This window comes from Flavobacterium sp. JLP (genome assembly GCF_015350755.1).
Taxonomy (GTDB): Bacteria; Bacteroidota; Bacteroidia; order Flavobacteriales; family Flavobacteriaceae; genus Flavobacterium.
The window spans coordinates 865,070-922,740 of the sequence record NZ_JADKPS010000001.1; the positions used below are offsets into that span (position 1 = coordinate 865,070).

Genomic DNA, 57,671 nt, shown 5'->3' on the forward strand with positions numbered 1-57,671 from the left:
CAGAATTGGGCGCACATATTCGCCTATTTCAGGGCAGGAAGTCAAAAAAAATACAGTGACCGATGTTGTTGCTGATGTAAAATCATTAGAATTAGACAGCAAATGGTTATTGCTCTCTCCTATTCATTTAGAAGAAGGAAGGCAATTAGAAGACAAACTAAAAGTACTTCTACAGCAAGGTTTTGCCCGTATTTTAGTCGATAACGAAATGGTTCGTTTAGATGAATTTACACCGACGGATCTTCATAAATTAGACAATAAAGACATTCTCCTGATCATTGACAGAATTGTAGTTAAAGATGAAGAAGAATTCTACAACCGTCTGGCAGATGCGGTACAAACTGCTTTTTTTGAAGGAAAAGGAATCTGTTATCTGCAGGAATTAGGTTCAAATAAAAGATTCACCTATTCGAATAATTTTGAATTAGACGGCATTACTTTTCTAGAACCAAATGTTCATTTGTTCAGTTTTAATAATCCATACGGTGCTTGTCCGGTTTGCGAAGGATACGGAAATATTATTGGCATTGACGCAGATTTAGTAGTTCCAAATACTTCTTTATCTGTTTTTGAAAGTGCGATTTATCCCTGGCGAGGAGACAGCATGAGCTGGTACAAAGATGAATTGGTTAAACACGCTTATAAATTTGATTTCCCAATTCATAAACCTTATTTTGAACTTTCAGAAGATCAAAAGGATTTAATTTGGAAAGGAAACAAATATTTTCAAGGTTTAAATGGCTTCTTTAAGGAATTAGAAGAAAAAAATTATAAGATTCAAAATCGTGTAATGTTATCACGCTACAGAGGCAAAACAAAATGTTATGCATGTCGCGGGAAACGTTTGCGTGAAGAGGCTTCTTATGTAAAAATAAATGGCAAAACGGTCTCAGATTTAGTTGATTTGCCAATTAAACATTTGGTAACTTTTTTCAAAAATATCGAATTGAATGTTTACGAACAGCAAATTGCAAAACGATTAATGGTCGAAATCAACAATCGTTTATCCTTTTTGACAGAAGTTGGCTTAGATTATCTGACTTTAAACAGAAATTCGGCAACACTTTCTGGTGGAGAATCACAGCGTATTAATCTGGCTACTTCGTTAGGAAGCAGTTTAGTTGGTTCAATGTACATTTTAGATGAGCCAAGTATTGGTTTGCACCCAAAAGATTCTGAAAGATTGATCAAAGTTTTGCTTTCGCTTCGTGACTTAGGAAATACCGTTATTGTAGTTGAACACGACGAAGACATCATGAAAGCGGCGGATATGATTATTGATATTGGTCCAGAAGCAGGAACTTTCGGAGGAAATTTAGTCGCTCAGGGAACATACGATGAAATCTTAAAATCTGAATCGCTTACGGCTAAATATTTAAACGGAGATTTAGAAATTTCAGTTCCGAAGAAAAGACGAAAATTTAAAAATCATATTGATATTATTGGCGCAAGAGAAAATAACTTAAAAAATATAGATGTTACTTTTCCGCTAGATGTTCTTACGGTTATTACAGGTGTTTCAGGAAGTGGAAAAAGTACCCTGATAAAGAAGATTTTATTTCCTGCGATGCAAAAGAAGTTGGAAAATGCTTCTGAAAAAGCAGGACAATTTAGTGAAATAAAAGGTTCTTTTTCGCAGATCAAACATATAGAATATGTAGATCAAAATCCTATCGGGAGAAGTTCTCGATCGAATCCGGTAACCTATATTAAAGCGTATGATGATATTCGTGAATTGTATGCAAAAGAAAAATTATCGAAAATAAGAGGATATCAGGCAAAACATTTTTCATTTAACGTAGATGGAGGCCGATGTGAAACTTGTAAAGGAGAAGGCTCTATAAACGTTGAGATGGTATTTATGGCTGATGTTTCGTTGCCGTGCGAAACTTGTGGAGGAAAACGCTTTAAAAAAGAAATTCTAGAAATTAATTTTGATGATAAAAACATCAACGATATTCTGACAATGACTATTGATGATGCGATTGCCTTTTTCGAAAAAAACAAACAGAGCAAGATAACGCAAAAGTTACAGCCTTTGCAGGATGTTGGTTTAGGATATGTTCAGTTAGGACAATCTTCTTCTACTCTTTCCGGCGGTGAGGCACAGCGTATTAAACTTGCTTCATTTTTAGTAAAAGGTGCCACAAAAGATAAAGCATTATTTGTTTTTGATGAACCAACAACTGGTCTTCATTTTCATGACATCAAAAAACTATTAGCTTCGTTTGATGCCTTAATCGAAAAAGGTCATTCAATAATTGTAATAGAACATAACCTCGATTTGATAAAATGTGCTGACTGGATTATTGATCTTGGCCCTGAAGGAGGTGAAAATGGCGGGCATTTATTAGCAGAGGGAACTCCGGAAGATATTGTAAAAGTAAAAAAATCAGTTACGGGAGTTTACCTAAAAGATAAATTGTAATTTTTTTTAAATAAAGCAGCCATAAATTACTTTATCTTAAAAGTAATTTATGGCTGTTTCTTTTTTTCATTTGGTTTGATTTGATTCTGACTCTAGGCAACTAGACATCTTTCTTCAAAAGGGAAACCATCTTCGTCGATGGCAACTAATACTTTTTTTTGCTTTGACGCCTCTAAAGTAAGATAAAGCCATGCAAATGACCACAATCCTAAGGTCAAGCAAAAAATGATAAAATTTAAGCCATGATTCACTACTTTTCCACCTTTAGAAAGGACAGCAAAAAGGAATTCATCATTTCTTTCTTCTAATGTAAATCCGTTATGAACCTTGCTTGATATCATACTAGAAAATACTTGAACGCTCTGTTCTTGACTCAATTGATTGCTCTTCATAATCCTCCATTAAAAAGTTAATCTAAATACTACTAATACTTTTCAGTATCCAAACTGAAAGTATTTTAATCTAAATAACAATTCGGCAACTGTTTTTATTGTCTTTTATATTATATTTTTTATGATATAAAGCAAAGTGCTGCTGAATTCTTAGCTAAAATTAGTTTTTATAAAATTAATAACAAAGTATTATACTGTTAAAATTTAAAAGTTAACAACTAAATATTAATAAATTAACTTTTATTAGCAACATTAAAAGATGGTGATTCGTAGTCCTTATTTAGATAATCTGCTGGAATTGTTGTTGTATTGCCGTCTCTCAGTGCGTTATAGTGTGGTGACATAATTTCAATTCCGGCTTCGTTAAACGAATCTTGAATGTTTTGGTGAAGGGAAGAATAAATTCGAGGCTGTCTTGTAGGTTCTTTCGTATAAACATTAATTTGGTACGATACATAAAAATCATCTAAACTGGTTTGAAGTACAAAAGGAATTGGTGTCTTTTCAATTAAATCAGTTTTTAGAGCTGCTTTAATCAAAGCTTTATGAATGTCTTTCCAAGGAACATCATATCCAATTGTAACTGTTGTATGAATTAATAAACCGTCAGTTGAATTTTTTGTATTCGAAGAAAAATTAGTAGAAGTACTGGATAAAACTGTCGCATTTGGAATGGTAATATCTTCAAATTTTGGCGTTCTTATTCGGGTAACCAGAGCTGTTTTTTCGATTACTTCTCCGCTGACATCGCCAATTTTAATAAAGTCGCCAATTTTAAAGGGACGCATATAGGTAATTACCAAACCGGCAACCATATTTGCAATAGCATTTGATGAACCTAATGAAAACAAAATACCAACAAAGACGGAAACTCCCTTAAATATATCAGAATCAGAACCGGGCAGATACGGAAAAATAATAACAAGCATAAAAGCATAAGCAAGAAGCCTAATAATATTGAACGTGGGTTTTGCCCAATCGCTATAAAATCCATCAACTTTTATATTTTCTTTATTGATTTCGTCTACAAAAAATTTAATCATTTTGAGTGTATATCTAAAAATCAAAATAATTACAATGATCGTAAATAGATTTGGCAGAAAGTCTACAAATCCCATTACAGCAGCTTTTATAGGAGTCAGCGTCCATTTTAGTATTGTAGTAGTGTAAGCCTGAGTTGCGGGGAAAATATTAAACAATAAAGGAAGAGCCAAATAAGCCAATATAAACAATGAAATTATTTTTATAATGCCAATAGTGCGCAATGCAACAAACTCTTGTCTATCAGGCGTAAGTACATTTATATTGTTATATGTAAATCCTTTAAAATATTTTTCTCTTCTTTTAGAAAAATAAGATTTTATAAAATTAAACACTTTCGAGGCAAGCAATAAAACTATGGTAAGAATTAAGATTAATAAAGCCGTATATCCGAGTCTTTTTGGCAATAAGGAATAGTTTTCATTCTGATAAACAACTGCTTTTTTTATAGCGTTAAAATTTCGTTTTGCTATATCTGAAACTGTTTTATTTTCAGATTTGGCATCAGCATCTAAAATTGACATTAAAATTAAATCCCCTTTATAAACAATATCTTGGCTTATATCAGAAGGAATAATTTTTAAAGAATCAACTTTAAAGAGATCGTCTTCATAGAGAGAATGTATTTTTGCTGTAATTGCCTTTGCCCTATTTTCTGCAGAAAACGAACCTACTTTATTGTAGACATAAAAAAGAGTATCCTTAAAAGGACTGACCGGATATCCTTTTAATTTTGGCTTTACAGCAATTTGTGAAGTTTTTAGATTTTCTTTTTGGGCAAATAAAGACGAAGAAAGCAAAACAACTAAAAACACTAAAAAACAAATGAATTTCTTTTTCATATTCTACTAGAAATAAATTAGTTATCCTTTCTAACAAATATAAAAACAAAATAGATTCGATTTTAAATTACTTTTTAAATCTCAATAAGTCATATTAAATTTTGATTCCCACTTTTCTAAAAAGAGTATCTATAACCTTATTAATATCCGGGGATATATTAAACTTGTAGTTTAGATACACATACAAAATTGTTACTAAAACCGATTTTAATGCAATACTGATCAATTGGTAAAAAGGAAACTCCCAGAAATAAAACACTAAAAATAAAGCGAACGTCAACAGTATTGAATAGATAGTTTCTTTTGTAAAAGGGTATAAATGAAGTTTTTTAACAACAAAAAGAAGCTTTGCCAAACTGTATAAGGTAATAGACAATAATGTCGCAAATGCAGATCCGAAAATACCAAAGATCGGAATAAAAATCATGTTCAGTACAATGGTCAAAAACACTAATAAAAGTCCTAAATACAATACCATTCGGTAGTATTTTGTATTAAAAATAATAGCGTTGTTGTTCCCTAAAATCAAATCGAAATATTTAGATAATCCGATCATAAATACAACCGCAATTCCACCGCTATATTCTTTCGGAACCAATTCATATAATTGATTGATATTTACAAAAATGCACAGCATTACAAACCCTCCCACCATTTGCAAGTTGATTGATGTTTTCTTGTAAAGCTGATTTAGCTCATCATGCTTATTTTCATGCATTAATTTTGCTGTAATTGGATACACAATTTGATGCATTGCACGGCTTGGAACTGAAATTACCAAAGCAATATATGTAGCAACAGAATAATAGGCGATATTTTCAATTTTCATGTATTGGTTCAGCATCAATTTATCGCCGTCTAAAAGCAAGTTTGCTACACTTCCTGACAGGATAATGAAAAAAGTATATTCCATTACAGCTTTTACATTCTCTGGAATTGAAATCTGAAAGTTTGGCCTTTTAATGTAAAAAGCATAAAACATGGTTATTAAAAAGGCTACAAAATAAATTACCGCTGTAACGTATACAAATTCTACTAAACTGATCCACTTAAAGTAAAGACCAATTAAGGCGATGGTTGAAAATAATCTAAGTCCGACTTCTTTAATAAAATTTCCAAAAACAGAATGCATATGCACTCTCGCCCAGGCATAAAAAATTTCAAAATACGCCATACAAATTCCAATAAATGGAATTAGAAGCATAAACTCTCTGACTACAGGATTTTCTTTAGATACAAAATCAGTTATATCATCGTAAAAAAAGATACCGATTATCCCTAAAGGAATACACATCAAAACAGGAAATAAGGCTGTAAACGACAAAAACTGTTCGCGTTCTTGTTCTGTTTTATATTGAGAATAAAATTTAACTAATGTATTTTGCATCCCGATTGCAAATAGAGGCATAATAACATTTGCTGCAGAAAGAATATAATTCGTTAAAGCATAATAAGTTGCACCAAGAAAAACAGGATACAAATAAAGCGTATTGATGGCTCCAATACCGAAACCTATGTAAGTAATAATTGTATTTTTAAAAGACTGGTTTAAAACAATACCCATTTGTAAATTTTAGATTGTAGTCCCGATCCAGAAACTTCGGGACGGGATCAGATTTTAGATTAATTAGTCCTCAATCAACTGTGCTAATTGTTTGGTCAGGTTTTTTCTTGAATATTGCTGTAAACCAACGCCATTAGCTTGTAATTTTCCTTCCAAAAATTGATTATAAAAGTCCAAAATTACACTTTTTAATTTCGCTTTTTCAGAATAATCAAAAAATACTCCAGTATTGGTTTCTTTTATTATATCGGCAAAATCAGAACCATTAGGACCAATTGCAATTATCGGGCGATTTGAGACCATATATTCGAACAATTTTCCTGGAATAATACTTTTGGTATCTTCAGAATTAATTTCGATTAGAAGCAAAACCTGAGACTTTTTTTGATGAGCGATTGCTTCATGATGCGAAACATATCCAAGAAGATTCAAATACGCATTAAGATTAAATTCAGTAATACAATCTAAAACTTCCTGACTGACAGCTCCAATTAATTTAATTTCTAAGTGCGATTTAAAATCTGGGATCTCTTGAAGTAATTCGACTAAACATTCCCATAAAAACTTAGGATTTCTATCCGATAAAAAAGACCCGATATGCGCTAAAGTAAATTTGGCATCTAAAGTTTGTTTTTCGACATTTTCGATATCGTAACCGTTTGTAATAACCGAAATTGGTTTATCAGTAATAGCCTGAAATTCGGTCTTCGTAGTTTTGCTGGTCACAATAATAGTGTCGGCAGTATTTAAAACCTTACGTTCTAAATTTTTATGTTTTTTAGCAGCGTAAGATGACAAGCGCAATGCTTTATGATAACCAATCGTTGTCCACGGATCACGAAAATCCGCAAACCATTTTACATTTAATTTTTCTTTTAATTCTAAACCAATCAAATGCAGACTGTGTGGCGGTCCAGAGGTGACAATCGTATCTATATTGTTTTCTCTAATGTATTTTTCAAGATAAGCTACAGAAGGTTTTACCCAAAAAACACGCGCATCTGGAATAAAAAGATTTCCCCGAACCCAAAGAAATGTTTTATCTAAAAACGTCTGTTTTTTCTTTTGTGGAAAAATTCCAGAACTGATTTTCTTCGTTTTATTTTTTGAAAAAATTGAAGCTAATTGATATGGCTCCCAAATTTTATTTTTAAGAACAATGACTTTATCTGAAATTTCATTAACTAGACCTTCATCAACTATTGGATAAGTAGGATTTTCAGGAACATAAACAATTGGCTGAACATTAAATTCAGGCAGATACTTTACAAATTTCAACCAGCGCTGTACACCTGGACCTCCGGCTGGCGGAAAATAGTAAGTTATAATTAAGAGCTTTTTTTGTTCCATTAGGTTTATTCGGTTTCACAGAGACTCATAAAAAATTCACGATACTTCGCGAAGGTTTTAGATTTTATTTTGAGTGTCTTCGTGATTTTTTACTGAATCTTTGCGAAAGAATCTCTCAAAATAAATTCCACCAATTACAAGCAATAGCATTCCTATTGAGCTCGCTAAAGCAATTGTTCCTCCAGTTTTTATTACTTGAGGCTCAAATTTAAATTCAATAGTATGTTTTCCGCCCGGAACTTCCATTGCTCTTAAAACATAATCAACTGGAAAATGATCCGTCAATTTACCATCAACATAAGCATTCCAGCCATTTTTATAATAGATTTCAGAGAATACGGCTAAACCATCTTTTGCATTGTCTGATTCGTATTTAATATAATTTGGTTTGTATTCGACAACTTTGATAGTTCCAGTTGTATCCCATTGTTTTTTTAGTCGGGCACTTTTAAATTTGCCTTCGTGTTCGCGAACATTAAATACGGCTACTTTTTTAGTATCTAAATGATCTAAAGCTTTCATAACATCGTCTGGTTTATTTACCAGTTTTACTGAGCTTACAAACCAAGCATTTCCGTTGGCTTCAGGATTTGCAACAGGAACTTCTTTCCCCTCTTTATCTGTTTGAATAACATACTTAACATTTAACATATTAAGCACTTCAATATTTCCTTTTTGAATTTGATAATCCATTAACTGCTGCATTCTTCTTGGTCTTACAGCACTGTATCCTCCAATTGTTTTATGAAAGTATGACGATCTGCCTTGCAATTGTCCCTGTACATCAAATACGCGGTAAATCGATTTGTCTTCGAGAATTTTGGCATCAATTGGCGTTTCCTGAAATGGAGCTGCAATTTGCACCGGACTCACAAAATCTTTAGCCGAAACGTATCTTTTGTCTACGAAAAACAAATCAAAAATCATTAAAATACCAACAATAATTAAAGTTGTATTTTGTGAAAATTTGTTTTTAATAAACAGCCATAAAATTCCAAAAGTAACCACAATAAAAAACCCTGAGCGCAACAGATCAGCAGAATACAAACTCATTCTGTCTTCTTTTAAAGCATCAACAAAAGCCGGTCCATACATTTGCATATAACTGCTGTCGCTCATTCCTGTAAAGTGGAACATGCTTTTCGCAAATACTAAAATGGCTAAAACTCCAAGTCCAAAAACACCTGTCTGCACTAAAGCTTTTTGCTGCAGTTTTGGTTCGTCTTTTGCTTTAAAAAACGATTGTAAGCCCATAACTGCCAAAACAGGAATACACAATTCAAGAATGACCTGAATGGATGAAACTGCTCTAAACTTATCGTACATCGGAACATACTCAATAAAGAAATTTGTTAAAGTTGAGAAATTTTTCCCCCAAGAAAGCATCAAAGTAAACAATGCTCCTGCAAGAAATACGTATTTTATTTTTCTTTCGTCGATAAATAAAGCTAAAACAGCCAAAAAGAAAACCACAACTCCTATATAAGCGGGAGCCGAAACTATAGGCTGATCTCCCCAATATGTTGGCATTCCTGAAACAAAGTCTGCTGCTTGATCAGAAGGCACACCTTGTTCGATCATAAAAGAGTACATGCGACTGTCAGTACCAACATTTTCATGACTTGAACCTCCAAAAATTCTTGGCGCAATTAGGTTCAAACTTTCTGCAATTCCATAACTATATTCAGTAATATAATCCGTCGTCATTGACGCAGTGGTTTGATTTTTAGATCCATCAGGATTAAAAGTCAACTCACTTTTATCACGAATACTATATTTAGCGTATTCGCTTGTTGCCATTAAATTGGTCGCATTTGCGCCAATAGCAAAAATTCCGGCTACAGCTAAAGTACCAATCGAAATTAAAAGTGGCTTATATTGTTTTTCTTTAATAAAAGTAAAAGCAAAATAACCTGAAAGTATCAATAAGAATATCAATAAATAATAGGTCATTTGAAAGTGGTTGGCATTAATTTCTAAAGCAACCGCAAACATGGTGAGCAAGCCTCCCCAGACATATTTTTTCTGAAAGACCAGTATAAAACCGGCAATAACCAGTGGCATATAAGCAATTGCGTGTGCTTTTGCATTATGGCCAACTCCAAGAATTATAATTAAATAAGTAGAAAAACCAAATGCAATAGCACCAATAAAAGCTTTTAGCGGATCTGTTTTTAAAACCAGTAATAAACCGTAAAAGCCTAAAAAATATAAAAATAAATAATCAGCCGGGCGAGGTAAAAAACGCAAAGCATCATCTAGTTTTCCAATATAATCATTCGGGTAATTTGCTCCTAATTGATAGGTTGGCATACCGCCAAAAGCAGAATTTGTCCAATAAGGTTCAGCATTTTCTGCCACTCTAAAGTCATTTTGCTCTTTTGCCATTCCGGTATATTGAGCAATATCCGATTGGAAAATTTGTTTTCCTTGTAAAACTGGATAAAAATAAATTAACGAAACGAGGATAAAGCCCAGTACAACAAGGGCATGCGGATAGAACTTATTTACTATTTTCAATTTAGGCTGGTTTGGGTTAAATGATGAATCCTATATATCTAGGACACAAACTTAATCTATTTCTTCGTAATCAACATAATCGCCAACCTTTTTGGTTTCGCGAGGATTTTTGGCATTAGCCGTATTAATGATTATTTCATCATTGTTAGTACGCGTTTTTTGCCATGTATTATCCTGACTATATTGTTGTTGTCTCTGAAAATTCTCCCCTGCTTTTTCAACTGCTTTTTTTACCAATACTGGCAAAAAGATTCTAGCTAAAAATTTAAAAATATAATAAAACGCAATGATCCACATTATCGTTTTAAATAGATTTGTAAAAGATGCTTCTTGCATAATGTATAATTTTTTTCCAAAATTAATAAATCCATTGTTTAAAATTAAAATATCAATCTTAAATAAATAATAAAATATAGTACATTTGAAATGCGTTATAACTTTTTAATCCAAAAATACATTTATGTTAAAAATTAAAAACTTATTTATTACAGCTCTTTTTTTTGCGCCCCAAATTTTTTTCGCACAATACACAGATGTAATTAATTCTAACCGTCCTGGTGAAACTATGTCTGCATATGCAGTTGGAAAATCAGTATTTCAGGCTGAATTTGGCGTATACGGTATCAAAGAAAAACACGATTTGCTTGATTATGATGCAAGCGGTTTCGGAACAGATTTAACCCTTAGATATGGTGCATTTCTTGAAAAACTAGAATTCATACTTGATCTTGAATATCAAATGGAAAATTTTGATACTCCGTATACCAGTTATAAAAAAAACAATTTCAGACAAACGGTTTTAGGAGCTAAATATTTGATTTATGATCCTTATAAAAATTACACAAAAGCCAAAAACATCTACAGCTATAAAGCCAACCATAAATTTGACTGGCATTCGCTAATTCCAGCAGTTTCGATATTTGCAGGAGCTAATTTTGTCGGTGCTGATAATCCGTATTCATTTTCTCCAGAATCGAGTATTTCTCCTAAAATAGCTTTGGTTACTCAGAATCTTTTTGGAGGCGGAAAATGGGTTTTTGTAACTAATATTATCGCTGACTATATAAGTACAGATTATCCTAGTTATGGCTACGTACTGACTTTGACACACGGATTTAATGACAAATGGTCTGGTTTTGTTGAAAACCAAGGTTATAAAAGTGATTTTTATAGCGATGCTATAGTTCGTGGCGGCGCCGCTTATCTGTTAAGTCCTGACATGCAGATTGATGCTTCCTTAAGTACGAATTTTAAAAATACACCTTCTATATTTTACGGAGGAGTTGGTATTTCTTGGCGTTATGACGGGCGCTACAAGGAAAAGCAAATGGAATTTAAAAAGGAAGAAAAAGCCAAAAAGAACAAAGACAACGATATGGAACGTCGTGAAACTGATTATCAGGAACAAGAAAGAAAACGTAAATCTAAATACGAATAAAATTTAATAACTAAACTTCTCTACACCTAGAGATTTCAATACCATTTTAATGATTACAATTAAAGAAGCCAAAACTAAAAAGGAATTAACAGATTATATCAAATTCCCGTTTTCGTTATACAAAGATAATCCATATTGGGTACCGCCTATTATTGCCGATGAATTAGAATCATTTGATAAAACTAAAAACCCAGCATTTGAAAATGCTGAGGCTTACTTTTATTTAGCATACAAAAACAACAAGATTGTTGGCCGAATTACTGCAATTATCAATTGGGCAGAAGTAAATAATCAGCACAAAAGAAAAGTTCGTTTTGGCTGGTTTGATGTTATTGATGACATTGAAGTAACTAAAGCTTTGCTTGAAAAAGTATTTGAATTAGGAAGACAAAACAATCTAGAACACGCTGAAGGACCAATGGGTTTTTCAAATTTAGATAAGGTTGGAGTTTTGACAGAAGGCTACGATCAAATGGGAACTATGATTACTTGGTACAACAATCCGTATTATGTAACTCATTTTGAGCAGTTAGGATTTCAGGTAGAGAAAGAATATATTGAAAGTATTTTTCCATTTTCGAATGTTCATCCAGAATTTTTCCTGAAAGCTCAAGAATTAATCAAAAAGAGATATGGTTTAAGATCGCTGACGTTTACCAAAACAAAAGACATTATGCCTCACGTTGACAAAATGTTTGACTTGTTTAATGAATCGTATGCTAAACTAGCTTCTTTTGTGGCAATTTCAGACGTTCAGAAGGAATATTTTAAGAAGAAATACATCAGTTTTATCAATCCAGAATACATCAAATTTGTGGTAGATAAGGACGATAATTTAATTGCTTTTAGTATAGTAATGCCAAGTTTTTCTGAGGCATTGCAGAAAGCAAAAGGAAAGTTATTCCCATTTGGATTTATTCATCTTTTGAGAGCTAGAAAAAAGAGCAAAGATGTTGTTTTTTATCTTATAGGAGTTCATCCTGATTATCAAAACAAAGGTGTTACAGCTATTATCTTTGATGAATATTTTAAAACCTTCTCTGAAAAAGGAATTCAAAATTGTATCAGAACTCCAGAATTAGCAGAAAACACAGCAATTCATTTACTTTGGAAAAACTTTGACCCGAAGATTCACTGTCAGAGAAAAACGTACCTTAAATACCTTTAAAAAAAGTATTCAGTCTCAGTATTTAGTTAACAGTCAGACAGAATGAAGGCAAATAAATTTTTTATAAAAATTTGTGATGAATGCAAAAGTGAGTTTTACAAAGAATCCTCAGAAATGGAGAATCTATGTCCAGAATGTTCAAGCCATTTATATGGATATAAAAATTGCAATCATCAATTTGTAAATAATCGTTGTGAAAAATGTAACTGGAACGGAAATTCGAGTGATTATCTAGATAAAATAAAAGTACACAGATAATTTATCTTTCAAAAATATTAAAACAAAAAAAACCATTCTCCCCAAAGAATGGTTTTTTAGCTTTATAAACAAAAAATTGTTTACTCAGCTTTACAGTCAACTTTTGTCAAAGTATTTTTTGGATCAAATTTTAATTGTTTTTTATCTTTAAAAGACACCTTGCCATTTGCTTCTACAGCTTCTGCATAGCCTTCAATTAATACTCCTTCTCTTTCTAAAAAAGCAACTTCTCTAACAGATGAAACTCCTTCAGACATAAAAGTATAATCTGCAATTAGTGTATCGCCTTTCATGTTCCCAATTAAACTTCCTTCATTTTTATCTTTTCCAGATATATTATAACTCAGTTTTCCGTTTACTTCCTGATGAGAGTTTACATTAAAACTCAATTCAATAATATTTCCGTTTGTTCTCGATTCATAACATTGATCTCCTGCTGGTTCAACAACTTGAGCTTCTTTTGGAGGGTTTGGTGCAATTTCTACTGGCTCTGCTACTTGATCTTTTTTACAAGAAGTAAAAACACTTAAAATAATTATTGTAATTGCTAATACTTTTTTCATAATTTTTTATTTACTGGTTACGATTATAAAATTACTCCAAATAAAAAAAAATCCACTCGTATAACGAATGGATTTTGTTACATAATTCCCATGTTTGGAATTTATTTGTATAAGAAATTAAGCGTCTAAATCTACTTTTGTTCTGCTTGCAATTTCTTTATATGTGCCGTTTTCTAATTTTTCACGAATTGCTTCAAAGGCAACCAAAGTTTCGTCAATATCAGCAAGTGTATGTGAAGTTGTAGGGATCATTCTTAACAAAATAATTCCTTTTGGAATTACCGGATAAATTACAATCGACAAGAAAATACCGTAGTTTTCTCTTAAATCGTTTACCATTACCATAGCTTCTGGAACACTTCCTTCTAAATAAACTGGTGTTACACAAGTATTTGTATCTCCAATATTAAAGTTTCTAGAACGTAAACCATTTTGCAATGCATTTACATTTTCCCAAAGTTTATCTTTTAATTCTGGGTGATTACGTAATAACTCTAAACGTTTCAACGAACCAATTGTCTGAATCATTGGCAATGCTTTTGCAAACATTTGAGAACGCAAGTTATATTTTAAATAATCGATAATATCTTTATCTGCAGCTACAAAAGCTCCAATATTTGCCATTGATTTTGCAAAAGTAGAGAAGTAAACATCAATTCCGTCTTGAACTCCTTGCTCCTCACCTGCTCCAGCTCCTGTTTTACCAAGTGTACCAAAACCGTGTGCATCATCAACTAATAAACGGAAATTATATTTTTCTTTAAGCGCAACAATTTCTTTTAATTTTCCTTGCTGACCGCGCATTCCAAAAACACCTTCTGTAATAAAAAGGATCCCTCCTCCAGTTTCAGTAGCCATTTTAGTAGCACGCTGCAAGTTTTTCTCCATACTTTCAAGATCATTGTGTTTGTATGTAAAACGTTTACCCATGTGCAAACGAACACCGTCGATAATACAAGCATGAGAATCTACATCGTATACGATTATATCATTTTTAGTAACCAAAGCATCAATAGTAGACACCATTCCTTGGTAACCAAAATTCAATAAATATGCTGCCGGTTTCATTACAAACTCAGCTAATTCATTTTCTAATTGTTCATGATATTTAGTATGTCCAGACATCATACGAGCACCCATTGGGTATGCTGCTCCAAATTGAGTTGCAGCATCAATATCGGCTTGACGAACTTCTGGATGATTGGCAAGACCTAAATAGTCATTCAAACTCCAATTTAAAATATTTTTCCCACCAAACTGCATTCTTGGACCTAACTCTCCTTCTAATTTAGGAAATACAAAATAACCTTCTGCTTGTGATGCCCATTTTCCTAAAGGACCTTTATTGTTTTGGATTCTTTCGAATAAATCTTTTACCATAATATATTTGAAGTAATAATTTTAATGTATTCAGCGTGCAAAAATAAATATTTAAAACTTATAAAAGTATTCAAACTAAATTTATTTTTCACCCTCTATATAAATAGAAATGAAGGGTTACTCTTATCTTAATTGTCTACTGTTTTCGCACATTTCGGAAGAAAAAGCAATTTAAACCAAAGTTTACCTGTCAATCCATTTTCTAAAAACAGAAGTTTTTTGTGCACGTGTAACGGCAAATTCTTTCTGACCTTTGATGTAAATTGCTAATCTGTCACCAATATGAGGTGCTATTTTTTCTATTGCATTTATGGATACAATATCACTTCGGTTTATTTTAAAAAAAATTTCGGGATTCAATTGTTGTTCTGTGGCGATCAGAGTTCCGGTTAAGGGATATTTTTTATTGTTAAAATCAAATGCATAAAGCAACACTCCATCTGCTTGTATAAAAGCAATGTCTGAAACGGGCAGTAAATAAATCCCATTTCTTGTTTTGATCGTAAATCTTTGCTTATATATACTTGAAGCTTCCTGCTGCAATGATTTTTGCAATAATTGTAAAATATCATGACTTATACCTGACTTTGATTTGGTTTGCAAAGTGTTGCATTTTAAGATTGCTTTTTCAACAGACTCTTTTGTCAGGGGTTTTAATAAATAAGCAATGCCATTTCCTTCAAAAGCTTTCATTAAAAATTGATCATATGCGGTGCTGAATATTATAGGGCAATTAATTACTTGTTTATCGTAAAAATTAAAAACATTGCCGTCAAGCAATTCAATATCTGAAAAAATTAAATCCGGCTGCGCATTGCTTTCAAACCATTCAAAACATTGCGAAATGCTGTTCAAAGTTTCTAAAATGGTAAACGCAGGGTTTATTTCTTTTATAAAATTAATAAGCTGTTTTGCTGCCAAAGGTTCATCTTCGATAATTAGAACATTCATGATTTAAAAGATTTTAATTGATTGATCAAAGGCAAAGTCACAGTAAAGTTATTATTTTTAGAAATTGCAATCGACTGATTTGAAAGTAATAAATAACGCTCATTCAAATTTTCCAAGCCTGTTCCTGAAATGTCATTATGAAACATTTTTTCTTGAATCGCATTTTTAATTTCGATCTTATTTTCAGTTATCAAGATTGAAGTAACTAACGGATTTTGTTCATTTCCCTGATTGTGTTTTATAATATTTTCTAATAAAATCTGCAGACAACAGGAAGGAACTAATTTTTTCAGCGCATTTTGATCTGTAATTTCAGTTTTAAAAACGTAAGCATTTCCAAATCTTTGATTGAGCAGATAAATATAATCAGCTGCAAATGTCATTTCTTCATTTAAAGTAACTACTTCTTCATCTTTATGGCGAATTAAATAACGATAAATAGCAGATAAATGCTTTACAAATTCTTTTGCCTGAATGGTATCAATATCAATTAAGGATTGCAGGACATTTAGATTATTAAACAAAAAATGCGGTGCAATCTGATTGCTCAAAACCTTTAGATTACTTTCGGCATTTGCTTTTTCCAGACTTAAAATGTTTTGCTGTGAGGCATAAAACTTTTTCATTGCCAAAACAGAAAGTAAAATTCCCAAACTTTGTGCCTGAGAAATGACACCGCCAATAATATCCAGAAAATTCCAGCTTTGCGGTTTATGAAGAATTAGTCCGTAACCAAATCTGTAAAAAATCATCGAGAAAAAGAGCAAAAAAATTACACTTAAAACTGGCATCCATAATTTTTTGTTTTTTAAACTTAAAGGCAGAATGATGTAAATTAAAATCAAAATAAAAACGGTATCGATTATAATGTTATAAAGCAATGCAGTCAGGGCAACAGTAAAAGTTTCGGTTATAAAATAAGCAGGAATTAAAAAAAACAAACTAAAAATCCAGTATGTTGCTATAATAATCCAATCTGATTGGTTTGGAGGCTGAATGTATTGCTTAAAATTTATCATTATGATCTCAAGATGTGTATAATTCAAATGTAACTTAAAATTGTTTCTAAATATAAAATCAAAAATCTTTTGAAAGAGGATTCAGCCAATCTGAATTTCGCATCAATACAACATACTGAAAAGCATAATCTCTGTTTTTAAAATTCCCTGCCAATTTTCCCTGTGGCGCCAATCCGTTAAATAAACGTCCGGTTTTAGGAAATGGAGAATTGATTCCGTTAAGCTTAAAAAGTGTTGTTGAATTTTCGGTTGAAAGTTCTCTTAAATCGTTAATTCCTTCTATTTGCAACAATGATTTATTGTCATACGAAAATGGTTCTTTTGTCCAGCTTTCCGTTTTAGTATTCCAGACATTAAATTGAGAATCGACCGGCAGGCAAACCACTGAAATTATCTTTTTTGAACTTACGTGATCTGAACTCGCTAATTTAGATGCAAAATCTTCTCCTATATAATAAACCGGTACCAAATGAGCATGAAAATATCCCCACATTCCGTACAGTTTTTGATTTTCTAAATTTAAAATAGCATATAATTGTTTGTAATTTCTAAACAATTGTTCTGGCCTGTTTACACCAGATTTGCTGTTGCTGTAACTTAAATTTTGAATTAAATATTCGAAAACAGAAAACTTGTTTTTAAGTACTTTCTCGAATTCCGTTTTGTTTTGATGAATTTCATCTAAATATTTTTGGGCAAAAAGGGATATTTCTTCAACATTCGAATCATTATATTCTTTATTTAAACCTACTCGAAGTGAATCAAATATTTTATTTTTTCCAATAAATAATTTCAGATAATTTAAATAATTTTCAAAATCCTGAACGCCATCGATTCCGATAAAAACAATTCTCTTTTCTTTTGGCAAGGATAAATTCAATGTTCTGATTTTTAAAATTTTATTATAAAAATCCTGATTTCCCCATTGTGCATGAATTTTTATCCAATACCTAAAAACTTTTTTCAACTTTTCCTCATTTCCTTTTTCTAGAAACTCATTAACTGCTGTTGCTTGGGCAAAATCTAATTCGGCAATATAATTTTTGGTTCCAACGGTTTTATTAAGGTATTTTAATAAATTAAAATCGATCAATTGTGCTTTTTGCGCGCCGTGCGATTCTCCCAAAATAATAAATTGATTCTGTTCTGCATCAGATTTAAGCAATTCCCATTGATTTTCATTTTCTAAATCAAGAGTCGATTTATTATCCGCAAGATAATTTTTGAAATTGTTTTCTTGACCAAAAATAGTTCCCAAAGAAAACAATGCGATAAGGGTTAGTTTTTTCATTTTATACTGTTTTTATGCTGTAAACTTATACTAAAGCTATTACGCCAAAAACAAGAAACAAATCAACCAAGGGAAAATTCAAATGAACGCAGGAAAATGACAAACGATAAAATTATGAAAGACAAAGTTTGTATATTTGATACAATTATCACTTCCAAAAGCGAATAAATACTTCATTCAATTCAAAAATTAATTAACAAAAAACGATGCCAACAAACAATAGAGAATTAAAACTTGCTGTTCTTATTGATGCCGATAATGTTCCGTACAGCAATGTAAAAGGGATGATGGAAGAAATCGCGAAGTTTGGAACTCCCACAACAAAACGTATTTATGCTGATTGGACAAAGCCCAACTCAAATGGTTGGAAAGCGGTTTTGCTGGAACATGCCATTACGCCTATTCAGCAATACAGCTACACGGTTGGCAAAAATTCATCAGACTCTGCTTTGATTATTGATGCGATGGATTTGCTTTATTCTGGAAAATTAGACGGATTTTGTATCGTTTCCAGCGACAGCGATTTTACGCGTTTGGCGATTCGATTGAGAGAATCTGGTATGAAAGTTATTGGTATAGGAGAAAAGAAAACGCCAAACTCCTTTATTGTAGCCTGCGACAGATTTATTTATATTGAAGTTTTAGACGGAGCTATCCAGAAGAAAAAACCAAAAACTGCAGTTGCTGCAGATGCCAAAAAACCTATTGAAAAACCTGCTGAAAAAGCATTACATAAAATTGACAAACAAACTATCGAACTTATCGAGGCCACTATCGAAGATATTGAAGACGATGATGGCTGGGCATTTTTAGGTGATGTTGGAAACTTGATCGTAAAGAAAAAACCAGAATTTGACCCTAGAAATTACGGTTTTTCTAAGCTTACGCCAATGCTGAAATCGCTGACAGATATTCTTGAAATTGATGAAAGAGAATCAGATAAAAAAGGCATTAAGCATGTTTACGTTCGCTTACGATTCAATTAACTACCAAATTATTACCTATTAAATTTTAAAAACATGAGAAAAAAATTCTTTATCTACGGATTCTTATTGTTTCTAATTGTTGCAGCAACATATTATTACACAGAGCGTGGTTTTTTACTCGTTATTATTCTGCCAATCTTATTAGTAGTTGGTGTTTATAATACCATACAGACAAAACATGCCATTTTAAGAAATTTTCCGGTTTTGGGGTATTTCAGATATTTATTTGAAATGATCGCTCCAGAAATTCAGCAATATTTTATTGAAAGATCTACTGACGGAAAACCATTTTCCAGAAATCAGCGCTCTTTAGTTTATCAAAGAGCTAAAAATATTGATTCAAGTACACCTTTCGGAACACAATTAAACTTAAACCATGGCAGTTATGAAGGTATAAAACATTCTATTTTTCCAGCAAAAGTTAACGAAGAACTACCTCGTGTATTAGTTGGAGGAAAAGATTGCAAACAGCCTTATTTAGCTTCTTTATTTAATGTTTCGGCAATGAGTTTTGGCTCGCTGAGCGAAAATGCAGTTCGTGCCATAAATATTGGTGCTAAAAAAGGAAATTTCTATCAAAATACCGGAGAAGGCGGTTTAACCGAATTTCATCTTGCCGGCGGTGGTGATATTACATGGCAAATTGGAACAGGATATTTTGGTTGCCGTGATGCTGCAGGAAATTTTAGTCCTGAAAAATTCTCTGAAAAAGCCAATCTTCCTAATGTTAAAATGATCGAGATTAAACTTTCTCAAGGCGCAAAACCAGGACACGGAGGCGTGCTTCCTGCCGCTAAAAATACGGAACAAATTGCTAAAATCAGAGGAGTTGAACCTAATGTTATGATTCTTTCTCCTCCCGGACATCATGCTTTTTCAGATAGTAAAGGGCTCATTCATTTTATCAAACAATTGCGTGAATTATCTAACGGAAAACCAGTCGGATTTAAATTATGCATTGGTAATACAGACGAATTTGAAGCTATTTGCCACGAAATGATTGCTGAAAACACCTATCCAGACTTTATAACAGTCGATGGTGCAGAAGGCGGTACTGGTGCAGCTCCGCTAGAATTTGCTGATGGAGTTGGAATGCCATTTGAGCCAGCATTAATCTTTGTAAACAAAACTTTAATTGGCTTAAATATTCGAGATAAAATACGCATTATAGGCAGCGGAAAAATCATTTCAGGCTATTCTATCTTACATGCTGTTGCTCTTGGTGCAGACATGTGTAACAGTGCGCGCGGTTTTATGTTTTCATTAGGCTGTATTCAAGCACTTCGATGCCATAATAACGAATGCCCAACGGGAGTTGCCACGCAAAACAAAATGTTAATGAAAGGTTTGGTTGTCACTGATAAATCAGATCGTGTGTACCATTTTCATAAAAACACTTTACATTCTGCCAATGAGCTTTTAGCTGCAGCAGGCAAAAAAAGTTTTTCTGATGTTGATCCTAATATTTTTATGCGCGGCGATGAGTTTTCGCATCTATCAGATACTTATTTTCCTGATATTTTAACAAATGTTCGAAAACAATAAAAATAAAAAAGCCTCTTTAAAATTTTAAAGAGGCTTTTTTATTTAAAGTACTATTTCTCCATAAATTAAAGTTTTGCAGTTGCCTTGTTTTCGGTAGAACTTTCTCCATTTTCCAAAACAGCTAATTCTTCTGGACCAACTAATTGTTTTGCAAGAATAATATTATTGTAAGATAAAAAATACACATCAAACTTTACTCCTTCATTTATTAGTTCTGGAGAAATCTGATTGTTTTTTACCATTTCTTGCAATAAACTCGGAAAAGAAGTACTAGTAGCTAATTTATTTGACTCATTTCCCTCTAAATTAGTTTCAATTCTTATCTCAATTTTATTATCATTTAAAAATGCTTTAGCACTTGTGCTTACAATATTATTGCCCTTTATAGAAGACGAAATATTGTAATTACTCACATGATCCTGAATTTTTTGCTTGGTATTTTTACAACTTGTCAATGATAATAAAGCAATAGCAACAAATACGATTTGGGTAATTTTTTTCATAATTTTTTGGTTATTTAGTTAATTTTTAACTCAAACATAATAAACTTACAAGACAAAAACAATTTATAACCACAAATATTTGAATACAAATTAGTTATCAGAAAATAGCTAAAAAACAGGCACTACTAACATTGCCTTTACAGAACCAATAAAAAAAACAGGAAAGCCCCTTTAAACTCAATTAAAGAGGCTTGATAATATTAAATTCCAAAGTTTTATTTCACTTGAAATTATTATTTTACTACTTCATTTATAGTTTCTTTATTTAAAATTTGTTTTTCGAAAACCGTATTATCATCTGCTAAATAATAGGCGTCAAATTGAATACCTTCTTCAATTAATTCTTTTGGAATCTGACCTTTATTTATCATTTCTTTCAACAGTTTAGGAAATTGTGCAGCAGCCAATTTTTTATCAGATTCGTTTTGTTTTAAATCTGTTTCAAATCGCAATTCAATCTTATTGTCATGTATATAACCTCTTGCAGTTGTAAGCGTAACATTCTCGCTTTTAATACTTTTTGCAGATTCATTATAAGATATAACATATTCCTGAAGTTTTTGCTGTGAATTTTTACAGCCGATCTGCATTAGCATAAAAACAATTGCAAACGAAATTTTCATTATTTTTTTGATCATGTTTTATAATTTATTTTAGTTTTTGAAGTCGTAAAAGCGCTTCTAAATAATAATAATCAGCATAATTAATAGAACAGTCAATTTCACTTCCAGCCGGTTTATGACCTGTTGCATGAAGCAGAAAAGCCGAATTGACATCACGGCTCTGGTAATTATTTGAAAGTGAGACAATCATTTTTTTAGATTTTGTCAAGTATTCGTTCTTCAGCGTTTTATCAGTTGTATAAGAACTTAATTCAATTAATGCGGAAGAGACAATCGCAGCTGCGGAAGCGTCTCTTGGCGCATTTGGAATATCCGGAGCGTTAAAATCCCAATACGGAACCAAATCACTTGTTGTTAATTTATCCAAATAAACACGGGCAACTTTGTGAGCAAAATCTAAAAACCTAGGATCTTTCGTTTCTCTGTAAACCATTGTAAATCCGTAAATTGCCCAAGCCTGACCACGTGCCCACATACTGTCATCGCTATATCCTTGAGCAGTAATTCCTTTTATTTTTTTTCCTGTCTCGTAATCGTAAATTAAGACATGATACGAAGAATAGTCAGGCCTGAAATGATTGTTCATTGTTGTTTCGGCATGTTTTACTGCAATATCATACAGTTTTTTATTTCCGCCGTTTTTAGAAGCCCAAAAAAGCAATTCTAAATTCATCATATTGTCTATAATTGTATTATGTCCTCCATATTTATTATGTGGCCAAGATTGAATTGTGCCTACTTTTGGATTAAAAAGCGTTGCTAAAGTATCGGCAGTTTTCAGAATAATATCTTTATATTCTGGATTTTTAGTCAAACGGTATCCGTTTCCGAAACTATTAAAAACCTGAAAACCTAAATCGTGATCGCCAGCCTTGCTTACTGACAATGGCGTTAGAAATCTGCTGAATTTATCAGCTTCTTTTTCCCATTTTTTGTCTCCAGTTGCTTCATATAAATACCATAATTCTCCTGGCCAAAAACCGCTCGTCCAATCTTTATAACCCACAAACTTCCATTCTTTGCTTCCATTCGGAACTGTTCTTGGAGAAGTTCCGTCATTCGGAATCACTTTTAATGTTTTTGATGCTTGGTCTGCACAGTATTCAAGTTGTTTTTTAACATTGAATGGAGCGCTCTTTTGAGAATACAGATTGTTTCCCAAAAAAAATAAAGCTAGAATTAGTGTCGTAAGTCTTGTAATCATGTGGTTATTTTTTTGATAGTCTTTTTGAATCGATAAATTTAGAAAATAAAGTAGATCTATCCGAATCTTTGTATTTTTGTTTACCTTAAAAAGTACTAATAAATCTCCTAAGAATTGAATAAAACCCGTATCTACTATTTCATATTCTTTCTTTTCATTATTTTCCTTGGAATCATGTCAAGAAAAATTGAGCTTATTCCGCTTTGGATCGGTGATTTTCTGTATGCAGTTATGATGTATGTTTTGATTAGAATTTTCTTTATGAATAAAAAAGCTTCAATGATATTGCTGTTTTCTTTATTAGTTTGCTGCGGAATTGAGTTTTTTCAGCTCTATCAAGCCGATTGGGTAATTACATTAAGAAAAACGCTTTTTGGAAGATACGTTCTCGGGCAAGGTTTTCTATGGAGTGATATTATGGCTTATACCTTTGGAACTGGCTTTGCTTTTATTATTGAAAATTTTATTTTACGAAAAATCAATCCAGTGTCTGCGTAATTTTATCAATATTTAAACTGTTTGCCATAGCTGTAAATATCTCATAATAAACTGATTTATTATCGTATAATGCATCATGAGTCCCTTTTTCAACACATCTTCCCTGCTCTAAAACGATTATGTTTGAAGCGTCAATAATTTGAGAAATACTGTGAGAAATGATAATTACGGTTCTGTCTTTTTTTATTGCATCAAGCGATTTTTTTATCTGTTCTGTAGCTATTGCATCTAAACTTGCGGTTGGTTCATCTAAGAAAATAATCGGCGGATTTTTTAAGAACAGTCTCGCAATTGCAATTCGCTGCTGCTGTCCTCCCGAAAGCAAATGAGCATCTGAGTCATAGCCTTTTGGCAATTGCATTACTTGCTCGTGAATATAAGCTTGTTTTGCAGCATCTATAATTTCTATTTGTGACGCTTCTGGCTTTCCGTATAAAATATTTTCAGCGATTGTTCCTTTAAAAATATGATTTTTCTGCAATACTAATCCAATATTTTTTCGAAGAAAATCAGTATCATAATCGTTTAAATCGACTCCATCTAAATAAATTTTTCCTGAAGAAGGCAGGTAAAACTTGTCTAATAAATTGATAACGGTACTTTTTCCTGCACCGCTTAATCCTACCAAAGCAGTTGTTTCGTTTGGTTTTATGGTAAAATTAATATTCCACAGTGCTTGAGTTCCGTTTGGATAAATAAAATCAACATTCTCAACTTCTATCAAGCCAGCGATTTTTTCAGGAATATAATTACCGCTTGTTTCTTTTTCGTTATCCGATTCTAGAATATCAAAAAAACCTTCAGAATAAATCAAGGCATCGTTGACTTCATCATAAATCCTGTGCAATTGCCTTATTGGCGCTGACACATTATTAAACAGCATGATATGAAACATAATTGCACCAATAGTCATTGTATTATTCAATACAAAATACGCTGTCAAAATAATGATAATAACCACGCCTATTTGTTCAATAAAACTTTTTATGCTTTCAAAAATAAAACTGGTTTTTCTGGTTGCCAATTGATTTTCGGTCATTTCGAATTGAATTTTCTGATGACGATCAGCTTCCATTGGTTCACGAACAAAAGATTTAATAACGGTTATCGATTCGATTAAGCTAATAATTCCGTTATTCTTCGTTTCGCGATACGTACGCATTCTTCTTCTAAAACCGCTCAATTTACTTGCCTGTAATTGACTTATATAAAAGTAAATGGGAATAATACACAAGCTAACTAAACCTACATACATATTCGCATAAAACATCAATAACAAAGCAACAAAAGCGTTTGTAAACAAAGGCAAAATATCAATAAAAAAATTCTGAACCAATCGTGTCAAACTGCTGATTCCTAAATCAATTCTAGTTTGAAGTTTCCCGCTTTCATTTTCGTTTGAAGTGTAAAACTCCATTCTATAGCTCAGAATTTTTTCGACTATCGCCTGAGAGATATCACGGGTGATAAATATTCGAAGTTTTTCTCCATAAAATTTCTGTCCAAATTGCACCACAGAATATACCAACTCTTTAGAAAGCAAAACGATACTGATAATTCCCAATAAATGAAATCCTTTTGATAAAGGTTCGTGCGCTACCATTAAATTACTGATAGTGTCAACAGTATACTTTAATATTAATGCATTTATCTGCGCTGCAAACGATCCTAAAAATGTAAGCAATAAAGTAGCAATAACCATCTTTCTGTAAGGCCTAACAAAAGGAGTTATTTTTTTATATAAAACGGATATCTGCATTTATTTAATTTTAGGCAACTTATCAAATATAAGAATTCTAAATTTGTGTTTCAAATAACTCGGAACTTAAAATATATTACAATGCAACTTGTTTTCGCTTCAAATAATCTTAATAAAATCAAAGAAATTCAAAGTATCTTAAACGGATCTATACAATTATTAAGTCTCTCAGACATTGGCTGTCATGAAGAAATTCCTGAAACAGCAGATACTATTGAAGGAAATGCGATTTTGAAAGCTAATTATGTAACTGAAAAATATGGTTACGATTGTTTTGCAGATGATACTGGTTTAGAAGTTATATCTTTAAACGGAGAACCTGGAGTATATTCAGCGAGATATGCCGGCGAACAAAAAAATGCAGACGATAATATGAATAAGCTTTTAGAGGCGCTAAAAAACAAATCAGATCGCAGTGCACAGTTCAAGACCGTTATAGCCTTAAATTTAAATGGAAAACAGCATTTATTTACCGGAATTGCAAAAGGAGAAATCACATTAAACAAAACTGGGAATCATGGTTTTGGCTATGATCCTATTTTTAAGCCTGAAAATTATACCGAAACGTTTGCCGAATTGCCTTTGGAAATCAAAAATAAAATTGGCCATCGCGGAAAAGCAACTTACCAACTAATTGATTTCCTGAACTCCACAAAATAATTGTTTAAAATACAACATTTTAAAGGCAAAATTTTACATTTCACGACGTGTTTTTTCGGGATTTTCTTCAATTTCTGCTATAAATCATTTTACATTAAACATAACATTTTGATTATCAAATCATAAGAAATACATAATTCTTAAAATTGCATTAGTTTATGTGAATAATTAACAGTAATTTTGCACCCTATTTTAAATACACATATGAATAAATTTGAACAATTAGGATTGAATGAATCGTTACTGAAGGCGATTTTAGATCTAGGATTTGAAAATCCGTCAGAGGTACAGGAAAAGGCGATTCCCCTATTATTGGAAAAAGACACAGATATGGTTGCGTTGGCTCAGACAGGGACAGGGAAAACGGCAGCTTTCGGTTTTCCGCTAATTCAAAAAATTGATGCTGACAATAGAAACACACAAGCATTAGTTTTATCGCCAACACGAGAACTTTGTTTACAGATTACCAACGAACTTAAAAACTACTCAAAATACGAGAAAGGTATTAATGTGGTAGCAGTTTACGGCGGGGCTAGTATTACAGAGCAAGCTAGAGAGATTAAAAGAGGAGCACAAATTATTGTGGCAACTCCAGGAAGAATGCAAGACATGATCAACAGAGGTTTAGTAAACATTAAAAATATAGATTACTGTATTTTGGATGAAGCTGATGAGATGTTGAACATGGGATTCTATGAAGACATCGTATCTATTTTATCAGATACTCCAGATCAAAAAAGTACATGGTTGTTCTCTGCAACTATGCCACAAGAGGTTGCTAGAATTGCAAAACAATTCATGAGCGATCCAGTTGAAATTACTGTTGGAGCTAAGAACTCAGGTTCTGCAACAGTTTCTCACGAATTTTACTTAGTAAATGCTCGTGACCGTTACGAAGCTTTAAAACGTTTAGCCGATGCAAATCCAGATATTTTCTCTGTGGTTTTCTGTCGTACTAAAAGAGATACACAAGCTGTAGCTGAAAAATTAATTGAAGATGGATACAGCGCTGCTGCATTGCACGGAGATTTATCTCAGGCGCAACGTGATGGTGTAATGAAATCTTTCCGTGGAAGACAAATTCAGATGCTTGTTGCTACTGACGTTGCTGCACGTGGAATTGACGTTGATAATATTACTCACGTAGTAAACTACCAACTTCCTGACGAAATTGAAACTTACAATCACCGTTCTGGACGTACTGGTAGAGCTGGAAAATTAGGAACTTCTATTGTTATTGTTACAAAAAGCGAGTTGCGTAAAATTTCATCTATCGAAAGAATCATCAAACAAAAGTTTGAAGAAAAATCTATCCCGTCTGGAATCGAAATTTGCGAAATTCAATTATTGCACTTAGCTAATAAAATTAAAGATACTGAGGTTGATCACGAAATTGACAACTACTTACCAGCAATCAACAACGTTCTTGAAGGTTTATCTAAAGAAGAGTTGATTAAGAAAATGGTATCGGTAGAATTTAATCGTTTCATCGCTTATTACAAGAAAAATAGAGATATTTCATCTCAATCTGGTGAAAGACGTGAAAGAAGTGATTCTGAGCCAAGAGAATTCAATAATAACGGAGCAGTTCGTTATTTTGTAAACATCGGTTCAAGAGACAACTTCGACTGGATGACCCTTAAAGATTACTTGAAAGAAACATTAGACTTAGGTCGTGATGACGTTTTCAAAGTTGATGTAAAAGAAGGTTTCTCTTTCTTTAACACTGATCCTGAACACACTGATAAAGTAATGGAAGTATTAAACAACGTACAATTAGAAGGACGTCGTATTAATGTTGAAATTTCTAAAAATGATGGTGGTGGAAGACGTGACCATAACGGACGTTCTGGTGGCGGAAGAAGTTCTGGAGGACCAAGAAGAGAAGGAAACTTTGCTCCAAGACGTGAAGGTTCTGGTGGCGGAGGTTTTAGAAGCGATAGAAACGCTGCTCCAAGAGAAGGCGGTTTCAGAAGCGACAGAAATTCATCTGCTCCAAAAAGAGAAGGTGGTTTTAGAAGCTCAGCTCCAAGAAGCGAAGGTGGTTCAGACAGAGCTCCAAGACGTTCTGAGAGCTTTGGTGATTCACCAAGACCAAGAAGACCAAGAAGAGACTAATAAGTCAACATCTTAAAATATAAAATCCCAGATTCCAGACATAATTGGAATTTGGGATTTTTTTTATTTTCAAAAAATCTTCATTCAGGCGGATGAGTTTTGTAATTCAAAACAATTTAATTTAAATCTTTTATCTCTTTTTAGTTAAATACTAAAAGCAACACTTCTTTCGTCTGTTAATTTTCTTATAATTATATTCGAAGACTGCGAAATATTTAATCCCTATTTACTACTTTTAGTGCTTTAAATCAGGATATGAAATATTTCGCAGTTTTCTTTTTTATACTACTATCAAGCATTGGTTTTGCCCAAGAGACAGAATCTACAGCACCTCAAAGAGTTTCTGGCTATATCTTTAACGATAATACCAAACAGCCTCTTCCTAACGTAAATGTCATAAACAAAAACAAAGTTCTCGGCGCTATGTCTGATGCTAAAGGTTATTTTGAAATTGATGTACAGCCAAATGATACCCTTCATTTCTCCATTTTAGGATTTCAGTCGCTTCGTATTAGAGTAACCAATGACTGGATAAAAAACAAAATCACAAGAATTCAGCTTACAGAAAAAGCAATTGCGCTGGAAGAAGTGGTTATTGCACCTTTTAATTTGACTGGATATCTTGAAATCGATTCAAAATTAATTCCAACAAAAGAAAACTACCGTTATAGTATTTCAGGCCTTACACAAGGTTATGAAGCAGGTGAATATTCTCCAAATGCTTTCGGAAAAGTATTGGGATCTATTTTTAATCCGGCCGATATGCTCTACAATTTCTTTGGAAAAAACGGAAAAGAACTCAAAAAGTTAAAAGACATGAAGAAAGATGACACAATCAGAAATCTTCTTGAAACTAAATATGACCGTGAAACACTTGCCATTCTTTTAGGAATAACGAAAGAAGAAATTCCAGAGATTCTGCAACGATGCAGTTATTCTGATTCTTTCATTCAGACTGCTAACGATTTACAAATCTTAGATGCAATCAGCGGTTGTTACGAACAATATAAAGTATTAAAACGTAATTAATTTACTTTTAAATAAAAATAAAAATCCTCATTTTCGAATCGTAAATGAGGATTTTTTATTTTGAATATTAACAACAAAAAACAAAAGTATGAGTGCAATACCTTTTCAAACCATTGATTGGAATCTTATTAAGAAAACTGAACATCCGGGAGAAAGCGGAACAGCTTATTGGCAAACATTACAATTAGGAGGTTTGCGTATTAGAAAAGTTACCTATTCTGAAAAATACACTGCTGATCACTGGTGTCAAAAAGGACACATTGTACACTGTCTGGAAGGAGAATTTATAAGCGAATTAGAGAACGGACAAGATTTTATACTTTCAAAAGGAATGACTTATGTTGTTTCTGATGATCTTAGTTCTCACCGTTCTATTACAGCAAAAGGCGTCGAGTTATTAATAATCGATGGAGACTTTCTAAGATAAAATTGTAAACAAATCAGAATATTATAGTTACATTTACTTACAATCAAAAAAGAAATTAATTAAATTTAAATATTATGGCAAAGAGTCAAGATGCTAAAAAAACAGCAAAAAAAGAACCGTTAAAAACGGCTAAAGAGAAAAAAGAAGAAAAAAGAGAGAAGAAAAATACTCCTAAAAGAGATTAGTTTTCAGTTGCAGTCGCAATTTTCAGTTTTTATGAGACTGAAAACTGCGACTGAAAACTGAAACTAAAAATTATTTCACTGGAATATTTGAAAGAATTTCTAAGACAAATTTCCAATATTTTTGAGCAGATGAAATACTTGCTCTTTCATCTGGTGAGTGCGCACCGTGAATAGTTGGTCCAAAAGAAATCATATCCATATCAGGATAATTTGTTCCTAAAATACCACATTCTAAACCAGCGTGACAAGCTACTACTTTTGGTTTTTCTCCATTTTGCTTTTCATAAATACCTACTAACGTATCTAATATTTCAGAATTTACATTTGGTGTCCAGCCTGGATAAGAACCAGAAAGTTCTACTTCGCAGCCTACTAATTCAAAAGCAGAACGAAGCGAATTAGCTAAATCAAATTTTGAAGTTTCTACAGAAGAACGCGTTAAACATCCAATAGATATTTCACCATCTTTTATGATAACACGAGCGATATTATTTGACGTTTCAACCAAATCAGCCATATCTGCACTCATTCTGTAAACGCCGTTATGAGCAGCATAAATAGCACGAATAATTCCTTCCTGAACCCCTAAATCCATCACTTTTAAAGGCAAATCGCACTTCACGATTTCGATAGATAAATTTGGTTCCGTTGTTTTATATTCTGCTTTAATATCGTTAATGATTTCCTGCATATCAAAAATATACGCTTCATCAAACATTTCAGAAATAATCACTTTTGCTACACTTTCTCTCGGAATTGCATTTCGCAAACTTCCTCCATTAATTTCTGCTACTTGCAAACCGAAGTTTTCAAAAGCATCAAACAACAGGCGGTTCATGATTTTGTTAGCGTTTCCTAAACCTTTATTGATATCCATTCCTGAATGACCTCCATTTAAGCCTTTCACTGTAATGATATGACCTACTGATCCTTCTGGAACTTCTTCTTCATGATACGTTCTTGTAGCCGTTACATCGATTCCGCCAGCACATCCTATATCAATTTCATCATCTTCTTCAGTATCTAAATTCAAAAGAATCTGACCTTGAAGAATACCGCCTTTCAGGTTTAAAGCACCTGTCATTCCTGTTTCTTCATCAATTGTAAACAGTGCTTCGATTGCCGGATGCGGAATATCTTTACTTTCTAAAATAGCCATAATTGTAGCCACTCCTAACCCATTATCAGCACCAAGTGTTGTACCGCGCGCGCGAACCCAGTCACCGTCAACATACATGTCAATTCCTTGGGTATCGAAATCAAAAACCGTATCTGCATTTTTTTGGTGCACCATATCAAGATGTCCCTGCATTACAATCGCTTTGCGATTTTCCATTCCTGCAGTTGCTGGCTTTCTGATAATTACATTTCGAATTTCGTCTTCAAAAGTTTCTAAACCTAAGCTGTTTCCAAAGTTTTTCATGAACTCTATTACACGTTCTTCTTTCTTTGACGGACGAGGAACAGCATTCAAATCTGCAAATTTATTCCACAGTGCTTTAGGTTCCAGATTTCTTATTTCCTGACTCATTATATTTTGTTTGAAGTTTAACAATTAAGAATGTCAAAGTTACAAAGTTTATATTTTTTTCTGCCACAAATTTCACGAATTAGCACTAATTATATGCTTTAAAATCAAACTCGATAATTACAATCTTTTTTTAGTTAGAATATTGTATTTATATTTACGTATCCAAAATTTATGATGTGAAATCAAAATACATTTTACCTTTATTTTTAGTAATTCAAATTATCTTTTTAAAAGTCCTTCCCTTCTTTCCGGATTTTGTAGAAGGCGCCTATAGCAACAACCTGTACATCAGAATTTCGCACTTTCTGAGAACCATTTTTGGTAAAATTCCTTTTTCTGTTGGCGATCTTATTTATGGCATTCTACTCTTGTCTATAATTAGCTGGTTTTGGCAAATCAGAAAAACATGGAGAACAGACTGGAAGGATCATCTTTTAAAAATTTTAGGCAAAATTTCCGTGTTTTATTTTTTCTTTCATATTCTTTGGGCATTCAATTATTATCGTGAGCCTTTATTTCAAAAAATGGATATCAAAAGAGATTATACTGATGCAGAATTGCTTGCATTTACAAAAAAACTAATTGTAAAGACAAATGAAATTCAATTTCAAATCACGAAGAATGACAGCTCTAAAATAGTTTTTCCATACTCTCAAAAAGAGGCTTTTAAGATGAATTTAGACGGATATAAAAATCTTGCAGAAGAACATCCGTACTTTAAATATGAAATTTTAAGCGTGAAAAAATCCCTTTTTAGTTTGCCTTTAACTTATATGGGTTTTGGAGGTTACTTAAATCCGTTTACGAATGAAGCTCAGGTTAATGATTTATTGCCAATGTATAACTTCCCGGCCACCACTTGTCACGAAATGGCGCATCAAATGGGATATGCGAGCGAAAGTGAATGCAATTTTATTGGCGTTTTGGCATCAATTAAAAATAAGAATTTATATTACCAATATTCTGGTTACAGCTTTGCTTTACGGTATTGCTTAGGCATTTGGCAAGTTAAAAATGAGAAAATTTTTAATCAACTGAAAAAAACGGTTCATGTCGGAATTTTAAAAAACTATCAGGAAAGCCATGATTTTTGGAAGCAATATGAAACACCAATTGAAACTGGTTTTGAAATCTTTTATGATAATTTCTTGAAAACAAACAATCAAAAAGACGGAATGGACAGTTACAGCAAGTTTGTAGATTTGATGGTGAATTATTATAAAACTCGAAAATTATAATTATTTTTCGCTGCAGATTATATTATTAAAATAATTTATCTGTCGCAAAAAAACAAAACGCATTGTAACAAAATACATTACAATACTACTAATACATTATGAGCGAAAGTCTAGAACAATCATTTGTTGCGCAATTGCAGGCAAATCAGAATATAATCCACAAGATTTGTAGATTATATACTGCCGGCGAAGACGCTCACAAAGACTTGTTTCAGGAAATCACAATTCAGCTCTGGAAAGCATATCCTAAATTTAGGGGCGACAGCAAATTTTCGACTTGGACGTATCGCGTTGCTTTGAATACCGCAATTACCTTATACCGAAAAACCAAACGAACCGTATCGACAGTAGAATATGAAAGTCATCAGCACTTTGTAAAAGATGTTGATTACAATTATGAAGAGGAAGAACAGATTAAACTGATGTACAAAGCGGTCTATCAGCTTAATGACATCGAAAAAGCATTAGTTTTTATGTATTTAGAAGACAAAGATTATCAAGAAATAGCCGAGACCTTAGGGATCAGCGAAGTGAATGCGCGCGTGAAGATGAACAGAATTAAAGGGAAACTTAAAAAAATACTAAATCCTTAAAATTTATTATGAAAGAACTGGATTTATTAAAAAAAGATTGGAAAAAGAACTCGGATTCTTTTGAGCAAATTTCTGCAAATGAAATCTACAAAATGATTCACAAAAAGTCCTCTTCAATTGTGAAGTGGATTTTGATTATCAGTATTTTGGAGATTTCATTTTGGACTTTTTCAAATTTATTTCTCAATACGGATGATCTTTTTAAAAAAATCAATCATCCTGGAATTGTTATGACACTTGAATATTTAACCTACTTCAATTATTTAGTTGGTTTAATTTTTATATTCATTTTTTATAGAAACTACACTACTATTTCTACCACTATTGCAACAAAATCATTAATGGGTTCTATTCTTAAAACCCGTAAAACAGTTCAGTACTATGTTTGGTACAACTTGGGATTCATGGTCATTATAGCAATATTAAGCTTTTTTGTTGCCTTTGTTTATAACCCTGACATGGATTTTTTACGAGAAAAACTGGCAGTAAACGGAAAAGCAATGTTTTTTACTATCGGAATTTTAGTACTGATAATTTTAGGTTTATTTGGAATGTTCTGGTGTTTTTACCGATTACTTTACGGAACTTTATTACGTAGATTGTACGCTAATTATAAAGAGCTGAAGAAGATCGATTTTTAAGAAAGGTACAGAGAATCAGAGCTGCAAAGTGGCAAAGGTTTTTTAAAACTTCAATATAGAAATTCGAATTAGTGAAACTAGAAAAAATCTAAAATCCGAAATTTAGTAATCCCATTGTCTTAACTTATTAAGTTCTTCCTGTGCTTTGATTTCTTCGGCTGGAATAACTTTTAAGAATGATGGATGCTGTTCGATTGCGTATTCTACTTTTTCTACGATTTGGTCGATAGTATCGTTTTCATAATCAATATCAAGTGGTTCTTTGATGATGAATGATTGCAGAATTCCTTTCTTTTTCATTCGCAATCCTTTTTTATCAAACGAACGGCGGAAACCGTCAATAACTATCGGAATGACAATTGGCTTATGCTGTTTAATAATATGTGCAGTTCCTTTACGAACAGGTTTAAACGATTTTGTAGTTCCTTGCGGAAACGTAATTACCCAGCCATCTTCGAGAGCAATTTTAATATTTTCTGTGTCATTTGGGTTGACATCGCGTTTTTCAGTTACATCAACACCTTTTGCGCGCCATGTTCTTTCAACAGTAATTGCTCCAACATATGCTAAAATTCTCGGTAATAAACCAGCATGCATTGTTTCTTTGGCCGCGACATAATAGATATTCATTTTAGGCTCCCATAAATAGCCAATGTTCTTAATGGTATCTTGACGTCCGCTTAAACTTGCGTTAAACACATGAAACATCGCCACCACATCAGCAAAATAAGTTTGATGATTGGATATAAACAGAACATTTGTATCTGGCAATGTCTTAATAATTTCAGATCCGTCAATCTGCAAATCATTAAAACCTCTATATCTTCTATGAGTCATGGCTCCTAAAATTCGGATTAACCACTTCTTGATGAATAATATATGTCCAAAAGGATTTCGTTTAAACAATCCCATAGCTGTTTATTGTGTTTTTTTATTACGTCGCAAACATACAAAAATTATTCTTTTAGCAATAGTACTAAACAATTTCAGAAATAAATTACTATCACAATGAATATCAAATTGTTAAATTTATGTTTTTACAGATTTTCGTTAAAAGTTGTTTTCAAAACATCTCTAAGTTCGCTTAAGATCATAGCTGTTGCTCCCCAAACAACATGATTTTGAATATTAAACGCCGGCACTAAAACATTGGCAGCATAAGAAGTTGACAACGTGGCTTCGATAATAATTTCATCATCTAAAAAAACAGACAAAGGCAGTTCTATAATAGAGGCAACTTCTCGAACATCTGGAGAAAACAAAAGTTCTTCTTTCGCAATTCCCAAAAAGGGATGAACCAAAAAATTACTTGGCGGAATGTACATTGGCGAGAACTCCTTGATCACTTCAATTTTTTCAGGAAGAACTCCCACTTCTTCATGCGTTTCTCTTAAAGCAGTAGCTTCGAAATTAACATCTGTGGTTTCATATTTTCCTCCCGGAAAGGCAATTTGTGATGAATGCACGCCATTATAAGCATTTCGAACAATCAAAACTAAATGTGTTTCTTCATTTTTAGGGTAAAATAACATCATCACCGCCGCAATTCTCGGATTTTTTGATGTTATATCAAGACTTTTAAGCTCTTCTATTCTGCCTTTTGGTGCCATTTTAATATGCGCAAAAGTCGCCGGAAGTTCAACTGGAATTAAATTAGGAACATATTGCAAAAAATCTTGAAAATCCATAATCAAAGTTTATTTTTGTACTTTCAAATAAAATATAAATATAGTCTAGAAAACGCGTTTCTACAAGTTTTCTAAAACCAAAGCCTTAAAAATGTACAGTAGAGAAGAATCACAAAAGATAAAAAGAGAATTTTGGGTGGCTTTCGCCGAGAAATATCCGCGCAAATGGGTTCTATATGACACCAAGATTAAAGATTTCTCTTTTAAATTTTATGTGGATAATAAAAAAGCTCAAGTTTTAATTGACATCGAACACAGAAGTGATGAGAAGCGAAATGCTTATTATGAAAAAGTAGAAGCTTTAAAAAATATTTTGGAAGAAGAATTTATCAAAGATTTGGTTTTCGAAAAAAATCACACTTTGGAAAGCGGCAAAACAATTAGCCGAATTTGGGTAGAGAAAGAAGGCGTAGGTTTTAGTAATAGAAATAATTGGGATGCTATTTTTGATTTCTTTTTCGAAAAAATGCATGCGCTCGAAATGTTCTATTTAGAATATGATGAGTTTATTAAAGATATTGAGTAAGTCCTTTTGCAAAGTTACTATCCCGAGTTTAAGGACTAAGTTTTTACAACAACGGCGATAAGTTTATTGAACTTATTGCCGTTGTTTTTTTATAGAGAATAACCAAATATCAACAATATTAATATCACAGTAAAATCAAGACATTACAACGCTAATTCTATAATTTTAAGATATTTAAAAATAATTAATAAAGAAATACCTATAATCGATACAATTTAGGTCAAAATTTTTATATTTGAAAAACCTAAATCTGTAATGAAGAAAATTTTATTGGTGTTTTTTTTAGTTTCATTTTCAAAAAACTATGCACAAACTGATTATGCTTACGTTTACAACAATGATTCTATAATTAGTAAAGGGAACAACTTCTACAACGATAAAAAATACGATGAAGCCCTAAAAGAATATAATAAAATCAGCAAAATAGATCCTAGATATCTAAATGCACAATACGAAATAGGTTTAACACTCAGCGCTCAAGAAAAGAAAAGCGAGGTAAAATCACTTCTGGAAAATTTATATGCAAATGGTAAAATGCAGGAATATCCAGAATTGTATAAAATGTACGCTATTTTTTTAAGCAACGAAAAGGAATACGATTTATCTGAAAAAATCTTCAAGGAGGGCGAAAAATACATGCCAAATTATTCTCCTTTTCTATACAATTTTGCAATCTTATATATTAGAAAAAAAGAAAATCAAAAGGCTCTTGAGCTTTTAGAGCGTATTATTACAAATGATCCAAATCATGCGGGATCTCATTATTTATTAGGAATAATGGCTTTTGAAAACGGAAAAATTGTAGAAGGAACTCTTGCAATGATGAGTTATCTTGTTATTGCTCCAACCGGTCAATTTGCGAGTCAGGCAGTTTTAAACCTGAATGCTAATTTTGGACAAAATTATCTGGAGGAAAACAAACTGGTTTTTTCAAAATCTGGAGATAATTTCGAAGAGATCGAAACCATTTTACGAAATCAATTACCTCTAAAAAAGGTATACAAAATAAAATCAAGTATTGATGATGTTATAACACGTCAGGTACAAGCTGTTGCAGAATATGCTGCAGAACACAAAATGAGCGATGGTTTTTTTGAAACTACATATCTTCCATGGGTTAAAGATCTTGTTGCAAAAAATCAGTTAGAAGGATATTCTTATTACAGTTTGCTTTCTATGGAAGACAAAATTGGTAAAGAATTAGCCAAACAAAAGAAAAAAATGACTTCTTTTCGTGATGATTATCTCTTGAAAGATTTTTGGTCTTCTTTTGGAAAAAGAAAGTTAGATGTTTTTGGAAATGTTGAAGATGTCGTAGTTTCTGTTAGAAATGAAAGACCTTTTATAATTGGACCGCAAATAAATGGAGAATTTCAGGGAAAGAGCAAATATTTAAATGTACTTGGCAATTTAAATGGAGAACTTAATTTTAAAGATGGACTTCTTGACGGTCTTCAAAAATATTATGATGAAAAAGGCAAGCTTATAGAAGAAAAATATTTTACTGCAGGAAAATTAAATGGAAAGAGAACTACTTATTACGAAAACGGAAATATAGCTTTAACAGAGAATTATAAAGACGATAAGCTTGACGGCATTAGTACTTCTTATTTCCCAAATGGCGGAAAAAACTGTGAAATAAATTTTACAGAGGGGGAACGAAACGGAACTCTGGTTTGTTTGTATGAAGTTGGAACTAAAAAAAATGAAATAGATTATGCAAACGGAAAACTAAGCGGAAAATACAACTCTTACGACGAATCTGGAGCGCTGACAGAAACTTATAACTGCTTAGATAATAAAATTGAAGGAAACTATTTAGAATATTTTGACGGCAAAACGATCAAAGCTGAAGCTCTTTACAAAAATGGTTTTATCGAAGGAAGTTACAAATCATATTATTCAAATAAAACACTGGAAAAAGAAAATATTTGTGCTTTAGGATCTATTCTGAAATCTACAGAATACTTTCAAAATGGTAAAAAATCATTTGAAAGTATTTACAATAATAAAGGAGAACTTGAAACCTACAGTTGTTTTGATACGTACGGAAATAAATATTTTGAAGAAAAACACAAAGGCGGTGAATTAAAATCTGGCACTCAATTTACTGCAATTGCTCCAAAAGGAACCGAAGTAAATGTTACTAAGAAAACTTTTGAAATGAAAAATTTTGACGGTACTACTAGAATTAAAGGTGCTTTTGAAAAAGGCAAAAAAACAGGCGAATGGAATTATTTATTTTCATCTGGAGTAACACGACTAAAAGAGTTTTATATTAATGGAAAGACAGAAGGCTTAAGTACAAATTACAACACAAATGGCCAATTGTCAAGCATTAGCAATTTTAAAAATGATACCATCAGCGGCCGTTACGAAGTTTATGACGGAGACAAAGTAAATCAGCTTTATAACTATGAAAAAGGACAGCAAAACGGACCTTTTAAAACTTTTTATGCTGATGGCTCAGTAAGTACTGAAGGTTATATGATAGCAAATGATGTTGCTTATGATAAATACACTTACTCTCAAGATGGAAATATCTCGATTATAGATCATTACATAAATAGTTATGTGGCAAGCCGAAAAACATTTGATTCTAAAGGAAAACTGGAAAATGAAATTGATTATAAAAACAAATCCGGAAAATTTAATTATTCGTTTAATGGCGGTATTTATACCAAAAATTATGAATTGAAAAATGGAATTTTGAATGGGAAACTTATCTCTCAAGACAAATTTAAAACGAACATAATTGAAGCTGAATACATTAACGGGCTTCTTCATAATTCATATAAAAAATATAGTCCTTTAGGATCTCTTTTATTTGAGAAAAGCTACTATTGTGGCAAATTAAACGGTCTTAACAAATATTACGATTATGTTGGAAATTTAAGGCTGACAGAAGAATATACTTTTGGCAGTGAAAACGGAAAAACCATTCGTTATTACAACAACAAATCGAAGATGATGGAATATACACAGGTAAACGATGCAATTGAGGGAGAAACTATATATTACAATCAAAAAGGCGAACCTTTGGTAATTCTTGGTTATGAGAACAATATGCCAAAATATTTTATCAGAAAAAGCAAAACGGGCGAATTAAACGACAAAGTAAACATTGAGAACCAAACAGCTGAAATTTCATCTTCATATCCAAACGGAAAAATTGCAATTCAATTTGCTATAAGCAAAGGAAGTTTTAACGGTAAATTCATCATCAACAGTGTTGAAGGAAAATTAGAATACGAATGCACTTATAAAAATAGCAATTTAGAAGGAGACAGAATTGAGTATTATGCTAATGGAAAACCTTATAAAAAAGAACACTTTATAAATAATTCTTTTGAAGGACAGCAGCAATACTTTAAGGAAGACGGAAATCTTTGGGCTGATGTCTCTTTAAAAAGTGACGAACTGCACGGAAATACATTAATTTATAATGCTGGCAAACTAATAGCAACAAAAAAATATGATTCAGATGAATTGGTCGAAATTATCAAATAATCCTTTTATTTTGATTGCTTTTTTTGTTTTTTATTCCATTTCGAGTACAGCACAAAAATCTTTTCAGGATATTAAAAATCTATATCCAGATCACAACGAAGTTGTTCTGGATAATTATGAATTCTATGATATTTCGATTGAAAACAATTCTCCTAAAATCATTCAGGACAATCATTATGAATCGATAATTTTAACACAAAACGGAATTTTCAACAATAAGGAATCGTTTTCTTATTCTGATTTAATTCCGCTAAAAAGTTACGATGCTTATACCGTTATCAATGAAAACGGAAAAGAGAAAAAGATAAAAGTTACACAGACAATTGAAAAACAGTCTGAACAAAGTTCTGTTTTTTATAATGATGTAAAAGAGCGCCAGCTTACGTTTCCTAATATCGAAACTGGGGCAAAAAAAGTATACAATTATCAAACGCAATTTTTAGATCCGCATTTGCTTCATAAATTTATATTTGGAGGTTCAATGCCTATTCAAAATTCTACATTAGAAGTCAGAACAGACAAAAATATTGTGATTGACTACAAAATTTTTAATGATCCAGACAAAACAATCGTTTATTCTAAAACAGAAAAAAAAGGAAAATGGGTACACAAATGGACTTTGTCTGACATAAAAGCAGCCAAATTTGAAGATAATTCTCCAGGCTTTTTATACCAAGTACCACATGTCGATTTTTATATTAAAGAGTATACTTCAAATGGAAAAACTACTCCAGTTTTAGGAGATATTCCGGAATTGTTCAACTATTATAAAGATTTTGTAAAAGACCTTAATAAAAAAGAAGATCCAGAATTAAAAGCGCTTACTTTAGAAATTACAAAAGATAAAGGTACAGATGAAGAAAAGGTAAAGAGTATTTTTTATTGGGTAAAAGAAAACATTAAATACATTGCTTTTGAGAATGGTTATGAAGGATTTATTCCGCGTGAAGCCAGTTTGGTATTCGAAAGAAAATTTGGCGACTGTAAAGATATGGCCAGCATTATTTCGTGTATGGCAAAATATGCAGATGTAAAAAATGTAACTGTTGCCTGGATAGGAACGCGCAGTATTCCTTATTCGTATAATGATTTGGCAACGCCATCTGTAGACAATCATATGATAGCACTTTTCAAAAAAGGTGATACTTACGTTTTCTTAGATGGTACTGATAAAGAAACACGTTACGGAATACCAACTGCTTTTATACAAGGAAAAGAAGTTCTTTTCAGTGAAAACGATCAATATAAAATTTATCCCGTTCCTGTAGTTCTAGCAAATCAAAATGAAGTTAAGGAAAAAATTGATTTAAAAATCGAAAACACAAAGCTTACAGGAACGGCAAAAATGGATCGTTTTGGTTATAACCGAAGCCACATTTTGATGCAAATTGGAGACGCATCGAACAAAGCGCGCCAAGAAATGATCAAATCTTTGGTTTTAAAAGGGAATAATAAATTCAATTTAAAAGATTTTAAAGAGGAAAATTTAAATGATAAAGAGCTTCCCTACTCTATTGATTATGCTTTTGAGCTTGACAATTATATTGTAAAAGTCGATAAGGAAATTTATGTGAATTTATTTTTAGATAAAATTTTAGAAAAAGCCACTATTGCAAAAGATAGAGTCGCTCAATATGAATTTGATTATTTAACCCAATTTACAACGCAATACGCGTTAGAAATTCCTAAAAACTGCAGCATAAAATACTTGCCAAAAAACTTTGATTTAGACAATGATTATTTGAAAGCGCATTTTACTTATGAATTGAAAAACGATATTTTATATTTAAATGTCAGCTTGGCGCAAAAAAAATTATTACTAAACAAAGCCGATTTTGAGCCTTGGAATGAAACCATCAAAAAACTAAAAACTAACTATAACGAAACCATAATTTTACTAGAAAAATAATGAAAAAACAATTATTAAAAACCATTTTTACCTTTGTCGCACTGCTGAGTACGTCGGTTTTTTTTGCTCAAGATTACAGTTTTAAAAATTACGACTGGAACGAAAAAGAAATTAAAATTGAGGTTCCGAAAAAGTACGAGACAGAAAAAGAAATTATTTTAAGCCGTAATGTAAAAATAGAGGTTGTAGTGAATAAAAATACTGCTACCCAATATCGTTTGATACACGAAAAAAAATACATCAACTCTGATGACGCAATTGAACGAAATAATAAAGTTTATATTCCTTTTGGAGACGAAGAGAACGTATTGATTACCAAAGTTCGTGTAATTCTAAAAAATGGAAAAGTAATCAACTTAGACAAAAAAGATATTAAAGAAGAAGTTGATCAGGAAAAAGGTATGAAATACAACTATTTTGCGCTTAACGGACTTGAAAAAGGTGCTCTAATCGAAAAGTTGTACATTATAGAAGAAGCTCCAGATTTAAAAGGAAACACCATTAAGATGCAAGATCAGTATCCTATAGCCGATTTTAATTTTGAATTAATTGCTCCTGCACATCTTGTTTTTAAAACCAAATCGTACAACGGATTAAGCGAGCCTGTTTTAGATGAAAAAAAGATCGAAAACAAAAAAGTATGGAGCATTTCTGAAAAAGACATAACTGCTTTAAAAGATGACGAAGCTTACTCTAACTGGGATGTCAAATTAAAACTTTTTCGCTATAAATTAGATGCCAACTTATTTTCTGGAGGCAAAAACTTGAATAACTTTAAAGAATATGCAACAACAACTTATGAAAGAGTCAATCCTGTTTTAGACAAAAAACAAGAAAAAGCAATTGCCACTTTCTGCAGTTCTATACCTGATTCTAAAGATCCTCAGGAACAAATCTGGAACATCGAAAACAAGATAAAAAAAACGATTATTTATGATAAATACATCGATTCAAAAGAAAACTTAAGCGATGTTATCAGTACAAAACAGGCAAATAGTTTAGATATTATTAAATTGTATGTGGCTGTTTTTAAATATTTTAAAGTCGAACAAAACCTTGTTTTTACCACAAGCCGTTACAAAGTTCCTTTTGATAAAGATTTTGAAAGCTATGAAAACCTAAATGACTTTTTATTCTATTTTCCTGGTATAAAAAAATACCTTTCTCCTACTGAAATTGAATACCGTTTACCACTTTTCCCTAATTATTTAGGAAATAACAACGGATTATTTATTAAAGAAAAGGTGTTTGCCGGCGTATCAATGGGAATTGGAGAAATTAATTTTATTGAGATTCCCGGAACTGAAATCACGCATGATTTTATGGATATTACAGTTGACTTTACTAAAGACCTTGAAAACCCATTAATTACAAGTCACATGACGTACGGAGGATATTCTGGAATGAATTTTCAGCCTATAAAAGATTTTGTTTCTGCAGATCAGTATAAAACCATGCTGAAAAGTATTTCTGAGAATTATACTTTACAAAGTGAATACAAAACACTTACGACTGAAAATGACGGAACTGAATTCATTGGTAAACAGCCCTATAAATTGAATTTGACTTTTGATGGAAAAGATATGATTCAGAAAGCTGGTGAAAATTATTTATTTTCTGTTGGACAAACAATTGGAAGACAAATGGAATTCTATCAAGAAAACAAACGTGTGCTTCCTATAGAGATTGATTATCCGCACTATTACACGCGTAAAATCAAAATAATTTTGCCAGACGGAGCTAAAATCAAAAATCTGGATAAGTTTGTAATGAACTTTAAAACCGATTTAAACGGAAAAACTGAAGCTGCTTTTACCAGTAATTACGCTCAAAACAAAAACGAAGTAACAATTGAAAATACTGAATTTTACAATATTATCAATTATCCTTTAACAAGCTTTGAACAATACAAAGCAGTTATCAACGCTGCTGCCGATTTTAATAAAATTGTGGTTATTGTGACGCAGTAAAACTTAAAGTTTTAAATAACAAACCCGACAAGTTTTTTGAGATTTGTCGGGTTTGTTGTTATGAATGGTAGACAGATTATAAATTATAAAATTTATGTCTTACTATTATTTTTAAAAAGATTAATTATTTTCTGTTCTTTAATTGTATCTATACCAAACATATAGGGAACTCGGCCTTTTGATGTTCCAATATTTCTTAAATTAAAAAACAATTTATCCTCAGTAGAAATTATTGTCAGTTTGTGTCCTATAATTCCAAATATAATTGGGATATAAAATTCGTAGTAGCCTTCTAAATCAATGGTTTTAATTGTCCATTTTTTACTTTTAGCAATATTTTCAATCAAAATATTATTCTGATATTTATTTAATAATGTATCAATCCGTTTAATTTTTTTCTCATTTAATTTTAGGAAAAAAACATAACCTATCAATAAAAAAATTGCGATAAACAAAATTATGTTCTCTTTTATAATAACCATTAAAAGAAATAATGGTAAAAATCCAAAGAAATTATCCCAGAAATTATCAAGTTCATCTTTTGGTAAAACTCCCTCTTTTAATATTTGTTGAATTTTTTCTTTCACTTTTATATTACCTAGTCAAAAAATATATTACAAATCTGCATAAAGAATTTACGTTTTTAGTGAACTATACAGTAAAAATATTATAAACAATAATACGGTCGTCGTAGTTAATATAAAGCTGTTTGCGGTAGTCTTGTTTTTTTCGGGTAATAATCGAAAGCTTGCAGTCTCTTCCGTCGTTGTCTTTGCACATGAATGAATATACAACATCGGTATCGTTTTCTTCGCGTTCAATATAATCTAAAATATTAAAAAGCTGAATTTCCTGAGAGTATACTACAATTCTGTGTTTTTCTGTATCTAAAACTACTGAAAGGTTCACCAAATCAAGATTAGACCATTCGCCCCATTTTCCTTTTCCTGTTTTTTCTAAAACGCTAAAACCAGAAGTTTTAAAATGATATGACTGGCTTTGAGCCTGTTGCAGACCAAATACTAAAAAAAGTAATACTATATAAGTGCGAATAGAATTCATAATATATTTCTTGCAGATAATTAAAACTCAAATTTAGCTTTTTCTTGGCAGGCAGCTTCAAATTCGGTCATCATTTCTTGAATAATTTGTTTAACTGGCAAAATTTCATGAATCAATCCTGCAATTTGACCAATTTCGAGTTCGCCTTCTTCAAGATCGCCCTCAAACATTCCTTTTTTGGCTCTTGCTCTTCCTAAAAGCTGGATTAGATCTTCTTTTGATGGACCTTTTTCGTATAATTCCTGAACATCTTGATAAAACTTATTTTTAACCAATCGAACAGGAGCTAACTCTTTCAATGTCAATTGAGTTCCACCTTCTTTAATAGTAACTATTGTTTCTTTGAAATTATTGTGCGCTGAAGATTCTAAAGAAGCTGCAAAACGACTCCCAACCTGAACACCGTCGGCACCTAAAATCATTGTGGCAAGCATTCCTCTTCCGGTCGCAATTCCACCTGCAGCAATAAGCGGAATATGGATTTTTTCTTTTACCATCGGAATCAAAGTCAGCGTTGTAGTTTCTTCTCGCCCGTTGTGTCCGCCTGCTTCAAAACCTTCTGCAACAACAGCATCTACTCCTGCTTCTTGGGCTTTTAAAGCAAATAAACTGCTAGAAACTACATGTACCACCGTAATTCCTTTTTCCTTTAAGAAAGAAGTCCAAGTTTTAGGATTTCCAGCCGAAGTAAAAACAATTTTCACACCTTCCTCAACAACGATATTCATAATTTCTTCAATGTTAGGATATAACATCGGAATATTTACTCCAAATGGCTTATCAGTGGCTTTTTTGCATTTCTGAATATGTTGGCGCAAAACTTCTGGATACATAGAGCCGGCACCTATTAAACCCAATCCACCAGAATTACTAACTGCAGAAGCCAGTTTATAACCGCTGTTCCAGATCATTCCACCTTGAATTATTGGATATTTTATATTGAAAAGTTGTGTGATTTTGTTCATGCAAATATGTGCTTATTGTTTGATTAGCTTTCCTGTTTTGTGCAAACCTTCAGCATCAAAAGTATAAAAATAAAGACCACTATTTAAGGCTTCAATAGAAAGAATCGGATTCTGATTTGTGATTTGTTTTTCGATTAATTTTTGTCCTAAAAGTGAAAAAATTGAAACTGAAGCAGTATAATTTTCATCTGAAAACAAAAAGGAAATCGTTGTTTTTGCTGGATTTGGAAACATCGAAAAAACGGTAAAGTTCTGAAAATTTTCAATTCCAAAAGTAGACCCAAAATTTGGTATTCCGTAACCATAATTATTATCTGGCACGGTATATCGATCTGATGATCTTAAGATTATTTCACGGATTTCCTTATTTGTTTTAGAAGGAAAAGCTTGCCATAAACATGCAATCATTCCTGCCATCACCGGGCACGAAAAAGAAGTTCCACTTGAAGTTCCGATATTGCCTGAAGCATCAGAAACTACAGTAGCAGTTCCCTGCGCCATTACATCTGGTTTTATTCGATTATCGAAACTAGGTCCAATTGAACTGAAGCTTGATTTTACTTTTGAAGAAGTCACTGACCCTACAGTAATTACAGAAACAGCATCTGCCGGCCCGCCAATATGTGGTTCAGCAGTATTTCCTTCGTTTCCTGCGGAAGCAACTACAATTATACCTTTACTAAAAGCTATTTCTGCGCCCCGCGAAATAAAATTAGTATTGCCATTCATATCGCTGTAAGTATGACTGTAGTTAGCGTTATCAAATTCAAAATAACCTAATGAAGTTGTAATAATATCTACGCCAAGACTATCTGCTTTTTCGGCTGCCTCAACCCAGAGTGATTCCTCTACGGGATTTTCTGAAGCATCATTTTCTGTAATAAACAAATAATAAGAAGCATCTGGAGCAGTGCCAATTAAAGCGTTTTCTTTATAACCAGCCATTGTCGAAAGTACAAGAGTTCCGTGATCATCACCAGTATAAAAATTAGCATTTCTATTTACAAAATCATAGCCTCCTAAAATTCTGTTAGCAGTAAATAAATTTTGAAAAGGCTGTGCTGTGTTTACACCCGGAAAACCAGCATCTAAAACCGCAATTACTTTTCCGGAACCAGTATAATTTTGCTTATGCAAAGCCTGTCCGTTAAGCATTTGAATTTGATTAGCAGAATTTCCATAAGCATAATCAATTGCAGTTTTCAGCTTGTCGTTTGTTTGAGAAGTACGATTTTCGTTAGTTTTTTTTGCGGTTGTGTTTAAAGTTTTATTTGCAAAAACCACTTTATCAACAAATGAAAGTGCTTTTAATGCAAAAATACTAGCTTGGGTTCCTCTTATATGAAGTGCATTTAACCACTTTGATTTTGCCAAAACAATAATTCCGGAACTTAGTTTTACTTGATTTATATACGCCTTTTCGACAGGAACGTCAGTATTGTTTAAAACAATATTCTGATTTGTTCTTCTATCTAAAGAACGTTGTGTGAGCATGTAAGAAGGTTTATCTAAATAAGCTTGAGCATTTGGTTTATCTTTAAAATAAACCCACGCATCTTCTTGCGAAAACATCGCAGATGAAAATAGCAGTAAAAGAAATACGTAAAAGTTCTTCATAATTTACTTTTTTAAAAGGCAAAACCCTCGTAAAAAAGTATAAAGCTAAGAAATTACTCCCGAACCAACTAATTCATTATCGAAATACCAAGCTGCAAATTGGCCTTCAGTTATGGCAGATTGCGGTTCATCAAAACGAACATACATTCCGTCTTCAAATTGATGCAACGTAGCTTTCTGCAAAGGCTGACGGTAACGAATTCTCGCCATTACTTCCATAGTTCCCCCTACTTTCAAAGCAAGATCAGTACGAATCCAGTGTACTTCAGATTTTTCGATAAATAATGCTTTCTTGAATAAGCCTGGATGGTTGCTTGTTAATCCGGTGTAAATAGTATTAGTTTCAACATCAGTTGCTATAATAAAAAGCGGATCTGTTGTGCCTCCAACATTTAAACCTTTTCTCTGACCAATTGTAAAATAATGAGCACCTTGATGTTTTCCTACTACTTTTCCCATTGTCGGAAGATAATCTAGCTTTTGAGCTTCTAATTTTAAATCTTCTTCTATAGATAATAAAGCAGGTTTCTCAAAAGTATAAATTGGATCATTTTTATCAATCTGAACAATTTTTCCATCTTTTGGCTGTAATTTTTGTTGCAAAAATTCAGGCAAACGTACTTTTCCGATGAAACATAATCCTTGAGAATCTTTCTTTTCAGCAGTTACTAAATCCATTTCAGCAGCAATTTCACGAACTTCTGGTTTTGTTAAAGCGCCAATTGGAAATAATGATTTTGCCAATTGTTCTTGAGATAATTGGCATAGAAAATACGATTGATCCTTATTGTTGTCAGCACCAGCGATTAATTGGTAAATTGGTTTTCCGTCAACTTCAATTTCATTTTTTTGACAATAATGTCCCGTTGCAACATAATCTGCACCTAGACTTAAAGCAATTTTCATGAAAACATCAAATTTAATTTCACGATTACAAAGTACATCAGGATTTGGAGTTCTTCCTTTTTCGTACTCGTTGAACATATAGTCAACAATTTTTTCTTTGTATTCTTCGCTTAAATCGACAGTTTGAAACGGTATTCCGAGTTTTTCAGCTACTAATAAAGCATCATTGCTGTCTTCTAACCAAGGACATTCGTTAGATATAGTAACTGAGTCATCGTGCCAGTTCTTCATAAAAAGCCCAATAACTTCGTAACCTTGTTGCTGCAATAAGTAAGCAGCAACACTAGAATCCACTCCACCAGAAAGACCAACAACTACACGTTTCATTTTAACTCCTTTATATTTTTATAAGGGTGCAAAGGTAAGGCATATTTTAGAAAATTGTAATGGTTTCAATTAGTTTATGCAATCTCAGTGTTGATAAAATTTATTGTTTAAAAAAAAAATACTTTTTCAAATAAGTATTATTCCATTTTAGGCTTTGAGTCAGCTTTATAATTGCTTTTTGGATCACTCATATTTACTTCTTTAGTCAATTTTCCTTTTAAGAAAAACTGCCACATTCCGACTTTTTTTCCGTTTAGAAATTTACCTTTAGAAGCGACTGCTCCATCAGAATCATAGAAAAGTGCTTCGCCATTATATTCATTATTTTTATAGGTGCTTTGCTCTAAAAGAATTCCATTTTGTCCATATTTCTTATAAATACCTTCTTTTAAACCATTTATATAAGTCATTTCTTCTGCAATTTTAGCATCTGGATAATAAACCGATCTTGCCCCTTCGAGTTTTCCATTTTTGTAGTTTTCAAGCGTCATTATAACTTTTGAAGCTTTGTGGTAGTATTTCCACTCGCCTTCTCGAGCCTTGCCAACTTCTTTTCCTTCACTTACTTTATTTTTATTCTGATCATAAAAAATAGTAAATGAACTGCCATCATTCGCAGTAAAATCACGAGTTGCTACAACATCTCCCTTTTTTGTATCATCAAAAAACTTAAAAATACCTGTTTCTTTTCCGTGACTAAAAGTTCCTTCGTAACGCGGACGTTTTGATACTTCGTAAATTCCTTTCCAAACCCCATCTTTTTTTCCGTTTGCATCTACCTTATTAACATCTTGTGCTGTTGCCAAAATACTGCTTAAGAAAAGCATTGCAAATAGTAGTTTTTTATAAATCATATTAAATTCAATTTTAAGCTTTAACGAAAATGAATTCCATTAAGTATATTTTACAGCATTTAAAGTTAAAAAAATACTGTAAAATTACAATTTGAAATCGTGAATGAAATAAAAAAATCCCGATAAATCGGGATTTTCTAAATGTGTTATTTCTTTTTATTTTGAGCTTTTGCAGCTTCCTGTTGTTCCATAACATCTTGAAGACGTTGTTGGAATTTACTTTGCTTTTTAGGCTCTTTCAATTTATTTTCTTGAATCTGAGCATGAATTTTATTTGTATCGACAATATAATTTTTGATTACAAACATAATTCCGATTGTTATTAAGTTTGAAATAAAGTTATATAAACTCAAACCTGCTCCATAACTATTAAAGAAAATCAACATCATTAATGGTGAAACATAAATCATAATTTTCATCATCTTTGCCATATCCGGCATACCTTCCTGCTGTGGTGCTGCCATTTGCTGATCTCCAGAAGTCATTTTCATATAGAAGAAAATCGCAATTGCTGCCATAATAGGAAACAAACTGATATGATCCCCGTATAATGGAATGTGGAATGGTAATTTTACAACAGCATCAAATGATGATAAATCGTCTGCCCAAAGGAAGCTTTTTTGTCTTAACTCAAAAGCTGAGGGGAAGAACTGAAATGAAGCATACATAAACGGAAGCTGAATCAATGCCGGAATACATCCTGCCATTGGGTTTACCCCTGCTTTGTTATACAGCTTCATTGTTTCTTGCTGCTTCTTCATTGGGTCTTTTTTAAATTTTTCTCCCAACTCTGTAATCTCTGGACGTAAAACTTTCATTTTAGCCTGAGACAAGAATGACTTATATGTAATTGGCGACATTGCCAATTTAATAATAATTGTAAAGATAATGATGGCGATTCCGTACGCAATATAAGAGCTTAAGAATCCGAATAATGGAATAAAAATCCATTTGTTGATCCATCCGAAAATTCCCCATCCTAATGGAATAATTTTCTCAAAATTTTTATCGTAAGATTTTAAAACTTTATAATCTGATGGTCCAAAGTACCAGCTCATTTTATAGTCAATTTCTCCATTAGTGAAAGCCAAAGGAACTGTTGCTTTAAATTGCTTTATATAAGTAGTATCAATATTTTCATCTTTAACTAAATCGTCAGATTGTAATTTAGATTTTTCAAATGCCTTATCAGTAGATAAAATTGCAGCAAAAAAGTGTTGTTTAAAAGCTATATAACTCACTTTTTCAGGAGTTTCTTCTTTTCCTACACCGTGATTTACTGAACTGTATTTTTCATCACCATATTCATATTCAATTTGAGCATATCTCTTTTCGATCGAAACACTTTTTTCATTTCTGTAAGTTTTTAAATCCCAAACTAAATCTAATGGCTTAGCAGCATTTAAGACTTTATTTAATCCTTGCGAACGAATATCAAAACCAACTAAGTAATCGTTTGGTTTAAGAACATATTTGTATTCTAAAAACTCATTAGCTCCAGCTTTCAAACGCATTGTCAAAATCTGATCTGCTCCGATTTTCGTCAAAGTTGGTTCAAAATACAAATCTTTAGAATTTAAAGTTCTGTTATCTGTTGTTAATAATTGAATGTTTAAATTAGAATTATTGTCTTTAATCAATTCTACCAATTGTCCAGAATTAGCAGAGAATTTTTTAAACTCTTTAAGCGTAGCTTCAACTATATAACCACCTTTATTAGCGATTTTAAGTTTAATCTTTTCGTTTTCGATTGTTGTAAAAGATTCTTTTGCAGAAGGAAGTGTAGCTGAATAAGCAAATCCACCTAAAGTTTTTTGCAATTTCGCCAACTGAAGCGTATCGCCAGGAACTGCAGTTGCAGCAACAGGTAAAACAGCTGTTTTAGTTTTATCAGCCTTGGCTTGTGCTTCTTGTTTAGCAACTAATTCTTTCTTTGCTTTTTCAGCAGCAATCTCTTTATCTGAAGGCTGATTTTGGTACATAATCCAAATCAAAATTCCAAATATCAATACAAAACCAATGATTGAATTAAGATCAAATTTTTTTTCTTCCATTATAGTTTAAAAAAGTTATTCGTTATAAGGCTATTAGTTATGAGTTCACCTCAAAAGTTACATCCTTAAGAATATTAATTATTATTTTTTATGCGAATTTACCGCTGCAGCCACAAAATTTACAAAAATTGGATGTGGGTTTGCAACTGTACTTTTGTATTCAGGATGGTATTGTACTCCAATGAAAAACGGATGATTTTCAAGTTCTATAATCTCAACCAGACCTGTATCAGGATTAACTCCAGAAGCGATTAAACCTGCTTTCTGCAATTCATCTTTATACTTATTATTATATTCATAACGGTGACGGTGACGCTCAGAAATAGTTTTTTGACCGTAGATTTTATGTGCCAAAGTATTTGGTTTAATATCACATTTCCAAGCTCCAAGACGCATAGTTCCGCCTTTGTCTGTTATTGTTTTTTGTTCTTCCATCAAATTCACAACCGGATGTTTCGTTTTATCGTTCATCTCAGTAGAGTTTGCTTCTTTGTAACCTAATATATTTCTAGAATATTCGATAACAGACATTTGCATTCCTAAACAAATTCCGAAAAACGGAATATTATTTTCACGCGCAAAACGAACCGCTTCGATTTTTCCTTCAATACCTCTTTCACCAAAACCTGGAGCGACTAAAACACCGTCAAGAGTTCCTAGTTTTTCCTCTACATTGTCAATATTGATGTGTTCTGAGTGAATAGAAATTACATTTACTTTAGTTTCATTCGCAGCACCTGCATGAATAAACGCCTCTAAAATAGATTTGTAACAATCCTGCATTTCTACATATTTACCAATCAAACCAATATTTACCGTATGTTTTGGATTTTTTAATCTGCGTAAAAAAGTATTCCAGTTTTTTAAATCTGGAGATGCTTTTTTAGGTAAATCTAATTTTTTCAAAGCGACAACATCTAATCCTTCTTCAAGCATTAAATTTGGAACTTCATATATTGTTGAAGCATCAATTGATTGAATAACTGCTTCTTTCTTAACATTACAAAACAAAGCCAACTTTTGACGAAGTTCCTGAGACAATTCATGCTCCGTTCTGCAAACTAAAATATCTGCTTTGATTCCGCTTTCCATCAAGGTTTTAACCGAGTGCTGTGTTGGTTTTGTTTTCAACTCACCTGCTGCAGCCAAATAAGGAACTAATGTTAAATGAATAACAATTCCATTATTTTCGCCTAACTCCCAAACCAATTGACGAACAGACTCAATATAAGGCAAAGACTCAATATCACCAACAGTCCCGCCAATTTCAGTAATTACAATATCATAATCGCCTGATTTTCCAAGCAATTGCATTCTGTCTTTGATCTCGTTTGTAATATGAGGAACAACTTGAACCGTTTTTCCTAAAAATTCTCCTCTTCTTTCTTTCTCAATAACCGAAAGATAAACTCTTCCTGTAGTAACGTTATTTGCCTGAGAAGTAGGAACGTTTAAAAAACGCTCGTAATGACCTAAATCTAAATCTGTTTCAGCTCCATCATCCGTTACATAACACTCTCCGTGTTCGTAAGGATTTAAAGTACCCGGATCTACATTTATATACGGATCGAATTTTTGAATAGTTGTACGGTAACCTCTTCCTTGTAACAATTTTGCTAAAGATGCCGCGATAATTCCTTTTCCTAAAGAAGAAGTCACACCGCCTGTAACAAAAATATATTTTGTTTGATTCATTCTGTTGTTGTTTGTATTGTAGTTGTGTAAAAAACTTGGCAAAAGTACAAATTTAATTAGACAATTTATCAATTAGAGAATGAGATAATTTGCAATTTTTTAAAGAGAACGATTACTTGGTTTTGTAATCGATAATTTTAACTTTTAATTAGAGTTTTTTTTGAATATATCTTAAAGCAAAATACCATATCGCTATACTCAATAAATAAAAAACAATGATTGAAGATCGTTTCCTGCTATTTCAAAGGTTTGTAGTATTACACGCAAATAACATAAAAGGTGCACTATAAAAGCTGCAATAACAGCTTTATTGAAGTAAATTTAAATAAAAAAATATTATAATTTTAAAACATCGACTTGTACACATTTACAAATTCAGTCTTGAATTTTGTGGTGTCAATTTGTTTTTAAAAATTATAATATTTTTTATGTATCAAATATTATAATTTCAAAATATTGACTTGTACACATTTATAAATTCAATCTGGAATTCTGTGGTATCAATTAGTTTTTAAAATTGTAATATTTTTATATATCAAATTTAAACAAAAAAAATGAAATAGCAAAGTATTTTTCCTACTATTTTAAAGGTTTTGGATATTGCTTTTTTATATTCCTGATTAATTCTTCAAGTCCATTTAATTTCAATTCATAAATAAGCTGTAATTGCTGTCCTAATTCTCCTTTTGGAAAACCTTTATTCTGATACCATACCACATAATATTCCGGCAAATCGATTAAAAATCGGCCTTCGTATTTCCCGAAAGGCATTTTAGTGTGCGCTAATTTTATCAGCAGTTTTTTGTCTTGTTCCATTTTTTTTAAAGAAAAAAAGAAGCAAGATTAAAGAATATCGATTGATTCTTTTTTTCTTGCTTCTAATTGGTACAAAGCTATTGTATTTTTTTATTTTTTTGCCTCAGACTTAAAAATAGTTTTCTGTCTCAATAACAGTTTACAGTTGAAATTGGCACTGAAGACTGAGGCTTTAAACTGTGACTAATATTCCCACTTCACAAAAGCTTCCATAGCTGCGTAAGTTGCCAAACCTAATTGCTGGTATAAAGCAGCGGTTTCGGCATTTCGGTCTTCAGCTCTTTGCCAAAATTCTCTGGCATCAGTTCCCTGAAAAACAACGCCGTCTTTTTGAGACTGATGTTTGAAGATTCCGTGGCGTTTTGCCAAAACCTGATCAGGACTCATTGGGACTGCCATTTCGACTTCATCAATTCCCCATTCCTGCCAAGCACCTCGGTACAACCAAAGCCAGCAGTCATCCATAAATGATTTTGGCTTTAATGCTTTTACAGCTTCAAAAATAGCATCCAGGCATACTTTGTGTGTTCCGTGCGGATCAGCCAAGTCTCCTGCAGCATAAATTTGATGCGGTTTGATTTTTTCAATTAAATCCATTGTCAATTGAATGTCTTCTTTTCCGATTGGTTTCTTTTCAATTGTGCCAGTTTCATAAAAAGGCAGTTCCATAAAGTGAATCTGATCATCAGTTAAACCAACGAAATGACTTGTTGCTCTTGCCTCTCCCTTTCTAATAAGCCCTTTTATGTAACGAACTTCTGGGATATCGATTTCACTGTTCTTTTTGTTGGTTAAAAAAGTTACTGCTTTCTGATAAATATTTTCAGCCTCAGCACTTTTAATGCCGAATTTTTCATTGTAATCCGTTACGAATCTTGCAAAACGCAACGCTTCATCATCCGCGACAGCGATATTTCCAGAGGTTTGGTATGCAACATGCACTTCATGCCCTTGCTCCTGCAGACGCATAAAGGTTCCTCCCATACTGATAATATCATCATCCGGATGTGGACTAAAAATCAGCACGCGTTTTTTAGCAGGTTCAGCCCTTTCTGGTCTATTAGAATCGTCTGCATTTGGTTTTCCGCCCGGCCAGCCTGTAATGGTATTTTGCAGTTTATTGAAAATTTTAATATTGATATCATATGCCGGTCCAGAATCTGCCAATAAATCGCTCATTCCGTTTTCGATATAATCGGCATCAGTAAGCATTAAAATTGGTTTTTTAAGATCAAGTGCTAATCCTAAAACTGCTTTACGGATTAATTTGTCTGTCCAAATTACTTTTTCAACCAGCCAAGGTCTGTTGATTCTTGTTAGTTTAGAAGAAGCTTCTTTATCTAAAACAAAAACGGCATTATTATGTTCCTGTAAAAATGAAGCTGGAATCTGGTTCGTTACTTCATCCTCAACAGATTTCTTTATAATATTTGATTTTCCTTCTCCCCAAGCCATCAAAATAACTTGTTTGGCCTCCATAATTTTTTTTACTCCAAGTGTAATTGCAGTTCTTGGCGTATTGCTCAAACCAGAAAAATCTTTGCTTGCCGCAACTCTTGTAATATGGTCCAGCGCCACCAGTCTTGTTTTTGAATTTTGAAGCGAACCTGATTCATTAAAACCAATATGACCGTTTCCTCCAATTCCTAGAATCTGCAAATCTATTCCGCCTAAAGCTTCAATTTTTGCCTCATAATCGTGGCAATAATCTGCAATTTGTTCTTTTGTTAAAAGTCCGTCCGGAACATGATAATTTTCAGGCAAAATATCAACATGATCAAAAAGCAGTTCTTTCATAAAACGAACATAACTGTTGATTGAGTTTGGCTCCATCGGATAATATTCATCCAAATTAAAACTGATTACATTTTTAAAACTCAAACCTTCTTCTTTATGCAGACGAACTAATTCTGCATATAATCCTTTTGGGGAAGAACCAGTTGCAAGTCCTAAAATACAAGGCTGATTTTCTTTTTGTTTGGATTGAATTAAAGCCGCAATTTCCTGAGCAACTGCTTTTGAAGCATCAGAAGAATTTTCAAAAACAACCGTATTGATGTTTTCGAATCGTTTTTCGAATCCTGTTGCTTTGTCAATTTTACTTTTTAACATGATATGATTTTTTAATTTTTCTAATCGTAAATTCTTATCAAAAATTTAATTTTATTTGAGTAAAATGCAGGTTATAATTTTACTAAAAATTTAGCAATCAACATCATATAAAGATAAATTCTTTATAAATGGAATCCAACAAAATTTAAATATTGATTTGAAGCAGAACTTTGGAATAATTTTTATCTGTTAAAAAATGTTCCAAAAAAAATATTGAAGAGAACTCTTTTCAGCTTCAATATTTGCGTTATTTTTGCATTAAAATGCATTTTTTTTGCAAGGCAAAGATACAGGATTATATTTTTAATGACCAAAATTTGATATGAATATTTTGTTAATTTTTTATTATTATCTAAAAAAAAAATACAAAAAAAGCCGTCGAAGTGACGGCTTAAAATTTTATGTTTTTAAAAATTAATTCCAGTTAAAAGTAATTCGTTTTTCAATTTCTGAGCTTAAACTTAAAAACACTGGACAAGTCATTGCTGCGCGCTCTAGAATTGTTTTATTTTTTTGATCAACTTCGCCTTTCATTTCAAATACAATTTCTATAGCTCCAATTCGTCTTGGTTCTGCATTCATTATTTTGGTTACTTCAGCTGTCGAATCATTAATGTTCACTTGCATATCACGAGCTTTTATTCCCATAATAGTCATCATACAGCTTGCCAAAGCATTCGCAACCGTATCTGTTGGAGAAAAAGCCTCACCTTTTCCGTTATTGTCAAGCGGTGCATCAGAAATGATTTCACTTCCGGATTGCACGTGGATTGATTTTGTTCTTAAATCGCCTAAATAGGTTACTTTTGATGTCATTAATTTGCTACTTTTAAAGTTAAATCGCTATCGTAATATAAAATGTAAACACCTTTGTTTGCGTGTCCGCCATCTTCTTTTCTGTAAAATTGAAATTTATTGTCAACTTGTTCTGTCGTCATTAAATCTGCTGTTTCCTGATACGTTTTTCCTTGTACCAAACGCATCATAGTATCAAAAGTTACGTCAAATCCGCGAGTTGCATACGTACCTGGATTTACCTTATTTTTCAATCGGTATTCTTTATCAAAAATCAAAACTGCTGGTTCATCACTTTCACGAGTTACGGAAGGAAACATTAATTTTAATTTCACTAAACTTTCAAAACTAATTTCATCTGTATCAAGCGTACTGTTTGGTTCTAAAATCACTAATTGAACCTGACAAGATTTTTGAGAATCAAGCAAGGCTTTAATTGTTGTTTTGATCATGGCTGTATTTCCAGTTTCCATTACCACATAATTCATTCGGTTTGGAATCAATAAACTTTTTAAGTTTGCAACATCCAAGCCTCCGGTTTCTGATAATGCTGCAAAAACAACACCTTTCTGATTTTGTTTAATGTAACTGATAACCGATTCTTTTTTCTTGTCTACAACTGCAACAATATTTCCGTTTTTAGAACGCATATAGTCAAAAATCGAATTTCTAACTACATCATTCGATGGTATCGTTTGATATAAATTATCGATAGGATTTGCTGAGTCTTTAGACAATGGAGAAATTACAGGAATATTATACAAACGCAATGTGTTTGCTGTAGTTTCGGCATTATTTTGGTAAAATGGCCCGATAACAGCATGTGCATCCTGAAGTTTATTTTGAGCAATTAAACTCGAAACATTAGAGTTCGTTTTAGTTTCTCCCGAATCATAAATCGCAACATCGATTGGCAATTTTAAGGTTTTCGCCGAATCGATAGCCATCATCGCACCTGAATAAAAATCCAGCGTCATGTTTAAAAATTTATCATTTTTAATTCGGTTTGCAGCACTCATAGTATCGTTTTGCATTTTAGCCAAATTAAAAGGCAATAATAAAACTAATTTTTTACGATCGTTCTGTCCCCTTTTTTTAGTCAATTCAACTACTTCTGGAT

General features: G+C 32.3%; 47 protein-coding genes (2 of these 47 running past the window's edge). 17 read left to right on the forward strand and 30 right to left on the reverse strand.

Going from position 1 to position 57,671, the window contains the following annotated elements; translation table 11 throughout:
* Positions 1-2,428 carry the 3' portion of an excinuclease ABC subunit UvrA gene (gene uvrA / locus IRZ83_RS03905; protein WP_194566954.1) on the forward strand. 368 nt of this gene lie to the left of the window's left edge, so 2,428 of the gene's 2,796 nt are visible here — the last part of the coding sequence; its start codon lies beyond the left edge, outside the window; the stop codon is at positions 2,426-2,428.
* A 92-nt stretch (positions 2,429-2,520) separates the two neighbouring features.
* Here uvrA and IRZ83_RS03910 read toward each other — a convergent pair whose 3' ends face one another.
* From IRZ83_RS03910 to IRZ83_RS03935, 6 genes are all read right to left on the reverse strand, one after another.
* Complete coding sequence (locus IRZ83_RS03910) at positions 2,521-2,769, reverse strand: hypothetical protein (RefSeq protein ID WP_228515085.1); 249 nt, start codon at positions 2,767-2,769, stop codon at positions 2,521-2,523.
* A gap of 284 nt (positions 2,770-3,053) precedes the next feature.
* A complete protein-coding gene (locus tag IRZ83_RS03915) occupies positions 3,054-4,703 on the reverse strand; it encodes a mechanosensitive ion channel family protein (RefSeq protein WP_194566955.1) in 1,650 nt (549 codons plus the stop codon).
* A gap of 94 nt (positions 4,704-4,797) precedes the next feature.
* Complete coding sequence (locus IRZ83_RS03920; protein ID WP_029269070.1) at positions 4,798-6,267, reverse strand: oligosaccharide flippase family protein; 1,470 nt, start codon at positions 6,265-6,267, stop codon at positions 4,798-4,800.
* 63 nt (positions 6,268-6,330) lie between these two features.
* Positions 6,331-7,617: a glycosyltransferase family 4 protein gene (locus IRZ83_RS03925; RefSeq protein ID WP_029269068.1), complete on the reverse strand. Its 1,287-nt coding sequence runs from the start codon at positions 7,615-7,617 to the stop codon at positions 6,331-6,333.
* Positions 7,618-7,674: 57 nt separating this feature from the next.
* On the reverse strand, positions 7,675-10,137 hold the full coding sequence (locus tag IRZ83_RS03930) for a YfhO family protein (RefSeq protein WP_194566957.1): 2,463 nt from the start codon (positions 10,135-10,137) through the stop codon (positions 7,675-7,677).
* A gap of 51 nt (positions 10,138-10,188) precedes the next feature.
* Entirely contained in the window at positions 10,189-10,473 is a 285-nt protein-coding gene (locus IRZ83_RS03935; RefSeq protein ID WP_029269064.1) for a DUF4834 family protein, read from the reverse strand.
* 124 nt (positions 10,474-10,597) lie between these two features.
* On the opposite strand from IRZ83_RS03935, the gene IRZ83_RS03940 reads away from it, so the two are divergent.
* On the forward strand, positions 10,598-11,575 hold the full coding sequence (locus IRZ83_RS03940; RefSeq protein ID WP_194566960.1) for a transporter: 978 nt from the start codon (positions 10,598-10,600) through the stop codon (positions 11,573-11,575).
* A gap of 49 nt (positions 11,576-11,624) precedes the next feature.
* Positions 11,625-12,743, forward strand: a complete 1,119-nt coding sequence (locus IRZ83_RS03945; protein ID WP_194566962.1) for a GNAT family N-acetyltransferase — start codon at positions 11,625-11,627, stop codon at positions 12,741-12,743.
* A 338-nt stretch (positions 12,744-13,081) separates the two neighbouring features.
* On the opposite strand, the gene IRZ83_RS03950 is transcribed toward IRZ83_RS03945, so the two are convergent.
* From IRZ83_RS03950 to IRZ83_RS03970, 5 genes are all read right to left on the reverse strand, one after another.
* Positions 13,082-13,564 carry a hypothetical protein gene (locus IRZ83_RS03950; RefSeq protein WP_194566964.1) on the reverse strand — a complete coding sequence of 161 codons (483 nt, stop codon included), beginning with the start codon at positions 13,562-13,564 and terminating at the stop codon, positions 13,082-13,084.
* A 117-nt stretch (positions 13,565-13,681) separates the two neighbouring features.
* Positions 13,682-14,944, reverse strand: coding sequence for an aminotransferase class I/II-fold pyridoxal phosphate-dependent enzyme (locus IRZ83_RS03955; protein WP_029269056.1), 1,263 nt, complete (start codon positions 14,942-14,944; stop codon positions 13,682-13,684).
* 183 nt (positions 14,945-15,127) lie between these two features.
* A complete protein-coding gene (locus IRZ83_RS03960) occupies positions 15,128-15,895 on the reverse strand; it encodes a LytR/AlgR family response regulator transcription factor (RefSeq protein WP_194566966.1) in 768 nt (255 codons plus the stop codon).
* Complete coding sequence (locus tag IRZ83_RS03965; protein ID WP_194566968.1) at positions 15,892-16,914, reverse strand: sensor histidine kinase; 1,023 nt, start codon at positions 16,912-16,914, stop codon at positions 15,892-15,894. Before IRZ83_RS03965 ends, IRZ83_RS03960 begins: the two co-directional genes overlap by 4 nt.
* 58 nt (positions 16,915-16,972) lie before the next feature.
* Entirely contained in the window at positions 16,973-18,205 is a 1,233-nt protein-coding gene (locus IRZ83_RS03970; protein WP_194566970.1) for a hypothetical protein, read from the reverse strand.
* 206 nt (positions 18,206-18,411) lie between these two features.
* Between IRZ83_RS03970 and IRZ83_RS03975 the strand changes: the two genes are divergently transcribed.
* A complete protein-coding gene (locus IRZ83_RS03975; protein WP_029269048.1) occupies positions 18,412-19,191 on the forward strand; it encodes an NYN domain-containing protein in 780 nt (259 codons plus the stop codon).
* A gap of 33 nt (positions 19,192-19,224) precedes the next feature.
* Positions 19,225-20,736, forward strand: a complete 1,512-nt coding sequence (locus tag IRZ83_RS03980; protein ID WP_194566972.1) for an FMN-binding glutamate synthase family protein — start codon at positions 19,225-19,227, stop codon at positions 20,734-20,736.
* A gap of 65 nt (positions 20,737-20,801) precedes the next feature.
* Here IRZ83_RS03980 and IRZ83_RS03985 read toward each other — a convergent pair whose 3' ends face one another.
* The 3 genes from IRZ83_RS03985 to IRZ83_RS03995 form a co-directional block, all read right to left on the reverse strand.
* Positions 20,802-21,239 (reverse strand): hypothetical protein, encoded by a 438-nt coding sequence (locus IRZ83_RS03985; protein WP_194566974.1) that lies wholly within the window; start codon positions 21,237-21,239, stop codon positions 20,802-20,804.
* A gap of 233 nt (positions 21,240-21,472) precedes the next feature.
* Positions 21,473-21,877, reverse strand: coding sequence for a hypothetical protein (locus IRZ83_RS03990; RefSeq protein ID WP_194566976.1), 405 nt, complete (start codon positions 21,875-21,877; stop codon positions 21,473-21,475).
* Positions 21,878-21,887: 10 nt separating this feature from the next.
* Entirely contained in the window at positions 21,888-23,066 is a 1,179-nt protein-coding gene (locus tag IRZ83_RS03995) for a glycoside hydrolase family 88 protein (protein WP_194566978.1), read from the reverse strand.
* Between the two features lie 174 nt (positions 23,067-23,240).
* Between IRZ83_RS03995 and IRZ83_RS04000 the strand changes: the two genes are divergently transcribed.
* Complete coding sequence (locus IRZ83_RS04000; protein WP_194566980.1) at positions 23,241-23,564, forward strand: DUF2809 domain-containing protein; 324 nt, start codon at positions 23,241-23,243, stop codon at positions 23,562-23,564.
* On the opposite strand, the gene IRZ83_RS04005 is transcribed toward IRZ83_RS04000, so the two are convergent.
* On the reverse strand, positions 23,545-25,323 hold the full coding sequence (locus tag IRZ83_RS04005; RefSeq protein ID WP_194566982.1) for an ABC transporter ATP-binding protein: 1,779 nt from the start codon (positions 25,321-25,323) through the stop codon (positions 23,545-23,547). The genes IRZ83_RS04000 and IRZ83_RS04005 overlap by 20 nt on opposite strands.
* Positions 25,324-25,404: 81 nt before the next feature.
* On the opposite strand from IRZ83_RS04005, the gene IRZ83_RS04010 reads away from it, so the two are divergent.
* The 4 genes from IRZ83_RS04010 to IRZ83_RS04025 all read left to right on the forward strand — a co-directional run bounded on the left by IRZ83_RS04010 (position 25,405) and on the right by IRZ83_RS04025 (position 29,557).
* Positions 25,405-25,983 (forward strand): non-canonical purine NTP diphosphatase, encoded by a 579-nt coding sequence (locus tag IRZ83_RS04010; RefSeq protein ID WP_029269034.1) that lies wholly within the window; start codon positions 25,405-25,407, stop codon positions 25,981-25,983.
* A gap of 204 nt (positions 25,984-26,187) precedes the next feature.
* Positions 26,188-28,101, forward strand: a complete 1,914-nt coding sequence (locus IRZ83_RS04015; RefSeq protein ID WP_029269032.1) for a DEAD/DEAH box helicase — start codon at positions 26,188-26,190, stop codon at positions 28,099-28,101.
* Between the two features lie 255 nt (positions 28,102-28,356).
* Positions 28,357-29,130 carry a carboxypeptidase-like regulatory domain-containing protein gene (locus IRZ83_RS04020; RefSeq protein ID WP_029269031.1) on the forward strand — a complete coding sequence of 258 codons (774 nt, stop codon included), beginning with the start codon at positions 28,357-28,359 and terminating at the stop codon, positions 29,128-29,130.
* Between the two features lie 88 nt (positions 29,131-29,218).
* Positions 29,219-29,557: a DHCW motif cupin fold protein gene (locus IRZ83_RS04025; protein ID WP_194566983.1), complete on the forward strand. Its 339-nt coding sequence runs from the start codon at positions 29,219-29,221 to the stop codon at positions 29,555-29,557.
* A 255-nt stretch (positions 29,558-29,812) separates the two neighbouring features.
* Here the strand turns inward: IRZ83_RS04025 and IRZ83_RS04030 are convergent, their stop codons facing one another.
* A complete protein-coding gene (locus IRZ83_RS04030; protein ID WP_194566984.1) occupies positions 29,813-31,273 on the reverse strand; it encodes an aminoacyl-histidine dipeptidase in 1,461 nt (486 codons plus the stop codon).
* Between the two features lie 176 nt (positions 31,274-31,449).
* On the opposite strand from IRZ83_RS04030, the gene IRZ83_RS04035 reads away from it, so the two are divergent.
* The 3 genes from IRZ83_RS04035 to IRZ83_RS04045 all read left to right on the forward strand — a co-directional run bounded on the left by IRZ83_RS04035 (position 31,450) and on the right by IRZ83_RS04045 (position 33,745).
* Positions 31,450-32,511: a DUF3810 domain-containing protein gene (locus tag IRZ83_RS04035; RefSeq protein WP_194566985.1), complete on the forward strand. Its 1,062-nt coding sequence runs from the start codon at positions 31,450-31,452 to the stop codon at positions 32,509-32,511.
* A 98-nt stretch (positions 32,512-32,609) separates the two neighbouring features.
* The gene (locus tag IRZ83_RS04040; RefSeq protein WP_029269026.1) at positions 32,610-33,104 is read left to right on the forward strand and encodes an RNA polymerase sigma factor; all 495 of its coding nucleotides are present in this window, start codon (positions 32,610-32,612) and stop codon (positions 33,102-33,104) included.
* 8 nt (positions 33,105-33,112) lie between these two features.
* Positions 33,113-33,745: a hypothetical protein gene (locus IRZ83_RS04045; protein WP_194566986.1), complete on the forward strand. Its 633-nt coding sequence runs from the start codon at positions 33,113-33,115 to the stop codon at positions 33,743-33,745.
* 102 nt (positions 33,746-33,847) lie between these two features.
* Here IRZ83_RS04045 and IRZ83_RS04050 read toward each other — a convergent pair whose 3' ends face one another.
* Positions 33,848-34,657, reverse strand: a complete 810-nt coding sequence (locus IRZ83_RS04050) for a lysophospholipid acyltransferase family protein (RefSeq protein ID WP_029269024.1) — start codon at positions 34,655-34,657, stop codon at positions 33,848-33,850.
* A gap of 125 nt (positions 34,658-34,782) precedes the next feature.
* Positions 34,783-35,433, reverse strand: a complete 651-nt coding sequence (locus IRZ83_RS04055) for an NUDIX hydrolase (RefSeq protein WP_194566987.1) — start codon at positions 35,431-35,433, stop codon at positions 34,783-34,785.
* Between the two features lie 91 nt (positions 35,434-35,524).
* Here IRZ83_RS04055 and IRZ83_RS04060 point away from each other — a divergent pair, with 91 nt between their 5' ends.
* The 4 genes from IRZ83_RS04060 to IRZ83_RS04075 all read left to right on the forward strand — a co-directional run bounded on the left by IRZ83_RS04060 (position 35,525) and on the right by IRZ83_RS04075 (position 43,348).
* Complete coding sequence (locus IRZ83_RS04060; protein WP_029269021.1) at positions 35,525-35,959, forward strand: DUF4268 domain-containing protein; 435 nt, start codon at positions 35,525-35,527, stop codon at positions 35,957-35,959.
* Between the two features lie 255 nt (positions 35,960-36,214).
* Positions 36,215-39,469: a toxin-antitoxin system YwqK family antitoxin gene (locus tag IRZ83_RS04065; protein WP_194566988.1), complete on the forward strand. Its 3,255-nt coding sequence runs from the start codon at positions 36,215-36,217 to the stop codon at positions 39,467-39,469.
* Positions 39,435-41,378, forward strand: coding sequence for a DUF3857 domain-containing protein (locus IRZ83_RS04070; protein WP_194566989.1), 1,944 nt, complete (start codon positions 39,435-39,437; stop codon positions 41,376-41,378). The genes IRZ83_RS04065 and IRZ83_RS04070 overlap by 35 nt, the downstream gene beginning before the upstream one ends.
* Positions 41,378-43,348, forward strand: a complete 1,971-nt coding sequence (locus IRZ83_RS04075) for a DUF3857 domain-containing protein (protein ID WP_194566990.1) — start codon at positions 41,378-41,380, stop codon at positions 43,346-43,348. The genes IRZ83_RS04070 and IRZ83_RS04075 overlap by 1 nt, the downstream gene beginning before the upstream one ends.
* 92 nt (positions 43,349-43,440) lie before the next feature.
* On the opposite strand, the gene IRZ83_RS04080 is transcribed toward IRZ83_RS04075, so the two are convergent.
* The 12 genes from IRZ83_RS04080 to IRZ83_RS04135 all read right to left on the reverse strand — a co-directional run.
* Complete coding sequence (locus IRZ83_RS04080) at positions 43,441-43,935, reverse strand: hypothetical protein (protein WP_194566991.1); 495 nt, start codon at positions 43,933-43,935, stop codon at positions 43,441-43,443.
* 64 nt (positions 43,936-43,999) lie between these two features.
* Positions 44,000-44,410, reverse strand: a complete 411-nt coding sequence (locus IRZ83_RS04085; protein ID WP_029269012.1) for a hypothetical protein — start codon at positions 44,408-44,410, stop codon at positions 44,000-44,002.
* A gap of 20 nt (positions 44,411-44,430) precedes the next feature.
* The gene (locus IRZ83_RS04090) at positions 44,431-45,375 is read right to left on the reverse strand and encodes an NAD(P)H-dependent flavin oxidoreductase (protein WP_194566993.1); all 945 of its coding nucleotides are present in this window, start codon (positions 45,373-45,375) and stop codon (positions 44,431-44,433) included.
* 12 nt (positions 45,376-45,387) lie between these two features.
* On the reverse strand, positions 45,388-46,992 hold the full coding sequence (locus tag IRZ83_RS04095) for a S8 family serine peptidase (protein WP_194566994.1): 1,605 nt from the start codon (positions 46,990-46,992) through the stop codon (positions 45,388-45,390).
* 45 nt (positions 46,993-47,037) lie between these two features.
* The gene (gene mnmA / locus IRZ83_RS04100; RefSeq protein WP_194566995.1) at positions 47,038-48,225 is read right to left on the reverse strand and encodes a tRNA 2-thiouridine(34) synthase MnmA; all 1,188 of its coding nucleotides are present in this window, start codon (positions 48,223-48,225) and stop codon (positions 47,038-47,040) included.
* A 137-nt stretch (positions 48,226-48,362) separates the two neighbouring features.
* Positions 48,363-49,079 carry a toxin-antitoxin system YwqK family antitoxin gene (locus IRZ83_RS04105; protein ID WP_194566996.1) on the reverse strand — a complete coding sequence of 239 codons (717 nt, stop codon included), beginning with the start codon at positions 49,077-49,079 and terminating at the stop codon, positions 48,363-48,365.
* Between the two features lie 146 nt (positions 49,080-49,225).
* Positions 49,226-51,133: a membrane protein insertase YidC gene (yidC, locus tag IRZ83_RS04110; RefSeq protein WP_194566997.1), complete on the reverse strand. Its 1,908-nt coding sequence runs from the start codon at positions 51,131-51,133 to the stop codon at positions 49,226-49,228.
* Positions 51,134-51,214: 81 nt separating this feature from the next.
* Positions 51,215-52,828: a CTP synthase gene (locus IRZ83_RS04115; RefSeq protein WP_029269003.1), complete on the reverse strand. Its 1,614-nt coding sequence runs from the start codon at positions 52,826-52,828 to the stop codon at positions 51,215-51,217.
* 579 nt (positions 52,829-53,407) lie between these two features.
* A complete protein-coding gene (locus IRZ83_RS04120; RefSeq protein ID WP_056186218.1) occupies positions 53,408-53,644 on the reverse strand; it encodes a DUF3820 family protein in 237 nt (78 codons plus the stop codon).
* Between the two features lie 183 nt (positions 53,645-53,827).
* Positions 53,828-55,756 (reverse strand): glucosamine-6-phosphate deaminase, encoded by a 1,929-nt coding sequence (gene nagB / locus IRZ83_RS04125; RefSeq protein ID WP_194566998.1) that lies wholly within the window; start codon positions 55,754-55,756, stop codon positions 53,828-53,830.
* 414 nt (positions 55,757-56,170) lie between these two features.
* Positions 56,171-56,572, reverse strand: coding sequence for an OsmC family protein (locus IRZ83_RS04130; RefSeq protein ID WP_029268999.1), 402 nt, complete (start codon positions 56,570-56,572; stop codon positions 56,171-56,173).
* On the reverse strand, positions 56,572-57,671 hold the 3' portion of the coding sequence (locus IRZ83_RS04135; protein ID WP_194566999.1) for a LysM peptidoglycan-binding domain-containing protein. Its footprint extends 997 nt past the window's final position; the window shows 1,100 of its 2,097 coding nt (coding positions 998-2,097); its start codon lies off the right edge, out of view; its stop codon occupies positions 56,572-56,574. The genes IRZ83_RS04130 and IRZ83_RS04135 overlap by 1 nt, the downstream gene beginning before the upstream one ends.

Excerpts from the sequence above, each read along its gene's own strand:
- IRZ83_RS04090 (WP_194566993.1), bottom strand. The coding sequence starts at position 45,375 with ATGAACAAAATCACACAACTTTTCAATATAAAATATCCAATAATTCAA.
- IRZ83_RS03945 (WP_194566962.1), top strand. The coding sequence starts at position 11,625 with ATGATTACAATTAAAGAAGCCAAAACTAAAAAGGAATTAACAGATTAT.
- IRZ83_RS03955 (WP_029269056.1), bottom strand. The coding sequence starts at position 14,944 with ATGGTAAAAGATTTATTCGAAAGAATCCAAAACAATAAAGGTCCTTTA.
- mnmA (WP_194566995.1), bottom strand. The coding sequence starts at position 48,225 with ATGAAACGTGTAGTTGTTGGTCTTTCTGGTGGAGTGGATTCTAGTGTT.
- IRZ83_RS04020 (WP_029269031.1), top strand. The coding sequence starts at position 28,357 with ATGAAATATTTCGCAGTTTTCTTTTTTATACTACTATCAAGCATTGGT.
- IRZ83_RS04015 (WP_029269032.1), top strand. The coding sequence starts at position 26,188 with ATGAATAAATTTGAACAATTAGGATTGAATGAATCGTTACTGAAGGCG.
- IRZ83_RS03950 (WP_194566964.1), bottom strand. The coding sequence starts at position 13,564 with ATGAAAAAAGTATTAGCAATTACAATAATTATTTTAAGTGTTTTTACT.
- IRZ83_RS04120 (WP_056186218.1), bottom strand. The coding sequence starts at position 53,644 with ATGGAACAAGACAAAAAACTGCTGATAAAATTAGCGCACACTAAAATG.
- IRZ83_RS04060 (WP_029269021.1), top strand. The coding sequence starts at position 35,525 with ATGTACAGTAGAGAAGAATCACAAAAGATAAAAAGAGAATTTTGGGTG.
- IRZ83_RS04010 (WP_029269034.1), top strand. The coding sequence starts at position 25,405 with ATGCAACTTGTTTTCGCTTCAAATAATCTTAATAAAATCAAAGAAATT.
- IRZ83_RS03910 (WP_228515085.1), bottom strand. The coding sequence starts at position 2,769 with ATGATATCAAGCAAGGTTCATAACGGATTTACATTAGAAGAAAGAAAT.
- IRZ83_RS04105 (WP_194566996.1), bottom strand. The coding sequence starts at position 49,079 with ATGATTTATAAAAAACTACTATTTGCAATGCTTTTCTTAAGCAGTATT.
- IRZ83_RS04025 (WP_194566983.1), top strand. The coding sequence starts at position 29,219 with ATGAGTGCAATACCTTTTCAAACCATTGATTGGAATCTTATTAAGAAA.
- IRZ83_RS04055 (WP_194566987.1), bottom strand. The coding sequence starts at position 35,433 with ATGGATTTTCAAGATTTTTTGCAATATGTTCCTAATTTAATTCCAGTT.
- yidC (WP_194566997.1), bottom strand. The coding sequence starts at position 51,133 with ATGGAAGAAAAAAAATTTGATCTTAATTCAATCATTGGTTTTGTATTG.
- IRZ83_RS04070 (WP_194566989.1), top strand. The coding sequence starts at position 39,435 with ATGATTCAGATGAATTGGTCGAAATTATCAAATAATCCTTTTATTTTG.
- IRZ83_RS04115 (WP_029269003.1), bottom strand. The coding sequence starts at position 52,828 with ATGAATCAAACAAAATATATTTTTGTTACAGGCGGTGTGACTTCTTCT.
- IRZ83_RS03985 (WP_194566974.1), bottom strand. The coding sequence starts at position 21,239 with ATGAAAAAAATTACCCAAATCGTATTTGTTGCTATTGCTTTATTATCA.
- IRZ83_RS03925 (WP_029269068.1), bottom strand. The coding sequence starts at position 7,617 with ATGGAACAAAAAAAGCTCTTAATTATAACTTACTATTTTCCGCCAGCC.
- nagB (WP_194566998.1), bottom strand. The coding sequence starts at position 55,756 with ATGTTAAAAAGTAAAATTGACAAAGCAACAGGATTCGAAAAACGATTC.
- IRZ83_RS04050 (WP_029269024.1), bottom strand. The coding sequence starts at position 34,657 with ATGGGATTGTTTAAACGAAATCCTTTTGGACATATATTATTCATCAAG.
- IRZ83_RS04040 (WP_029269026.1), top strand. The coding sequence starts at position 32,610 with ATGAGCGAAAGTCTAGAACAATCATTTGTTGCGCAATTGCAGGCAAAT.
- IRZ83_RS03940 (WP_194566960.1), top strand. The coding sequence starts at position 10,598 with ATGTTAAAAATTAAAAACTTATTTATTACAGCTCTTTTTTTTGCGCCC.
- IRZ83_RS03915 (WP_194566955.1), bottom strand. The coding sequence starts at position 4,703 with ATGAAAAAGAAATTCATTTGTTTTTTAGTGTTTTTAGTTGTTTTGCTT.
- IRZ83_RS04065 (WP_194566988.1), top strand. The coding sequence starts at position 36,215 with ATGAAGAAAATTTTATTGGTGTTTTTTTTAGTTTCATTTTCAAAAAAC.
- IRZ83_RS04095 (WP_194566994.1), bottom strand. The coding sequence starts at position 46,992 with ATGAAGAACTTTTACGTATTTCTTTTACTGCTATTTTCATCTGCGATG.
- IRZ83_RS03970 (WP_194566970.1), bottom strand. The coding sequence starts at position 18,205 with ATGAAAAAACTAACCCTTATCGCATTGTTTTCTTTGGGAACTATTTTT.
- IRZ83_RS03920 (WP_029269070.1), bottom strand. The coding sequence starts at position 6,267 with ATGGGTATTGTTTTAAACCAGTCTTTTAAAAATACAATTATTACTTAC.
- IRZ83_RS03965 (WP_194566968.1), bottom strand. The coding sequence starts at position 16,914 with ATGATAAATTTTAAGCAATACATTCAGCCTCCAAACCAATCAGATTGG.
- IRZ83_RS04045 (WP_194566986.1), top strand. The coding sequence starts at position 33,113 with ATGAAAGAACTGGATTTATTAAAAAAAGATTGGAAAAAGAACTCGGAT.
- IRZ83_RS03990 (WP_194566976.1), bottom strand. The coding sequence starts at position 21,877 with ATGATCAAAAAAATAATGAAAATTTCGTTTGCAATTGTTTTTATGCTA.
- IRZ83_RS04030 (WP_194566984.1), bottom strand. The coding sequence starts at position 31,273 with ATGAGTCAGGAAATAAGAAATCTGGAACCTAAAGCACTGTGGAATAAA.
- IRZ83_RS03975 (WP_029269048.1), top strand. The coding sequence starts at position 18,412 with ATGCCAACAAACAATAGAGAATTAAAACTTGCTGTTCTTATTGATGCC.
- IRZ83_RS04085 (WP_029269012.1), bottom strand. The coding sequence starts at position 44,410 with ATGAATTCTATTCGCACTTATATAGTATTACTTTTTTTAGTATTTGGT.
- IRZ83_RS04005 (WP_194566982.1), bottom strand. The coding sequence starts at position 25,323 with ATGCAGATATCCGTTTTATATAAAAAAATAACTCCTTTTGTTAGGCCT.
- IRZ83_RS04130 (WP_029268999.1), bottom strand. The coding sequence starts at position 56,572 with ATGACATCAAAAGTAACCTATTTAGGCGATTTAAGAACAAAATCAATC.
- IRZ83_RS03935 (WP_029269064.1), bottom strand. The coding sequence starts at position 10,473 with ATGCAAGAAGCATCTTTTACAAATCTATTTAAAACGATAATGTGGATC.
- IRZ83_RS04075 (WP_194566990.1), top strand. The coding sequence starts at position 41,378 with ATGAAAAAACAATTATTAAAAACCATTTTTACCTTTGTCGCACTGCTG.
- IRZ83_RS03995 (WP_194566978.1), bottom strand. The coding sequence starts at position 23,066 with ATGATTACAAGACTTACGACACTAATTCTAGCTTTATTTTTTTTGGGA.
- IRZ83_RS03980 (WP_194566972.1), top strand. The coding sequence starts at position 19,225 with ATGAGAAAAAAATTCTTTATCTACGGATTCTTATTGTTTCTAATTGTT.
- IRZ83_RS04000 (WP_194566980.1), top strand. The coding sequence starts at position 23,241 with ATGTCAAGAAAAATTGAGCTTATTCCGCTTTGGATCGGTGATTTTCTG.
- IRZ83_RS03960 (WP_194566966.1), bottom strand. The coding sequence starts at position 15,895 with ATGAATGTTCTAATTATCGAAGATGAACCTTTGGCAGCAAAACAGCTT.